Source organism: Oceaniradius stylonematis, from assembly GCF_003149475.2.
GTDB lineage: Bacteria > Pseudomonadota > Alphaproteobacteria > Rhizobiales > Rhizobiaceae > Roseitalea > Roseitalea stylonematis.
The window spans coordinates 341,801-397,531 of the sequence record NZ_QFWV02000008.1; the positions used below are offsets into that span (position 1 = coordinate 341,801).

Genomic DNA, 55,731 nt, shown 5'->3' on the forward strand with positions numbered 1-55,731 from the left:
GCGCCCCGATTTTCCCGGTACCGGCGGCGAACTGGCAGAGCATCTGATCGCGCACTACCGTCTCGACGGCGTCGGCGTCGAGCAGACCGCCAAGGGCGATCATTACGATCCCGCCGCGCGCGTGGTGCGCCTGTCGCCCGAAACCCATGGCACCCCGTCCCTGACGGCGGTCGCCATCGCCGCCCACGAGGTCGGCCATGCGCTGCAGCACCATCGCGGCGAGCGCGGCCTGAAGCTGCGTCAGACGCTGGTGCGCATCGCCGGCGTCACCGACTTGTTCGCCGGCCTGTTCTTCATCGCCGCTCCGGTGCTGGCCGTCATCGCCCGCACCCCCGGCGCGTTTCTGGCGCTGGCCGCCACCGGCATCGCCCTTCTGGCGATCCGCGTCCTGGTCCATCTGGTCACGCTGCCGGTCGAATATGACGCCAGCTTCGGCAAGGCGCTGCCGATCCTCAAGGAAGGCGGCTATCTGCAAGACGGCGATCTGGCCGGCGCCCGCTCGGTGCTCAAGGCCGCCGCCTTCACCTATGTCGCCGCCGCGCTGATGGGCCTTGTCGACCTTGCGCGGTGGGTGAGGATGTTGCGGTAGGTGGGCAGAGGCGTTTGACAATTTCGACGTGCAATGTCTGTCATGGACCAACAGCGAATGCCGTTCTCATCTGATCACTGTAAACTGGAAAATGTCGAACAACGGAACAGACTGGACCGACGATGAGGTGGAAGCTTGCGTGGCTGCATACTTCGAGCATCTTGCGTTGGACGTGAGCGGTGAGCGCTTCAACAAGGCGCATCTCTACAGGGAATTGACCAGTTTGATCCCGCGCACCGAAAAAGCCATCGAGTTCAAATTCCAGAATATCTCAGCCGTTCTCGATCAGATGGGTGTCGAGTGGATTCGCGGTTTGGCACCGCGCAATAACTTCCAACGTGCTTTGGCAGATGCCGTTGATAGAAGGCTGCCGCATTTTCTAGCGCTGGATTTGTCGCAGCCCGAAACCGGCATGAGCGACCCAGCCGGACTCTACATTGAGCCGGCGCCCGAACGAGCCACCAAACCTAACCCTCTCCCAACATACATAGAACGATTAATCCGAAAGTTCGATCCCATCGAGCGCGACCAGAAGAATCGAGCATTGGGAGAAGCCGGGGAAGAACTGATACTTCATTTCGAGCGGCATTCCCTTGAAGGGCACCAACGAGACGATCTTGCACGGAAAGTGCGCTGGGTTTCAAAGGAGGACGGTGACGGCGCCGGATATGACATCCTGAGCTTCGAACCCGACGGGCGGGAGAAGTTCGTGGAAGTGAAAACCACTGCTGGCAGCAGCCGAACACCGTTCTTCATCAGCCGCAACGAAACGGAGTTCTCTCGTGAAAGCGGCGATCGCTTTCGGCTCATGCGCCTGTACGATTTTCGGCGCGACCCAAGAGCGTTCGAAATGGCCGGCTCGATCGACAAACATGTTCGACTAACGGCCGAGCACTACCGGGCCGACTTTGAAGCGTAGGCCATATTTGCGGTGAAATGCTGCGCTTTCAGCGCGTCAGTTCACCGCGCCGGCGACATTGCCGGCGGCCTGCTGGGTGGCGTTGACGGCGTTGGCTGTGTCCTGGCCGACGCCGCGGATCGTGTTGGCGCAGCCGGCAAGGGCAACGAGGATTGCGGCAACCGTCACAAGTCTGATGGGGTTCATGGGTTGGCTCCTGCTGTTCGGGACACATGGTGATGCACAATGCCGCCGGGGTCCAGATATTCCGGCGGGCCGGCAGCCGCGGCGCACGGTGCCGTGACGCCCGCGATGACGCCGATCACGCATCCTGCCAGTTGATGCGCCGCCACCGCGCCTCGATCAGCGAATAGAGCGCAAAGGCAATCAGGCCCAGCCCCATCGCCGTCAGAAGAAGCGGCCCCGCCGGCAGCCCCGCGATGAAGGCCAGCGCATCGGACAGGCCGGGCGGGTCGTCCGCGCCGCCGCCGGCGGTCAGGAACCTGTAGAAGGTAAGCAGGGCTAGAATGACGAACACGCCGCCGCGCGCGCACAGCCCGGTGATGGAGATCGGATGGATCCACGCCATCGCCTCCTCGCTGGCCTGGAAGTGGTCGGCATATTTGCGTTTGATCGCCTTGACGAAATGGGCGATCGCCACCGCCAGGAAGACGAGACACAGGATCAGCGCGACCCAACGGTCCGCGACGAAGCTTTCCAGCCACCTCGCCGCACCGCCCCCGCTGCCGCCCGAACTGCCCGCATTGCCGAACACGCCGAGCAGGGAGAGCGTATACTGGCCGAGCGCGCCATAGGTGACGGCACTGGCGAGCAAACCGGCTCGAACGCCAAGGCCCTTGATGCTGGTGCCATGGTCGTCGGTGTCGAAGATCGCCTGGACAAGCCGCCATGCCACATAGCCTGCAAGACCGATCACCAGAAGCCACAGGATGAACGTGCCGAACGGCTGCTCGCGCAAGGTCCGCACCGCATCGCGCGTCGCCGATCCCCCTTCTCCGACGCCCGCGCCGATGACGATCAGAACACCGATGACAAGGTAAACGACGCCCCGCGCGCCATACCCGAACCGGGCCAGATATTCGATCCAATGTCCGTGTTGCCTGAGCGTCACCGGCCCGCCTCCTCTGGCTGAAGGGATATTGGTGCGGCCTCGCCGGGCCGGAGAAGATCGGCCATCAGCCAGCACAGCACGGCCCATGCGGCGCCCAGGCACCAGCCGGCCAGCACGTCGGACGGCCAGTGGACGCCGAGATAGACACGGCTGATGCCGACAATGAGCGACAAAGCGAGCCCGGTGGCGACGATATAGACCCGGAAGGCGGGACGTTCGACGGCGCGCAGAAGGGCCAGTGCCAGGGCCAGATAGGCAACCATGCTCACGGTCGCGTGGGCACTGGGAAAGGACGACGTCATCGTGCGGTCGAGATGGTCGACGAGATCGGGCCGGGCCCTGTCGAATGCGGCTTTTGCCAGTTGCGCGACGGCGGTGCCCGATGTCAGCGTCAGGGCGAAGAACAGCGCGGCCGCGCCCTGCCCCACGGCGGCGAGGCCGACGGCCAGCACCACGGCCAGCGTGACGAGGAATGTGTAGCCGCCCAGCACGGTGTAGTCGAACATGATGTCCTCGAACCATGGCGGGCCCCACGGGTCGGCCAGATCGGCGGGCGAGCGCAGCGCCCGGACGATGGCCTCGTCGAAAGCGGCGGTCCAACCCTGGCTCACCGCCACCGCGACCAGCACAAAGACGGTCATGCATCCGATGATGACGACAACGGCCCACCATCGCCCCCCGCGCGGACCGCTTGCCGCCCGTGCGGCGGGCGTGTTGGCAGGGCTGGATTGCAGCAGAAGGTCAGGCGAGGACATGGTCCGTCCGTGAATGGCGGTGGCAGCCGGGTCGCCGGCCTTCGCGCCGCCCGTCCTGCCGATGGTTGTCGACTGTGTTGGCGGTCAACGCCGACATGGCCGCGATGGTTCCCGCTGCGGCTGACGCGATTGGAGGGCGCCCTGGCTCATGACACCCTCCTGTCAGCAGCAGCGGATCAAAGGCGCGCGTCGGCCTTCCTTTTGCCCCGCCTTTTTCCCATATTGGGCGCATGGCCAGACAACAAAAGAAATCCGGCAAGCCCGCCGCCATGGAAGGGTTTGAAGAGGCGCCCCAGCGTGACCTGGAAGGTGCCCCCGTTTCCGGCGGCTCGATCGAGGATTGGGTGCGGCAGCTCGAGGACGACGCCGCGCGCGAACAGCGCGACGCCGAGATGCGCGATATCCGGTCGCGAGCCGGCAAGCATCGGAAGAAAGCCGAGAGATCGAGCGACGGCCCGAAGGACCGAAAGGGTGGCCGCACCAGCGACAGTCGCACGTTGACCCCCGGCGAAAGCGGGGGGAAGCGCAAGACCGGCGCCAGGGAAAAGACCGACCGAGTTTACGAGGTCGGCGACAAGCGCACCGGCGGTGGCGTCTCCATCGGCGGCACCAACGATCCCAAGGAACGCGCCGCGGCGGGCCTGAACCCGGTGGCGGGTCTCGATGTGGGGCTGGAAGAGGCCGAAGAACTTCTCGCGCGCGCGCGCGCCGCATCGCACGTGGCGCGCAGCGCCGCGCAAGAATCGGCGCCATCGGAAGGTGGTGTCACGGCGACGGTCGAGGCGCTCAAGAGCCTGATCGACAGCGGCAATCCGCTGTTCAAGGACGGCAAGATGTGGGTGCCGCACCGTCCCGAACGGCCGGAGAAATCCGAGGGCGGCATCCCGCTCAAGATGGTGACCGAGTACGAACCCGCCGGCGACCAGCCGACGGCGATCAGGGATCTGGTGGAGGGGTTGGGCGAGTTCGCTCCCCTCTCCCCCCTTGTGGGGGAGATGTTGGCGCAGCCGACCGAGGGGGGTATCGAGGGCGACCGCACGCAAGTGCTGCCATCCGAAACGCACGTTGACCGAGCGGCCAGCGAGGGAAGCGCAAGTTTCGGATCACTGGAGAATCAGCCCGAAAGGACGCAAGTCCTTTTGGGCGTCACCGGCTCGGGCAAGACCTTCACCATGGCCAAGGTGATCGAGGAAACCCAGCGCCCGGCGATCATCCTGGCGCCGAACAAGACGCTCGCCGCCCAGCTCTATGGCGAGATGAAATCGTTCTTTCCGGACAATGCGGTCGAGTATTTCGTCTCCTATTACGACTACTACCAGCCCGAGGCCTATGTGCCCCGCACGGACACCTACATCGAGAAGGAATCGACCATCAACGAGCAGATCGACCGGATGCGCCATTCGGCGACCCGCGCTCTGCTCGAGCGCGACGACGTGATCATCGTCGCCTCGGTCTCCTGCATCTACGGTATCGGCTCGGTCGAGACCTATACGGCGATGACCTTCGAGATGACGATCGGCGACCGGCTCGACCAGCGCCAGCTTCTCGCCGATCTGGTCGCCCAGCAATACAAGCGCCAGGACATCAACTTCGTGCGCGGCTCGTTCCGGGTGCGCGGCGACACGATCGAGATCTTTCCGGCCCACCTTGAGGACCGCGCCTGGCGCATCTCGCTGTTCGGCGACGAGATCGAGCAGATCACCGAGTTCGACCCGCTGACCGGCCACAAGACCGATGAGCTCAAGTCGGTGAAGATCTACGCCAACTCGCACTATGTGACGCCGCGCCCGACACTCAACCAGGCGCAAAAGGCGATCAAGGAAGAATTGAAGCACCGGCTTACCGAGCTTGAGAAAGCGGGCCGGCTGCTGGAGGCGCAGCGCCTCGAACAGCGCACGCGCTACGATCTGGAAATGCTTGAAGCCACCGGCTCCTGCCAGGGCATCGAGAACTATTCGCGCTATCTGACCGGCCGCAATCCGGGCGAGCCGCCGCCGACGCTGTTCGAATACATCCCCGACGACGCCATCGTCTTCATCGACGAGAGCCATGTGACCGTGCCGCAGATCGGCGCCATGTATCGCGGCGACTTCCGCCGCAAGGCGACGCTCGCCGAATATGGCTTCCGCCTGCCGTCCTGCATGGACAACCGGCCGCTCAGGTTCGAGGAATGGGACGCCATGCGCCCGCAGACCATCGCCGTGTCGGCAACGCCCGGCGGCTGGGAACTGGACCAGTCCGGCGGCGTCTTCGCCGAACAGGTGATCCGCCCCACCGGGCTGATCGATCCGCCCGTCGAGATCCGGCCCGCCACGAACCAGGTCGACGATGTGCTCGGCGAGATCCGCGCCACCGCGCAGGCCGGCTACCGGACGCTGTGCACGGTGCTGACCAAGCGCATGGCCGAGGATCTGACCGAATATCTGCACGAGCAGGGCGTCCGGGTAAGGTACATGCATTCGGACATCGACACGATCGAGCGCATCGAGATCATCCGCGATTTGCGGCTCGGCGCGTTCGACTGCCTGGTCGGCATCAACCTCTTGCGCGAGGGCCTGGACATTCCCGAATGCGGGTTCGTCGCCATCCTCGACGCGGACAAGGAGGGCTTCCTGCGCTCGGAAACCTCGCTGATCCAGACAATTGGCAGGGCAGCACGCAACGTCGACGGCAAGGTGATCCTCTATGCCGACCGGGAGACCGGCTCGATGCAGCGCGCGCTGGCCGAGACCGGCCGCCGCCGGCAAAAGCAGCTCGAATACAATGAAGAGCACGGCATCACGCCGCAATCGGTCAAGGCCAACATCGCCGACATTCTCGACTCGGTCTACGAGAAGGACCATGTGCGCGCCGACATCACCGGCAAGGGCGGCAAGGGGCTGGCGGCCGACGAGGGCGCGCTGGTCGGCAACAATCTGGCCGCCCATCTCGAGGCGCTCGAAAAGCAGATGCGCGACGCCGCCGCCGACCTCGATTTCGAGACCGCCGCGCGCCTGCGCGACGAGATCAAGCGCCTGCGCGAGCAGGAACTGGCCGTGTTGGACGACCCGCTGGCGCGCGACGCGGGGATCGAGAGTGAGAAGCGGTTTGCGAAGCAGAGAAGACGATCCGGCGAATCGTCTTCAGCGACGAACGCCCGGAGCCCTAGCGGAGGGCCGCGGAAGGAGGGCGTCAAGGAAGAAAACTCCTACTTCCGCAAGAACACGCTCGACGAGATGACCGTCGGCCGCACGGAGAAACCCAAACGGTGACGGCCCCCGCGCCCGTCCCCGCCCCTGCGCGCCGGGCTGCCCTCGCCCTGATCGCGCTCGCCCTGACGGCACTGCCCGCCCGCGCGCTAGACTGGACCGCCAGCGAGAGAACCGTCCACTACGCCATCGACGGGTCGACTGGCATGGCGCTCTACCGGTCGATCGGCGCCAACGGGCCGGTGGTCAGCCTCAGGCGCGCCATCGCGCTCACCGAATATGAGCTTTTGTGGGGCCGCGACTATGTGCCCGACGGCACCGCCTGCCGGCTCGCCGAAGTGCGCCCGTTCCTGACCATCACCTACCGCCTGCCCCGCCCGCGCGCCGCACTCGACGGCGGAACACAGGCCAAATGGTCCACCTTCATCGCCGGCATCACCGCCCATGAGCATGTGCATGGCGCGCTGATGCGCGGCATGGTCGACGACATTATCGGTGAGACGCTGGGGCTGGTGGTGACGGACGATCCGGGCTGCCAGAAAATCCGCGCCGAGGTGGAGCGGCGGGTCATCGCCGCCCATGCGCGCTACAAGGCCAAGAACCGCGCGTTCGAGCAAAGCGAAATGGCGCCGGGCGGCAATGTGCAGCGGCTGGTGCTGGGGTTGGTGAAGTAGGCGGCTGCGCCTCCCCTTCTCCCCGCCATCCAATCCTGCGTCATCCTCGGGCTTGACCCGAGGATCCATTCCGTGATGCCTAGGCATCCTCGATGCCGGAAACATGGCGCCGCACCCCCACCCTTCATCCCTCCCCACAAGGGGGAGGGACGACGTCCGCACACCACCCTTGTCGTCAACATTCGAGCCAGGCTTGGAATCCCATCCGGTGGGTGCGATGCCAAGGCCTTCCCTCCCCCTTGTGGGGAGGGATGAAGGGTGGGGGTTTCTGGGCCCGGAGCCGACCGTTGGATGCCCCTCACCCGACTGCGACCGGCGCTTGCACCGCTCGCGCGGTCTCGTATCCCTCTCCCCGCGCGCGGGGAGAAGGAAAGCCTACTCCTCCGGCTCCGCCGCGAACGTCAGCGGAAAGCCGGCGGCCTTGCCCGCATCGGTCGCGCGCCCGGCCTTGGTCTCGGCGACATCGCGGGTGAAGACGGCGACGACGCACGACCCCTGCCGGTGCGCGGTGATCATGATGCGGGTGGCCTGGTCGCCGGTCACCCGGGACTAGGCCTTAAGCACAGCTGCGACGAATAAGTATGCAAACGCTAGATCGAACGTTCGTCAGCGGATTTGACAGGCCTGTGTGATGCCACATCACGCACATATATTGGGATGTGAAAGAATTGACACTCGCGACCCAATATGAGCGGCTCAAACGCAAAAAGCCCGTAAAGCAAGGGAAACTGGATATGCAAATTGGCAGTAAGGATTGGTTTGAGTTCAGCACCGAGCTTAAGCGCCGCTACAAAAACGCGACGTGGATCCCACTCCGAGCGTGTTTGACCAATTCCAACGAAGTCAGGCTAAACCAAGTCGGCCTTATCGAGGATGGAATATACGTCGGCACGGCGGCCTTTCCTCCCGACAGAATGGCCGAAGCCGAGCATTGCGGATGGCACGAGATAGGCATTGGCACGACGCCAAGCCCTTTCGCCTATGAAGATGGGCAATACAAGCGGGCAGATGAGTTTCAGTACAACGAAAAACAAACAATCGGATCCAATCTTGTATTCGAACGCCGCATCAGTGCCATTGGAAAGAGAAATTGGATCATCGATCCGGATCTAACGCTCGCGCTCAAACTTTTTCCTGATGGAGACAATTGGATCGCGCCGGACGAGAATTTCACTATAGCCGTACGGACAAAACAAGATCATGACGGAAATTCAACTTTAGTCGAGATAAGGAAGGATTTTCTCCTCGATTACTTAGCAGCAAGAAATCTCAATCTTCGGATGTCAATCTATCGTCAGCGGGTTATGACCGTAAATGCACTAAGCGAAACGCCCTATGATTCTGTGGGTACCCTAGATGAACAACGAGACGGTGCTCGCTTTTCACTGCTTATTCGCACGCTCGACCAAATCTACGGCGGAGAGGCCGCTGTTTTTCACGTCTGGCACGAAGATTTTGATCATCGTCAAGACTCACCAAAACTAGATGCCAGTTCTGGGAAAAGAACAGGTGGAGCGAGCAAAACAGTAAAGGGGCGAGCGTACTCCGGGTTTCGCATTGAAGGAGAATTCTGGCGTGACGAGTGGATCGAACACAACGGATATAGTCCGCGGGTAAGGTTCGATGAACCAAACGTTTATCCTCAGTTCGTCGTTGAAAACGACGGCACAAAAATGGCTTCGAACAATCTAGCACACGAAGACATAGGGCGATGGCTTTGGTTTAGAACGCAGGTCATCCAGTCGCTCTTGTCCAACAAAGGATTCTTTTTGAAGTGGTATACAGATGACACTGCTGGCGTGTTCTCGCCGTCCGGCCAAAATGTTCATTTCGGATTGAATGAGCATAACCTAATCGTAGCTTACGCGTATGAAGTTGCGCGGCTACCCGTATGGCAACAGGAGATTTGGGCTGCCTACTCGGTAGAGCCGGAAGGTGGACTTGGCGACGAGCTCGCCGCTTCACATGTCAGGGCTGCTCCGGCCCACACTAAAGCCCCAGAGGAGAAACTACTGGGCTGTATAGAGTTGCTTAATGCGTCGTTTGCGAAAAAATTCGGATCAGAGCTGTATGCTCACACGGAAGAGGTGCAGAACAAAGCGCGCCCAATCTCACGTTATTCCGTTTTCAGCGACGCAGATCTTCTGAGATTGGCCAAAGAGCTTCACCGAACGGTGATCGAGCCGATTAGAATTGGCGTCCTGCGATCTGCTCTGAACCAACCGGATTCGAAGCTAGGCTCGCTGAAGTTGATAGAACAAATTCTGACCGACTTAGTTGGTCAAGATCCAGCGCACAATCTCATGGGTGTTTTGCACGGAGTGTATCAGCTGAGAATCGCAGATTCTCATTTGACTAGTGCGGCGATCGAACCAGCATTTCAGCTGGCTCAGATCGATCGCGGCGTTCATCATGTGCGGCAAGCAAAACAGCTGATTGACAACTTTGCCCGTTCTCTATGGGAAATCGCCGGATCAATTGATTCGAGGTAGCTCAGAGGAACGCCATCCCTGAAGGCAACCTGCAAAACTTATCCCCCTTCCCTCACCCTCCCCCATACTCCCCTCACCCCTTTCGCGAAGGCTCGGGTCTAGAACCGACCATCCGGGGAAAGGGGCGGCGGCGTGGTCGGCCGGGCAGAGGTGTCCGGCTGGAGGATGACTCCCCAGATCACGGCGGAATGAAGGTGGCTCCGGATCGCGGGCGTTCCCCGCAATTCACCGCCGCACCCTGTCGAGCGACAAGCGAGACAGAAAGGTCTGCGGCGGCNGATAGAGCCATGCCGATCACCGCAAGCCCGCCGAACGGGCGGTCGCAAGATCGCACATAACTCAAGAACGGCTCGCGCTCTTCCGACCGCCCGTTCCTTCGGTCTTTCAAGCTGGCGCAAGGACTTGCGCGGGCCAAGGCCCACGTGCGCCTTGCGCCGGGTTGCGGGGCACGCCCGCCCGACGCCGGAGGAAAGGCTCGGACGCGCTCGCCCAAAGCGCACGTTGACCCTCGGGCCAGGCCCGAGGGGAAGCGCAAGCTTTGGGCCGAAAAAGGAGCACCGAGGCGCCGGATCGCGGGCGTCCCCCGCAACCACCGCCGCACCCTGTCGAGCGACAAGCGAGACAGAAAGGTCTGCGGCGGCATCAAAGAAAGGAACCACCANTGACAGATCCCGAACCCGACCTTAATGCTCAACTCGACACCCTTCTCGGCCCCGATCCGGAGGCCGATGCCCGCGCCGAGGCCGACACAGTGGCGCTCGCCGCCCGCGCCGCGCAGTTCGTTGCCAACCGCGCGCGCCGCTGGAAAACCTGCCCGAAGCGCGCCTGCCGCCGCGCCCGGGCCTGCACCGGCGAGGGGCCGCCGGCGGCGCTGCCGCCCTGTGGCGCGGAAGGCGACTGGCGGGCGATCAACGGTCTCGCCCTGTTCGCCGTCCTCGAGCGTCTGCACGCGATCAGGCGGGATTTGAGGGCGCAAGCGATCGAGGGACCGGAATTGGCGGACCGGGAGTTTCATGACGAGATGGCCGGCGCGGCGCCGTTCAGCCAGCGTTCAGGTGCGCGGCGCTAGACCATGGCAAGGGCAACGATTGCCGAAGGAGACAGCCATGAAGGCCATCCGCACCGCGCTTGGCGCGCTCGCCGTCGCCGCGACCGCGCTGACCGGCCTGCCGGGCGCCACCGCGCCGGCCCATGCCGAGAGCGAGAACGTGACGATCTATCATTCCGACGGACGGGTCAGCCATTGCGGCCCGCTGGGCAACTGCAACCAGGTGCAGCGCGTGCGCCCGCGCCAGTGGCACGGCCAGCGCGGCTACCAGCACCGCCCGCGCCATCACTACCGCCATGGCGGCCGCGTCGATGACGGCACCGCGGCGGCGATCCTGGGCATCACGGGGCTTGCCATTGTCGGCGGCGCGCTGGCCCACCAGAACCGCACGCTGCCCAGCCATGCGGACCCCGCCTACCGGCACCGGTCGCCGCGCGGCGGCGGCGCCTACTATCCGCCGGCGCCCTCGGGCCCGAACGTGATCACCTATGAGAGCGGGCTCGAGCCCTGGTCGCCGGGCTGGTACCAATGGTGCGACCGGCGCTACCGCTCGTTCGATCCCCGGCGCGGCACCTTTCGCGGCTATGACGGCCGGGACCATTTCTGCGTGCCGCGCTGATCGCGCGGCCCGCCGGGGGCGTCATGCCGCCATGCCATTCCGCCATGCCATCGGCGCCGCCAGGGGCGACCGGCGCGGCATGGCGGACGGTCTGGACCCGAGGGGATCTAGACTTGGCCGGCGAGGAACGGATTGGTCCGCCGTTCCTCGCCGAGCCTGCCGCCAGGCCCGTGCCCGCAGATGAAGCCGAAATCGTCGCCCAGCGGCATCAGCTTGTCGCGGATCGAGGCCAAAAGCGTCTGATGGTCGCCGCCGGGCAGGTCCGTGCGGCCGATCGAGCCGGCAAACAGGACGTCGCCCACATGGGCGAACTGCGCCGCCCGGTTGACGAACACCACATGGCCCGGCGCATGGCCGGGGCAATGCAGCACCTCGAATGTGTGGCCACCCAGATCGAGCGTGTCGCCCTCGGCGAGCCAGCGGTCCGGCGTGACGTTGCGCACGGCCGTGTCCAGGCCGAACATCGCCGCCTGCTGTTCCAGCGCGCCCAGCAGCGGTTCGTCGTCGCGGTGCGGGCCGATGATCTCGATGCCGAGCCGGTCCTTCAGGTCCATCGCCCCGCCGGCATGGTCGATATGGCCGTGCGTCAGCCAGATCGCGCCGATCGTCAGCCCGTGCCCGTCGGCGGCCTCGATGATGCGGTCGATGTCACCGCCCGGATCGACGACGACGGCTGCCTTGCTGTCGCCGTCGAACAGGAGCGTGCAGTTCTGCTGAAATCCCGTTACCGGGACGATGATCGCCTGAAGCGCGCCGGACATGATGGTCAACCTCTGTGGGAACGGACCGCGCATCCATAGGCGCCGCGCCCGCCCCATGCAATCGCCGGACGTCCATTCGGCACGAGGGCGGTCGGCGCGCCTTACTCGGCGGCGACGGCCGTCGCCGGCATCACCTCGGCCTCGTAGTCCGCCATCAGCGTCCTGGCGATCTCGCCGACGGCGAAGCTGTAGGGGCCAATCTCGGAGACCGGCGTCACCTCGGCGGCGGTGCCGGTCAGGAAGCACTGCTCGAACCCGGCCATCTCCTCGGGCATGATCACCCGCTCGTTGACGATCAGTCCGCGCCGCTTGGCCAGATCGATCACCGTGCGCCGCGTGATGCCGTCAAGGAAGCAGTCGGGCACCGGCGTGTGCAGTTCGCCGTCCTTGACGAAGAACACGTTGGCGCCGGTGGCCTCGGCGACGCGCCCGCGCCAGTCCAGCATCAGCGCATCGGCATAACCCTTGGCCTCGGCGGCATGCTTGGAGATGGTGCAGATCATGTAAAGGCCGGCAGCCTTGGACTTGGACGGCGCGGTCGCCGGATCGGGCCGGCGGTACTCGGCCATGTCCAGGCGGATGCCCTTGAGCTTTTCGGCGGGGTCGAAATAGCTCGGCCATTCCCACACGGCGATCGCAAGATTGATCCGGTTCTTCTGCGCCGAAACGCCCATCATCTCCGAACCGCGCCAGGCGACGGGACGGACATAGGCATNAGCCCAGGATGCGCGCCGATTCCACCAGCCGCTCGGAATGTTCGGTCAGCTTGAAGATCCGGCCGCCATAGGCGCGCTCGCCCTCGAATACCGAGCTTGCATAGTGCAGGCCATGCGTCAGCACGTGAATCTTTGCATCCGCCCACGGCACGAACGCGCCGTTCATCCAGATGTCGCCGTCAAGCTGATCGAAGGGAACTGCTGCCATGGCCGGATCCTCGCCTTGCCGGTTCGCGGGTCGTCATCGGCGATGCGCCCGGACCGTTTATTGTGTGCGCTGCATCATCGCCCGGCGGCGGCGCAGCGNTGTCAGACCCCGGCGCCGACACAGACACGCTGATCGAACTGCTGTTTTTCGCCTATCGCGATTTCATCGCCGATCCCGACGCGATCCTCGCCGAACTCGATTTCGGCCGCGCGCACCATCGCGTGCTGCACTTCATCGACCGCAAACCGGGGCTGACGGTCGCCGAACTGCTCGATTTTCTCGGCATCACCAAACAGAGTCTGGCCCGCGTGCTCAAGCAGCTCGTCGATGGCGGCTTTGTGCGTCAGGATGCCGGCCATGGCGACCGGCGCCGGCGCGAACTGCATCTGACGCCGAAGGGCGCCGATCTGATCGCCCGGCTGCGCGAGCCACAGTCTCGCCGCATCCACGCGGCATTGACCGAGTCCGGCCAATCGCCGGACGAGATGGCCCGTTTCCTGCGCGCGATGACCGATGCGCAGGGACGTGCCCAGATCGAGGCGCTGACGTGACCACGGGACCGGCGGCGACGCAGCCAAGGGAGGCAGCCATGGCGCAACCGCAGCACACCGACCGACCGGTGCCCGAACCGCCGGACGATCAGGCGCCGCACATTCTCATCGTCGATGACGACACACGCATCCGCCAGCTCCTGACGCAATATCTGTCGCAGAACGGCTATCGCGTCACCGCCGCCGAGGACGCCGCCGATGCCCGCCGCAAGATGGAGGGGCTGGCCTTCGATCTGATGGTGCTCGACGTGATGATGCCCGGCGAGAACGGCGTGTCGCTGGCGCGCTCCCTGCGCGGTGCCGAAAGCGATGTGCCGATCCTGATGCTGACCGCGCGCAGCGAAACCGATCAGCGCATCGAGGGGCTGGACGCCGGCGCCGACGATTATCTGGGCAAGCCGTTCGATCCGCGCGAACTGCTGCTCCGCATCGGCAATATCGTGCGGCGCCGCATCCCCGAGGATATCGGCCTTGTCGAGCAGATCGTCTTCGGACCGTTCATCTTTCTGATCGGCAAGCGAGAGCTGAAGAAGAGCGGCGAGGTGGTCAAGCTGACCGACCGCGAGCGCGACATTCTGGTGCGCTTTGCCCGCAATCCCGGCGAAACCATCGCCCGCCACGCCCTGGTCGACGACGATGCCGAGATCGGCGAACGCACGATCGACGTGCAGATCAACCGCCTCCGCCGCAAGCTGGAAGCCGACCCCGCCAATCCGCGTTATCTTCAAACGGTGCGCGGAATGGGCTACCGTCTGTCGATCGAGTGACGGTGGCGCTGCCACCGCCAGGGCGGAGATGACGGGCGGCCGGGCGCAATGACACTGGCACACAATGACGGCGCCAGGGCCGGCGCCCCGCAGCGGCGCAGCCTGCGCCGGCGTCTGGCGCGCGCCAGCCGCTACACGGCGCTCAAATGGCGCCAGTGGATTTCGCGCGCCACGCTCACCCTGCCGCGCGGCCTTTATGCGCGTTCGCTGATCATCATCATCGCGCCGATGGTGCTGCTGCAATCGGTGATCGCCTTCGTCTTCATGGAGCGGCACTGGCAGACCGTCACCCAGCGCCTTTCGACCGCCGTCACGCGCGACATCGCCGCGATCATCGATGTGATCGAAACCTACCCGCAGGACCAGACCTACGCGGAAGTGACGCGCATCGCCCGCGAGCGGCTCGCGCTGAACGTCGCCATCCTGCCGCCCGATCCGCTGCCCGCGCCGGCGCCCAAACCGTTCTTCTCGATCCTCGACCAGATCCTGTCCGAAGAAATCACCCGGCAGATCGGCCGGCCCTTCTGGATCGACACGGTCGGCAATTCCAACCTGGTGGAAATCCGCATCCGGATGGAAGACAAGGTGCTGCGCGTCTTCGCCCGGCGCAGCCAGGCCTATGCCTCCAACACCCACATCTTCCTGTTGTGGATGGTCGGCACGTCGCTCGTCCTCTTGTTCATCGCCATCCTGTTCCTGCGCAACCAGATCAGGCCTATCCAGAAGCTCGCCGAGGCAGCCGAGGGCTTCGGCAAGGGCCATGCGCTTCCCGACAGTTTCCGGCCGCGCGGCGCCATCGAGGTGCGCCAGGCGAGCCTTGCCTTCATCCGGATGCGCGAACGCATCGAAAAGCAGATCGAGCAGCGCACCGAGATGCTGGCCGGCGTCAGCCACGACCTGCGCACCATCCTGACGCGCTTCAAGCTGCAACTGGCGATGAGCGAGCCGTCGGACGACATTGCCGCGATGGAAAAGGACATCGACGACATGCAGTCGATGCTGGAGGGCTATCTCGATTTCGCCAAGGGCGATGTCGAGGAGGAGACCGGCGAACTCGACCTGCGCGAGGCGCTTGACGAGATCGCCGCCCAGGGCCGGCTGCACGATCGCGAGGTCGTCGTCAGCGTCCTGGGACGGCGCGACATCGTTGTCCGGCCCGTCGCCTTCCGGCGGCTTCTGGCCAACATCGCCTCGAACGCCTTCCGCCATGCCGAGCGGCTCGAAGTGGTGGCTCAGGTTTCTCGCGGCCGGCTGACGCTGACGATGGACGATAACGGCCCGGGCATTCCCGAGGACGAGCGCGACGACGTGTTCCGGCCCTTCTACCGGATCGACGATGCGCGCAATCTGGACAAGAGCGGCACGGGCCTGGGCCTGTCGATCGCCCGGGACGTCGCCCGCAAGCATGGCGGCGACATCGTGCTCGACGATTCGCCGCTTGGCGGTTTGCGCGTGACCGTGCGCCTGCCGGTCTAAGGGATTGGCATCGTCCACCTCCCCTTGAGGGGAGGTCGGCGAATGGCGAGCAAAGCGAGGCAGAGCCGGGCGGGGGTAATCGCCAGCCCATACATCTGACTGTCACCCCCACCCGCTCGCCCGACGCAAAGCTTGGTCTCGCGTGCCTCGCCTCAAGGGGGAGGCTGGCAGGCGCCTACATCAGCCGCTGGCCGTTCTTGACGGGCTTGTCGATGGCGGCCAGCACGACCGCGCCGTCTTCGTCCTCAAACCCCAGGGTCAGCACCTCCGAGCGCATCGGCCCGATCTGGCGCGGCGGAAAGTTCACGACCGCCATCACCTGCCGGCCGACCAGTTCCTCGGGCGTGTAGTGCACGGTGATCTGCGCCGAGGATTTCTTGATGCCGATCTCCGGTCCGAAATCGATCTTCATCCTGATCGCCGGCTTGCGCGCCTCTGGGAAGGGCTCGGCCTCGACGATCGTGCCGGTGCGGATGTCGACCTTCAGAAAGTCGTCGAACGCGATAAAGTCGTCGCTCATCGGTCACGCCTCGCCGACGGTCTCGAACATCGCATGGTCGAGCGCGACGCGCGCATTGACGCCCGACCAGACGACCGACTGGAACGCCTGGAAGTAGCTCTCGCACGTCTCGATCGCGCTCGAGAGCATCACCTCCACCTGCGCTTCGGTGGGCTCGGCCCCGCCAGCCAGGATCAGCGAATGACGGAACATCACCGCCCCTTCCTGCTCCCAGAAGTCGAAATGGCCGATCAGCAATTGCTCGTTGATCAGCGACAGGAGCCGGGTGAGTTCCACCATCCGGTTCTTCTGCACCGTCACGTCGAACGCGCAGGCAAAATGCAGCGATTCAAAATCCGGCATCCAGGCATAGGAGATGTGGTAATTGGTCCAGTTGCCGGCCACCGCGACCGCGATCTCGTCATCGCCGGTGCGCTCGAAATTCCAGTCGCGCGCATAGGCGACATGCTCGATCACATCGACCGGGTGGGCGATCCTGTCATCGTCCAGTTCAAGAAGGCTCATCAACGCATCCAAGGCTAGGCCGGAACGGTCCGGCGTGCAGGGTGCTTGGGCACCGCTGCGAATCACTCAATAATTTCAGTGTATTGATGAGAGGGCGCGGGGAAAGCCCCGGCGGGGCGTCATCGATCAAACAGATGTGGACGGCCGGTTTTGCCCACAGATTCGACCGTAGCGTAAGCGACTCTCGCCAAAGGGCTTTTTGAAGGCGCGGACTCGGTTCGTTCCTGTGGAAAAAAACCGTTGTACAACGGTCATCAAAGCCGCGCAGGCGGCCCGATTACGTGTCTTCGAGCTTGGCGACCCGCGCTTCCAGCGCATCGACGCGCTCTGCGAGCGCTTCGGCCCGGGCGCTGGCGGAAAGCGCGGCTTCCTTCATCGCCTCGAACTCCTCGCGCTGGACAAGATCCATCGAGGCAAGAAACTTTTCCGCCTGCGCCTGGAACATCGTCTCGGCCTCGCGCCGCATGCCCTGCGCCGCGCCGGCGGCATCGGTCATCAGCTTGGCGAAATCGTCAAATATCCGGTTGGGGCCTGTTGTCATGTCGCTATCTCCACTATGGCACCTTACCTATGAGACCGCGCCGTCACAGACAAGGCGCCAACCGAATCAGGACCTGCGAAAGCCGCGCGCATGGACGTTTTCACCCCCGCCCTTCTCACACAGACCGCTCTCGCCTTTCCCGACATCGACCCGGTGCTGATCCAGATCGGCCCGGTGGCGATCCGATGGTATTCGCTGGGGTACATTGTCGGCATCGTCATCGGCTGGGTGCTGGCCCGCCGCATGGTGCACAACGAGCGCCTCTGGGGCGGCCCTGCGCCGATCCAGCCGGTCGACATCGATGATTTCCTCCTCTGGGCGACGATCGGCATCATCGCCGGCGGACGGATCGGCTATGTGCTGTTTTACGATCTGGGCACCTTCCTCGCCGAACCGCTGCGCATCTTCACGGTGTGGCAGGGCGGCATGTCCTTCCACGGCGGGCTGATCGGCACGACGCTGGCCATGCTCTTTTTCGCCCGCTCGCGCGGCATCGATCCCTGGCGCCTGTTCGATGTCATCGCCGCCGTCGCTCCCATCGGCATCGGTCTCGTGCGCATCGCCAATTTCATCAACGCCGAACTCTATGGCCGCCCGTCGGACGTCGGCTGGGCGATGGTCTTCCCGACCGATCCCGAGCGCCTGCCGCGCCATCCCAGCCAGCTCTACGAGGCGTTTCTGGAAGGGCTGGTCCTGTTCATCCTGCTTTGGGTCGCCGTCCACATCTGGCTCAAGCTGAGAAACCCGCGCTTCGTCACCGGCCTGTTCGTCGGCGGCTATGGGGCGGCGCGCACCTTCGTCGAGTTCTTCCGCGAGCCGGACCCGCAACTGGGCTTCCTGCTCGGCACCGAATGGCTGACCATGGGCATGGTGCTGTCGATCCCCATGGCGCTTTTGGGTCTGGCGCTTGTGCTGTCGGCCCGGCCGGCCAAACCGGTCCCCGCCGCCACCGACGAAACAAAATGACCACGCCGCTCGCCGCGATCCTTGCCGCGCGCATCGCCGCGGCGGGGCCGATGACCGTCGCCGCCTATATGGCCGAATGCCTGCTGCACCCCGAGCACGGCTATTACGCCTCGCGGGAACCGTTCGGCGCGAAGGGTGATTTCGTCACCGCGCCGGAGATCAGCCAGCTCTTCGGCGAGATCGTCGGCGCGGTCCTCGTCAATGCGTGGCGACAGGCCGGGCGTCCCGCGCCCTTCCTTCTCGCCGAAGCCGGCCCCGGACGCGGCACGCTGATGGCCGACATTGTCCGAACCGGGCGGATCGATCCCGCCTTTTCGGCCGCCGCGCGCATCGTTCTGGTGGAAGCGAGCGCCCGCCTGCGCGACGTGCAGCGCAAAACGCTCGGTACCGATGCGCGCCGCGCCACGTGGGTGGACCGGTTGGACGATCTGCCGGACCTTCCGCTCTTTCTGGCCGCCAACGAATTTTTCGACGCGCTGCCGTTCCGGCAATTCGTCAAGACGACCAATGGCTGGCGCGAACGCATGGTCGGGCTCTGCAACGACAGCGCCCTCACCTTCACCGCCGGCGCCTCCGTGCTTCCGGACGGCGAACGCCCGCCCGGTCATGCCGATGCGCCGGACGGGTCCGTCTTCGAGATCGCGCCGGCGCGCGAGGCCGCCGCAGCCACGGTCGGCGCACATCTCGCCGCGCATGGCGGGCTGGCCGTGCTGATCGACTACGGCCATCTTCAGACCGGCATTGGCGACACGTTCCAGGCGATGCGCGGCCATGACTTTGCCGACCCGCTCGCCGAACCGGGCCTTGCCGACCTGACCAGCCATGTCGACTTCGAGTCGCTCGCTCGTGCCGCCGCTTCCGAAGGCGCGCGTGCCCTGCCGGCGATGACGCAAGGCGCGTTCCTGCTCGGCGGCGGCATCGTCGAACGGGCCGGCGCGCTGGGTGCCGGAAAGGATGCGTCCGCACAGGATGCGATCCGCGCCGACGTTACCCGCCTGTGCGGTGATGGCGACGGCCAGATGGGGGCCCTCTTCAAGGTTTTGGGCCTGACCGGACCCGGCCTTGAAGGTCCCGTCCCGCCCTTTCAAGCCGGTTGACAGCGCGGTGCCCATCCCACACCGTCGCCCCGCGATGAACAGGTCATGCACGCATGAATGAGCACGGACCGCCGCCGCTTCAACCGGTGATTTCGAACGCGTTCGGCGCTGGCCGCGCCATCCGGCACGGCTTCTTCACGCGGGCGGGCGGGGTTTCCGAAGGTCTTTATGCCGGTCTCAACGCGGGGCTGGGCTCGGCGGACGATCAGGACCATGTGCGCGAAAACCGCCGCCGCATCGCCGGCTGGTTCGGCGTCGGAGAAATCGCCCTCAGCGGCTGCCATCAGATCCATTCCGCCGATGTCGTCACCATCGACGCGCCGATCCCGCTGGACGGCCGCCCCAAGGCCGATGCGCTGGTCACCGCAACGCCCGGCATTCCGATCGGCGTTTTGACCGCCGATTGCGCGCCGGTCCTGTTCGCCGACTCGGACGCGCCGGTCGTCGGCGCCGCCCATGCCGGCTGGAAGGGCGCGCTGACCGGCGTTCTTGAAAATACCGTCGATGCGATGGTCGCCCTGGGCGCCGAAAGGGCGCGCATCGCCGCCATCGTCGGCCCGTCGATCAGCCAGCCCAACTATGAGGTCGGCCCGGAATTCGCCGAGCGCTTCATGACCGCCCATCCGGACAATGCCGGCTGGTTCCGGCCAAGCGGCCGACCGGGCCATCATCTGTTCGACCTTGCCGGCTATTGCGTTGCCCGGCTTCAGGGGGCCGGCGTCACCGCCTCGGCCACCGGCGAATGCACCTATGCCGACGAGGCACGCTTTTTCTCCTACCGCCGCACCACCCATCGCGGCGAATCCGATTATGGCCGGCAGATGTCGGCCATCATGATCGTCTGACGCCCACCACCGAGGAGAGTGCCGATGGCCCTGCATTTCGACGATGACGAGTTCGCCGCGCGAAAAGGGCGTCTTCTGGCTGCCATGGCCGAGGACAAGCTCGACGCGATGCTGCTCTTCGCCCAGGAGAGCATGTACTGGCTGACCGGCTACGACACGTTCGGTTTTTGCTTCTTCCAGTGCATGATCGTCGAAAAGAACGGCGATGTGGCGCTTCTGACCCGCTCGGCCGACCTGCGGCAGGCGCGCCACACCTCCAATGTGGAGACGATCGTCGTCTGGGAGGATCGCAGCCATGCCAACCCGGCCAAGGATCTCAAGGAGCTTCTCGCCGACCGCGATCTGGTCGGCGCCCGTATCGGCGTCGAATATGACAGCGCCGGGCTGAACGCCCATTACGGCCGGCTGCTGGACGACCAGTTGGCAAGCTTTGCCGACATGCGCGACGCCTCGCGCCTGGTGTCCCGTCTTCGCGCGGTCAAGAGCGCCGCCGAGATCGCCTGCGTGCGCAAGGCCGCCGAACTGGCCGACGACGCTTTCGACGCGGCGATGAAGAAGGTGCGCGCGGGCGCCGACGAGGCGGCGATCCTGGCCGCGTTGCAGGGGCATATCCTTGCCAAGGGCGGCGACTATCCGGGCAACGAGTTCATCATCGGCTCCGGCCGCGACGCGCTGTTGTGCCGCTACAAGTCCGGCCGGCGCACGCTCGACGAAAACGACCAGCTGACCCTGGAGTGGGCCGGCGCCTGGCGCCGCTACCATGCCGCGCTGATGCGCACGGTGATCATCGGCAAGCCCACCGACCGCCATGTGGAGATGCACGCCGCCGCGTCCGCTGCGCTCGAGGCCGTCGAGGGCGCGATGCGCCCAGGCAGCACGTTCGGCGACGTGTTCGACGCCCATGCCCATGCGCTCGAGGATGCCGGCATGACCCGCCACCGGCTGAACGCCTGCGGCTATTCGCTGGGCGCCCACTTCACGCCGTGCTGGATGGACCGGCCGATGTTCTATGCGGGAAATCCCGAAACCGTGGCCGAAAACATGACGCTCTTCGCCCATATGATCGTCATGGATTCCGACAGCGGCACCGCCATGACGCTGGGCCGCACCTATCTGACCACCGAAGGGGCGCCCGAGCCGCTGTCGCGGCTGGGCCTTGATTTGACCGTCGCATGAGGTAAAGGCTCTGTAACAAAGGGTGAAAGGTCCATGCAGACACAGCGCACCGTTGCGACCGGTCGAAATGCGCCAGCCCGCCTGGCCGCTTTGGCGACCCTTCTTGTACTGACACTTGCCGCAGCCGCCTGCACGACGCCCGACGATGGCTCCAACACCGTCGAAAACGCGCTCAGTGTCGAGAGCACGCCCGGCGCCGCGGTCGCCGTCGATCCGAACGCGGCCACGACCACCGGTGAAGCGCTGATCTCCGGCTCCGAGACTGCCGCCGCGCCGCAGGCCTTTGCGGCCAACGCCGCGCGCGTGCACTTTGCGCCGATCGTCGGCGCGCCGGTGGACCGCGTCGCCGCCCTGTCGCGCCGCCTGTCGGCATCGGGCGCCCGGAACAACATCAGCATCCTGCCGTCGGCGTCCTCGGGCGTCGATCACGAAATTCGCGGCTACTTCTCCGCCCTGTCCGAAAACGGGCAGACGACGGTGATCCATGTCTGGGACGTGTTCACCCCGTCGGGCCAGCGCGTCCACCGCATCCAGGGCCAGGAACGGGTGCCAGGCACCAATGCCGATCCGTGGCAGGCCGTGCCCGCATCGGCGATGGAGCGCATCGCCGACACGATGCTGTCGGACTACAATGCCTGGCGCGGACGGGCCGCCTGAACGGCGTTTGCGTTGCCGGTTTCGGCGCCTGCGGCAATTGCGCCGTGTGAAACATTGATGACAGCTTGCAATAGCCCCCGTGACCGCTAAAAGGCGGGCCAACCGATACGGCGAACGCGGGGCGGCCCATGAAACTCTTTGCTGGCAATTCCAACCGGCAATTGGCCGATTCGGTCGCCAAATATCTCGGCATGAGCGTCGGGCGCGCCAATGTGCGCCGTTTCGCCGATGACGAGATCTTCGTCGAGCTGCAGGAGAATGTGCGCGGCGAGGATGTCTTCATCCTGCAGTCGACCTCGCGGCCGGCCAACGATCATCTGATGGAAATGCTGATCATGATCGACGCGTTCCGGCGATCGTCGGCGCGGCGGGTCACGGCGGTGCTGCCCTATTTCGGCTATGCGCGGCAGGACCGGCGGGCACAGGGACGCACCCCTATCTCGGCCAAGCTGGTTGCCAACCTGATCACCGAGGCCGGCGCCAACCGCGTTCTGACGCTCGACCTGCACGCCGGCCAGATCCAGGGCTTCTTCGATATTCCGACCGACAATCTCTACGCCGTGCCGGTGATGGCGCGCGACATTCGCATGCACCACAAGGACATGTCGTCGGTCATGGTGGTCTCGCCTGATGTCGGCGGCGTGGTACGGGCGCGCGCGCTCGCCAAGCGGCTCGACGATTCGCTTCTCGCCATCGTCGACAAGCGGCGCGAGCGGCCCGGCGAATCCGAGGTGATGAACGTGATCGGCGACGTGACCGGCAAGGACTGTTTCCTGATCGACGACATCGTCGATTCCGGCGGCACGCTGTGCAACGCCGCCGACGCCATTCTTTCCAAGGGCGCCAAGAGCGTGACCGCCTATATCACCCATGGCGTCCTGTCGGGCGGAGCCGTCGCGCGGATCGAGGCGTCGGCGCTGACCGAACTGGTCACCACCGATTCCATCCAGCCGACCCCCGAGGTCAACGCGGCCAAGAAGATCCGTGTCATGTCGATCACCGACCTTATCGGCGAAGCCATCGCCCGCACCGCGCACGAGCAATCGGTGTCCAGCCTGTTCGACTGATCAGACCATCATCGTCGCCAAGACGCCGGCCACCGCCGCCGCGCCGAGGACGGCAAACAGGCCAAGCTTGAAGCGGATCAGCGCGACCGCCGCCGCGATCCCGATCGCCGCGGCCACCCGGTCGAAGCCGGCCCAGTCGATGTCCGGCACGAAGAACGGTCCCGTGCGGACATTTTCGAACGCGCCGAACAGCACATTGAGGCCGAACCAGACCGCCAGATTGGCGATGACGCCGACGACGGCCGCCGTGATCGCCGCGAGCGACGCGGCCAGCCAGCGCACATTGCGCAGCGCCTCGACATAGGGCGCGCCGGCGAAGATCCACAAGAAGCAGGGCACGAAGGTGAAGAAGGCGGCGACCAGCCCGCCCAGCAATCCGCCGACAAGCGGCTCCATGCCTCCGAGCGACGCGCCGCCGACAAAGCCGACAAAGACCAGCACCAGAACCAGCGGTCCGAGCGTGGTTTCGGCAAGGCCCAGTCCCGCCAGCATCTCGCCGGGCGTCAGCCAGCCATGGAGGTCGACCGCCTGCTGGCCGACATAGGCGAGCACCGCATAAGCCCCGCCAAAGGTGACGATGGCGGTCTGCGAGAAGAACAGCGCCGCATCGGCAAACACGTCGCCCCGCCCGAGAAGCACCAGCAGCGCGGCGAGCGGCACCAGCCATATCGCCAGCCACAGCACGGTGGTGCGGGCCACTGCGCCATGGTCCTGTCCGCGCACGGTGATGCTTGATGCGTGCGCTTCATCGCTGCCCTTTGCGGCGGGCAGAAGATGCGGCGCGGCCATGTGCAGCACAGCGCCGGTCAGCGCGGCCAGCGCGATGATCAGCGGGAACGGCAGCCGCAGCAGCGCGATGCCGACGAACGCCGCAATCGCGATGACGATCATCGCCGCCGAGCCGAGCGCCCGCCCCGACACCTTGATCAGTGCCTGGACGACGACGGCGAGAACCGCTGCCTTCAGCCCGTACAAAAGCCCGGCCACCACCGGGACGTCGCCGGCGACGACGAACACTGCAGACAGGGCGAGCATCATCACAAGTCCCGGCGCGATGAACAACAGACCCGCGATCAGACCGCCGCGAACGCCATGCATCAGCCAGCCCGCATAGGTGGCAAGCTGCATCGCCTCGGGCCCGGGCAGCAGCATGCAGAAATTGAGCGCGTGCAGGAACTGTTTTTCGGTCAGCCAGCCCTTTTCCTCGACAAGGATGCGATGCATTACCGCGATCTGCGCCGCCGGCCCGCCGAACGACAACAGTCCGATCCGGGCAAAGGCGCGGGTCGCCTCGGCCGGCGGCACGTCGAGCGGGGCATGGGGGTTGGAGATGTCTGTCATTGCGGGTCCGGCGCGCGTGCTGTGCCCGGCTCATGTGACAAACAGATGTCGGCCGTCAATCACCAGTCGATCGGCTTGCCGTCGCGGAAAAAGCCCCCCGTCGGCCCGTCATCGGGCAGCGTCGCCGCCCAGACGATGCCGCGCGCGCCCTCGGGCACCGGGCGCCCGCCGCCGCCCATGTCGGTCGCCGTCCACCCCGGACAGACCGCGTTGACCAGGATGCCGTCGCGCCGGAACTCGCTGGCCATCATGCGCGTCAGGCCGTTCAGGCCCAGCTTCGACAGCGAATAGGCCGGCGTCGTCCCGGTCATCGACGACCAGGCGCCCGATTCCGAGGACACGTTGACGATGCGCGGCGCCTCCGAGCGCCTGAGCAGCGGCAGCGCCGCCACCGCCATCCGCCAGGCGCCGACCGTGTTGACCGCCAGCGCCTCCTCGACGATGGCGAAGTCCGGCGCCCCGACGCGCTGGTGCGTGTCGTAATGGACCGCCGCATTGTTGATCAGGACATCGAGTTGGCCGGCCGAATGCCAGATGGTATCGGCGGCCGCCTCGATCGTTTCGGGCGCGCGCATGTCCAGTTCGACGAAATCGGCGGCGATGCCGGCACCGCGCAACAAAGCCTCGGCGCGCCGGCCCGCTTCCGGATTGCGAACGCCGGCGAACACGTGAAAACCCTTCTCGCCAAGCTGGTGCGCCGCCTCCAGCCCCAGCCCGCGGTTGGCTCCCGTGATCAGCACAGTCTTCATCGCCGCCTCCTGCAACAGATCCGACATGACCGAAGCTTAACTTGCACCTCGGCGCCACTGCCGCCATGCTTTTCTTGGGATGATGCCTTTCGCAAAAGGATTTCGCCATGAAGAAATTTTGCATCACCACAATGGCCGTCATCGCTGCATCGGCAACCGCTGCAACGGCGCTTGCCCATGACAATCATGTCTCCATCGAACAGACCGGCGACCAGATCTGCATCACCTCGAACGGACTGCCGAACCATGCGACCGGCACATTCCCCAATCGCGGCAACCCGCATTCCATCTCCGAACAGCGGCTGCGCCATTGCGTCAGCGCCAATCCGGTCAAGGGCAGCCGCAAGACCGACATTACCCGCGGGCCGGTCGGCATCGGGCTCAACGGCATCCTGTTCCGGCCCGAAACGGCGGACTATTACGATCCGTCCTCGCCGCGCGGCTTCTCGCGCGACCGGTCTTCGGGCTGGAACCTCGAGGGCATGGGCGCCGCGGAGTTGCTCGGCATGGACCAGCACAACGCCCATGTCGACAATCGCGGCATCTACCACTATCACGGCAAGCCCGAAGGCTTGGTCGCCTCGGTCTCCAGCACCCATATCGGCTATGCCGCCGACGGCCACGAGATCCACTATGTCGGCTCCGCCGCGCAATCCGGCTGGACGCTGAAGTCGGGCACCCGGCAGGGCGGCCCGGGCGGGCGCCACGACGGCACCTATGTGGAAGACTGGGAATATGCCGGCGCCGGCAATCTCGATGAGTGCAATGGCGGCACGCTGGATGGCCGGTATGTCTATTTCGCCACCGACACCTTCCCGTTCTACCCGCGCTGCTTCTGGGGCGATGTGAGCAGCGACTTCCGGTAGCGATGACGCCGACCGGTAACGGCGAACCTGACCCGCTAGAGCCGGCCCGCCAAACGACGCATCAGGTCCATCCGCTCGTGAAACAGTGCGATGATGATGGCCTCATCATCGCCTCTCAAGAAGAAGATGACATGGTGCTGGCATCGATGGGAATGAACCCCCTCAGCGCCAGGCACAACCCGGCCCGGCGCAGTACCGGCAGAAATCCTGGCACTGCAATCAAACAATGCCTCGACATACCGGTCGGCTTGGTCTTCGCCCCAGGTTTCTTCCGTGTACAACCAGATGTCCGCCAAATCTTCACGTGCGCCGGGCGTGAAGAGATAGCCTGCCATGTCAGGCTCTACGGCGCGCCTTTGCCCGGCTTTTGACATCGGAAAGCGTCACGCCGACGGCCTCTCCGGCATCCGCTTCCGCGATTCGGGGCGCAAGAAGCTGCTTGAGCGCGCCGAGTGCCTCCTCGTCCGTCATTGTCTCGGCATCCGGCATATCCACAAGCGCGCGCGAAAGGACATAGTCCTTGATTGACTGCCCCTTCAGGGCTGCCATGGCCTTCAGTTGCTGATGCTGGCGTTGATCGAGTTCGATCGACAATCGCGGCATTATGCTCTCCAACGTTGGCGGCACACTAGCTGCAAACACCAACGGCGACAACAATTGTTGTCAATGGGGTGGGCCAACCACTGCTCATTGCACCGGAAGCGGCCGATACAAGTCGCTCGTCACGCCGAAATAGGAATCCCAGGCGAACCAGTAGGCCATGTGCCCGGCCACACGGTCGAGCCGGGTACCGTCGGGGCCGACAAGCGCGGTCTCGGTGATCCGCCAGGGTTCGCCGTCGCGCGTCAGCGTATCGGTCGACGCGCCCTGTTCAAATTCCCGGTCGCCGCGCTCATAGGCCCGCACGGTGCCGACATCGGCATCGCCGACCAGTACCAGCGCCCGGTCGCCGATCGCGTCGTTGATCACCGGCTCGGCGGCGAAGGCGGCGATCGGCCAGGCCTTCTGGATGCCGACATCGCGCACGCCGAACACCCGGTCCTTGCGCGCAACCACGCTCTCGTCGCGCACATTGACGGGAAACATGAGGTCGGGGCTGGCGAAATAGTCCGCATAGGCCGCGCCCTCGCCATAGTCGCGCAGATGGCCCGTGTTCGGCGACAGGACCGTCGTGTCCGGATGTCTGGCGAGCCATTCGCCCCATGTGGTCAGCACGATCGGCCGCACCTTCAGCCGGAGCCCCGAGAAGGCCAGCGGCCCGGTGACCGGCTCGCCGGAAAACTGGTTCCACAAACTATCGGTCTGCCGGTCGTACATCAGCTTGTTGGACCGGTAGAGAAGGCCCGACGTGCCGAAGGTGAAGGGCTCGTCGAACCCGTCGACATCGGTCTCGTACAATATGCCCGCGCCGCACAGCGTGCAGAAGGCCAGCGAGACCGGCACATCGCCGATGATCGCATTTGCCATTTCGTGCCAGGCGAGGATGCGCAGAGGATACGCCCGCGTGTCGCCATTGATCGACACGCCGAAAACCAGATTGCCGTCGGCCATGAAGGTGGCGTTCTCCGGCAGCCACATGATCGGATCGTCCAGCGTAGGAATGTCGCCGATCATCACGCCGCCCCAGACGATCTCGTCGAGCCGGATGCGCATCTTGTCCGGCATCGACCGCTCACCGCCGAGAAAGCGCATGAAACGGGCGTCGCGGCGCATGAAGACGCGCAGCCGGATCTCGCGCGCCGCCGGATGGGCCCTGACCTGCGGATTGCGCTCCTGCCAGAGCATCGCATCGTGCCAATTGTTGATCGGCTCGCCGGCCAGCTGCGTGAGCGCGATCCGCACCTCGTCGTCGATCACCACATGGCGCATGCCGACGATCAGCGCCGCGATTGCGTCCTTTGCGTCGCGTTCGACCAGAGCTTCGAGCGCGGCGTGCCGTTCCGCCTTCCAGCCGAAGACTGCCGTGCGGATCAGTTCGGCATGGGCGGCATCGTCCTCCGACACGGGTTCATGGAAGACAGGCGCATCCATCGGGTCGTCCGCATAGGCGGGCAGCAGCGTCAGGCCAAGAACGACAATCAGCGAAACGGAAACGAGGGTGATGAAACGCGGCATGGTCGGCTCCGGAACGGAACGCCAGACTAGCCGCGCCCCGGCGGTCCCGGTAGCGCCGGTCACCGGCTTGTGTTCAGACGTGAAGGGCACCGGCCACCGGCGCTTGCGCGCGCGGGCCTTTTCCGTTATGGCACCGCCACCCGCGCGGACACCCTTGGAGGCAGCGCGGCGGGCCGCGCAGCGGCCGGAGCGATGCTCCACCTCTCCTATGCCCTCGAAAGGACAATGCCATGAGCGACAGCTACGTGCTCACGGCCGAGGCGCGCGACCGGGTCGGTAAGGGGTCCGCCCGGGCCATTCGGCGCCAAGGCAAAATTCCAGCCGTGATCTACGGCGACAGCAAGCCCCCCATGACGGTAACCCTGCCGCGCAAGGACGTCTTCATGCATATGCAGGCCGGCGGTTTCATGACCACGGTCGGCGAAATCGATGTCGACGGCACCAGGCACAAGGTGCTCGCCAAGGACTACCAGCTCGATCCGGTCAAGGATGTCGTGCTGCATGTCGACTTCCTGCGCATCTCGGCCAAGACGACCGTGACGGTCAACATTCCGGTGCACTTCGAGAACGAGGACATCTGCCCGGGCATCAAGCAGGGCGGCGTCTTGAACATCGTGCGCCACGATGTCGAAGTGAACTGCCCGGCCGACTCCATCCCCGAGGCGTTCACGCTGGATCTGGCCACCGCCGAGGTGGGCGACGCGCTGAAGATTTCGTCGATCACGCTGCCCAAGGGCGTCGAGCCGACCATCACCGACCGTGACTTCACGATCGCGACGATCGCGGCCCCCGGCGGCGGCGTTCAGGATGATGATGAGGCCGAGGCCGAAGTGGCGCCCGACGAGGTGGAAGCCACCGAGCAGAAGGCCGAAGGCGAAGAGGACAAGGGCGAGGAGTAAGCCCTGGTCCGGACAGGCGGAGCGGCCGGCATGCAGATCATCGCAGGTCTTGGCAATCCCGGCCCCCGCTACGCCGAAAACCGGCACAATATCGGCTTCATGGCGGCGGACGCGATCGTTCGCCGCCATTCTTCGTTCGGCCCCTGGCAGAAGAAGTGGAACGCCGAGATCGCCGAGGGCCGGATCGGCAGCGAAAAGGTCCTCGTCATCAAGCCGCAGACCTTCATGAACCTTTCCGGTCAGGCGGTCGGCGAGGCGATGCGCTTCTACAAGCTCGGCCCGGAGGACCTCACCGTCCTTTACGATGAACTCGACCTGGCGCCAGGCAAGGTGCGCATCAAGCGCGGCGGCGGCTCGGGCGGCCACAATGGCATCAAGTCGCTCGACGCCCATTGCGGCAAGGATTATCGCCGCGTGCGCCTGGGCATCGGCCATCCGGGCGACAAGGCCCGGGTGCAGGCCCATGTATTGGGCGATTTCGCCAAGGCCGACCAGCAATGGCTGGAGCCGCTGCTCGACGCGCTGGCCGACAATGTCGACCTGCTCGTCGCCGGCGACGAATCGGGCTTCATGAACAGGCTGGCGCTGGCCGTCGGCGACAAGGCGAAAGGCGCCATCGGCGCCCCCGCCGGCAAGGAACCGGCCGCGAAATCATCATCCAAGCCCGCCTCCAAACCCCAAAGCCACATCCGTCAGGCGCGGCAATCAACGCAGGACGCCAAGCCGACCGGGCCGATGGCGGAGATGTTGAAGCGGTTGTTGGGGAAGTAGGGGGCGCGCGTCGGCCTTCACGTGCGGTTGGACTCCCATCGCTATCCTATGCGGTCCCACGATTGGGCTTGCCGCCGTCAGTTACGACCGGCGGGCGCTGCAGCAGGTCCTCGATGAAGAGCGAGACGAACTGCCCGCGATTGGAGACCCGCGCCTTGCCGTAGACGCTGGCAAGCTGCGCCCGCACGGTTCCCTCTGCCGCACCGCGCACCGCCGCGATCTCCGAGATGTCGAGGCCCTTGAGCGTCAACAGCGCCACGTCGGTCTCCGCCGGCGTCAGACGCCAGTCGCGAAACTGTGCCTCGATGAATTCGAAGAATGCGCCGGACGCGGCCAGGATCCCGGTTTCGGCATAGCGCAGCTGCTGCAGCATGCGGCGCATCTGCACGGCGCCGAACATCGTGCCAACCACCAATGCCACGGCCACGAGCGCCTCGAGCCCCGAATGCGCGGTCAGACCGCCCCATTGCAGGTCGCGCGAGACGTCGGCCATGAAGAAGACGGCCGCCAACGCCTGTGTCGCGAGGACTGCCGCGAGTATCCTGACCTGCCAGCGCTTCGCTCCGACCCGTTCAAAGGTCACGTTGCGGTCCTTCGCGTTAAGACCTGCGGCCCGTGATCATCGCCGCAATCAGGTTCTGACCCGAAAGGCGCGACTCGGCGAACGCACCGATCACATGCAGGGCCGCCAGCAACAATAGCAGATTTGCCGCCGCCTCGTGCACCTCTTCGATCGCCTCACCGGCCTCGCTCTCGCCTCCCCACTCCTGTTCGACATGTTCGTAGCGCTCCTGATGCGTTTCCTGCGGAAACGGATCGCTTTGCATGAGGACGCCCGTCGCCGCCACGATCAGGAGCGTGGCCCACAGGGCATACACCATGAGCGCCCCGAGAGGATTGTGAGACCGGTGGCGGATGTGCCTGCCGGCGATCAGAGAGCGCACATGCGCGAGTGCACCACCGAGGCTCGGCGGAAACGCGCTGAAGCGCGCACTCTCTGTGCCGATGAGACCCCAGAACAGCCGCAGCAGGAGAAGTGCGAGCGCGCCATAGCCGATCCAGATGTGCGCAATGTCGCCGTCGCGGAGAAGGACGCCATTGATCAGCACGGCCAGTGCGATACCCCAGTGGGTCAGCCGGACGAGCGGGTCCCAGACCCGCACGCCGACCGATCGGCTTGCCAGGTCGCTCATCATCCCTCGGCCTCCACGCTGAGGACCTCGCCGGTTCCGGGGTGAACCTCGATCTCCCAAAGGCGGCCATCCTTCTTGGCGTAGACCTCGATTTTCCGCCTTTCGCGCTCGAAGGTCACGATCTCGTAGCCCTGGCCGGCCAGCATCGTGCGGACCTGTTCCTCGCTTACGCCGGGCAGCGGCGACGGCCCGCGGCGCGTCGTGCTTTCCACGCGGGTGATTTTGCCAGTCACCACATCGATGTAGACCTCGTGACGGACATCGCCCTTGACCGCGTAGACTTCAATCGTGTCGGCGCTCTTGTCGTAGCGGATGATCTCGAATCCGTTTTCGGACAGTTCGCCCGAAATGGCAGCGATGCCCGTTCCCAACCGGGTGCCGGGAACCAGATCGAGGGCATAGGCCGCCCCGGACACAAGGGCGGCGGCAAGGGCCAGAAAAAGAGCTTGGTTCTTCATGACAGTCTCCTCGATTGACGAGCAGGCGCCTTCAGCGACGCTGCTGGACTAAAGATGCGACCGTTGATCCCACGACTGCCATAGGTGATGGGCTTATGCGGCGTAATTAAGCGCCTGCTTATGAGCCATGATCCGCTTTGGTTCGCGGCCATCGCGTCGCGACCACTCACAGCCGATCAGGAGAAGGGCGCGTCCCGCTTCACCGCCTTGAGCACATCGGGCACGGTCCAACTGACCAGATCGTCCAGCCGGCGTCCGACCGCCTGCTTCCAGCCCGGCTTGGCCGCGATATCGGCTTGCACCGGCGTCTCGCCATAGCCTTTCGGGATCTGCAGATTGCCGCCTGACAGAAGCTTGGGTGTGTCGGCCAGGAGGCGAATGTAGCATGTGGGGCGGTGTCGATCATCAGCGCCGTCATCCGGCACGGCACGCCTCCCCCTTGAGGGGAGGCACGAGAAGCAACCTTCGGGCTTGACCCGAAGGGCAGCTGATCGGGTGGGGGTGTCGATTGGAAACGACCAGCGGTTCTTACCCCCACCCGGCTCTGCCTCTCTGTGTTCGGCAATCGCCGACCTCCCCTCAAGGGGGAGGTTGGGCGGCCGTCCTTGAAAAACTTATCCAACCGTTTTCCGCCTCGCCTACAATCCCTGCCACCGCGCCCATCGGAACGTCGGATGGCCACCACCTTCGGCGGGCGCGGCGGTGGCCTGCCGGGTGATGCGAGAGGTCGCATGGCTGGATGCTGAATCCCCACGGCAGGGCGGAACGAAGGTGTGCGGCGTCCATCCGCGCCTGACCCCGGCCAGACCCGGCCGGCGGCCAGGATCGGACGGGGCCGGAGGATGGTCTCATCGCGTCGCGGGTCTGCGGCGGATGGAACCCATCCAAAGGCCACGGCAGGGCGCGAGCCTCGCGCCGGCGCCGCACATGACGATCACCGCAAGCCCGCCGGACGGGCGGTTTGGCGATCGCAACATACAAACTACGGATCGCGGCTCTCCAAACCGCCCGTTGTTCTGTTTCGGCAGCAAGCTCTCGACTTCGAAAGGAAGTGCGGCGTCGATCATGCACGCCCGCCTCCCCCTTGAGGGGGTGAGCCTGCGAACGGCGATTGGTCCAGCGAAGCCGGGCCAGAGCGGGTGGGGGTGGCAAATAAGCGCGAGGTGAGCCACGACCCCCACCCGGCTCTGTCTCGTTTACACTCGCCACTCGCCGACCTCCCCTCAAGGGGGAAGTGGGTCGGCTTGTACATCGCACGTCCCGAACCCCTTGACCCCTCACCCCGCTTGCCCGAAAAGCCGGGCGACAGATGCGAAGGACCAATCCCCATGGGTTTCAAATGCGGCATTGTCGGCCTGCCCAATGTCGGCAAGTCGACCCTCTTCAATGCGCTGACCAAGACCGCCGCCGCCCAGGCGGCCAACTATCCGTTCTGCACGATCGAGCCCAACACCGGCGAGGTGGCCGTGCCCGACCCGCGCCTGGCGCAGATCGCGCAGATCGCCCGGTCGAAGGAAATCGTGCCGACGCGCATCTCCTTTGTCGACATTGCCGGCCTGGTGCGCGGTGCGTCCAAGGGCGAGGGGCTCGGCAACCAGTTCCTCGCCAACATTCGCGAGGTGGACGCGATCGTCCATGTGCTGCGCTGCTTCGAGGACGACGACGTCACCCATGTCGAGGGCCGCATCGATCCGGTCGCCGACGCCGAGACGGTCGAGACCGAACTGATGCTGTCGGACCTTGAGAGCCTGGAGCGCCGCATCGCGGGGGTACGCAAGAAGGCAACCGGCAAGGACAAGGAAGCGCTCACCGTGCTGCCGATGATGGAACAGGCGCTGGCGCTGCTGCAGGATTCAAAGCCCGTGCGGCTTTTGCTGGACGGTATCGCCGCCGAAGACCTCGCCATCCTCAAGGGGCTGAACCTTCTGACCTCCAAACCCGTCCTTTACGTCTGCAACGTCGCCGAGGACGAGGCCGCGACCGGCAACGCGCATGCCGAGGCCGTCGCCGCCATGGCCGCCGAACAGGGTGCGTCCACCGTCACCATCTCCGCGGCGATCGAGGCGGAAATCGCGCAGCTGGATGCGGACGAGGCGCGCGAGTTTCTCGACACGCTCGGCCTTGAGGAAGCCGGTCTCGACCGGCTGATCCGCGAGGGCTACGACCTGCTCGACCTGATCACCTTCTTCACCGCCGGCCCGAAGGAATCGCGCGCCTGGACGGTCAGGAAGGGGTCGCGCGCGCCGCAGGCCGCCGGCGAGATCCACACCGATTTCGAAAAGGGCTTCATCCGCGCCCAAACCATCGCCTTCGACGACTATGTCGGCCTTGGCGGGGAAAACGCGGCCAAGGAAGCCGGCAAGGCGCGCGACGAGGGCAAGGACTATGTGGTGCAGGATGGCGACGTGATGCTGTTCAAGTTCAACGTCTGAGCTGCGCTCAAGGCGCCGCCGCCGGGCCCTGCAATCGTCCACAACCGCGTCACGCCGCCTTGTCGCCGCGCGTGTTGATGCCGAGCAGTGAATAGAGCGCGCACCGCGACATGATGCCCGTCGCCAGCATCACGACGCCGACCAGCGCGACAATCCAGCCCCATGCACCCAGTTCGACGAAGAAGAACAGGGCCAAAAGAACGGCACCCGCCACAATGCGGATCATGCGGTCGGTGCTGCCAACATTTACGTCAAACATCTTTGCCTCCAATGTCATTGACCGGATCATTCCGGTCCTGAAGATCGAGGATACACGGAAACGCCGACGAATGTCTGTGACCATGTCACCAAGAAGCGATGCGGCCGGTCATGTACCCGCGATCGCCGCCAGCCGTGCGCGGTCGCGGATCAGGATCTCCTTGCGCCCGCCTTCCACGATGCCCTCGTCGGACAGCTTCTCGACATGGCGGGACACGACCTCGCGGGCGCTCCCGATCGCCGTCGCGATCTCCGCGTGGGATGCCGCGGCCCTGCCGCCATCATCGGCATTGTCGAGCAGCCAGCGTGCCAGCCGGATTTCGATCTTCTGGAAGGCCACCATCTCCAACAGCGCCGTCATCTCGCCGATCCGCTCGGCAAAAGCGCGAAAGACGAACTGCCGGAACCGGTCGGACCCGTCCATCAGCTCGCGAAAGGCCTTGAACGGCACAATCGCGGCGACGACATCGGTGTCGGCAATCGCCTCGCCCGAATAGGGCTGGGCGCCAAGCAGCGCCAGTGTCGTCATCAGGCAGGTCTCTCCCGGCTCGATGGAATAAAGGCGCAGCTCGCGGCCTGTCCGGCTGTTGAGATAGACGTTGATCCGGCCGGACAGGACCAGGGCAAAGCCGCCGGGCGCTTCGCCGGGCCGGAACAAGATCGTGCCCTTGGGCACCAACCCGGGCGTCAGCCGGCCCAAGGCCTCCATGGTCGGCGCATCGAAGGCGGTTTCGAGTACGGTTCCCTTGAGCCAGTCAACGGCCATCGGAGGTTGCTCCTTCGCCTGTCATGCGGACCACACCCGACGACAGGGCGAGGCCCGACAAAATCAGCGCTCCGCCGGCAAAGACGGCGAAACCGGGCCGTTCGCCCAGGAACACGATACTCGCCACCACCGAAACCGCCGGCATCAGCATGACGAAGGGTGTCACCTGCGACACCGGATTGCGGCGCATCAGGTCGAACCAGATCACATAGGCCAGAGCAAAGGCAACCAGCGCGATGAATGCCAGGCCGGCCCAGGCGGCGGGCGAGCCCGTGGTCAGCGCGGTCCACTGGCCGTCCTCGAAAAGAAGGGTGAACAGGATGAGCTGTGCCGCGCCGTGCAGGGCCACACGCTTGAGCAGGACCGCGCCATCGTCGCGGCCGAGCTTGGCGATCAGGGCCTGGCCCAACCCCCAGACCGCCCCGCCGGCGATCATCAGCGCAACGAAGCCTGGCGCCGGACGGTCCGCGGGAAGGCCGGCAATGATCATCACGCCGCAAAGGGCGATCACGAACGCGACAAGCTTGGAGGGCTGGAACGGCTCGGTGCGCAGCAGCCATGCCCACAGCACCGCCAGCGGCACCTGGAACTGGGCTATGATCACGCCCGTGGAGGCTTCGAGGCCGGACAGTGCCGTGAAGATCAGCGCGGCCTGTCCCGAAACCGCGAAAAGCGCGATGCAGGCCGCCGCCAGATGCCCGGTGGCCGGCCTTCGCCGCTCAAAGGCCATCAACAGCAGCGCGGTGGCCGTGAAGCTGACCGCCATGATCAGGATCGGCGGGAACTGCGCCATCGTGGGCTTGAGGACGGTGAACCCCAGCCCCCACATGGAGACGACGAAAACGGCCAGCGCGATGTCGCGTGGCGACACGGGTTCAGTCGCCCTCGAATTCGATCAGCGTGCGCACCGGAACGCCCAGCGCCTCGATCTTGGCGCGGCCGCCCAGATCGGGCAGATCGATCACGAAACAGGCCGCAACGACGTCCGCGCCCATCTGCTGGAGAAGCTTGACGGCGCCCTCTGCGGTGCCGCCGGTGGCGATCAGATCGTCGACCAGGATCACCTTGTCGCCGGGCTTGACGGCGTCCCTGTGCATCTCCATCTCGTCGACGCCATATTCGAGACTGTAGGCAATGCGGACCGTGTCGTGCGGCAGCTTGCCTTTCTTGCGGATCGGCACGAAGCCGGCGGAAAGCTGGTGCGACATGGCCCCGCCGAGGATGAAGCCGCGCGCTTCGACGCCGGCGATCTTTTCGATCTTGGTGCCGGCATAGGGATGGACGAGTTCGTCCACCGACCGGCGGAACGCCGATGCGTCGCCCAGAAGCGTCGTGATGTCCCGGAACATGATGCCCGGCTTGGGATAGTCGGGAATCGTGCGAATGGCGGTCTCAAGCGTTTCATGCAGCGTCATCGTCGGGTCCCGGCACAGAGCAAACGCGCCTTTGATAGCCAGCCACCAGCCAAACGGCAAAGGAAAAGGGCGCCCGGAGGCGCCCTTTCAAATGTCACACCCTGTGCCGACGCGTCTCAGTGCTCGACGCGCGCCCAGACCTGCTTCTTGGACAGGTACAGGAGCGCCGCGAAGATCAGCAGGAACACCATCACGCGGAAGCCGAGCTGCTTGCGCTCGTCCATGTGCGGTTCGGCTGTCCACATCAGGAATGCGGCAACGTCCTTGGCCATGTTCGAGACGGTGGCCTCGGTGCCGTCGTCGAACTCATGCATGCCTTCGAACAGCGGCGGCGCCATCGCAAGCGCCGTACCGCTCGCGAAATAGGGGTTGTACCACAGGCCCTCGGGCACCGAGACGTCCTCGGGCACCTCATCCTTGTAGCCGGTCAGAAGCGAATAGATGTAGTCGGGCCCGTTTTCCGCATAGTTGCGGAACGGGTCGATCACGAAGGCGGGAAAGCCGCGGATCGGCGCCCGCGCCTTGGCGATCAGCGACAGGTCCGGCGGATAGGCGCCGCCATTGGCCGCGCGTGCCGCTTCCTTGTTGGGGAACGGCGAGGGAAACGCGTCCGCCGCCGTGGCCGGGCGGAAGAACATGTCTCCGAAATCGTCGGGACCGTCCTCGACCTCGTAATTGGCCGCGAACGCCTTGATCTGTTCGTCCGAGTAGCCAAGGTCGGCCAGATTGCGGAAGTTGACACGGCTGAGCGCGTGGCAGGCCGAGCAGTTCTCCGCGTAGATCTTCAGGCCGCGCTGCAGCTGCGCCTGATCGTACATGCCGAACGGTCCGGCGAACGACCAGTCCTGCTCGCGCGGCTTGTTCTTGGGATAGGCGCTGGCAGCCCACGCCCCGGTCGCCATCACCGTTGCGGCGATGGCGGCGGCTCCGAGTTTAACAACAAGGTTTTTCATCATCGATTCCATCGTCTGTTCGAGGCCGGGCCGTCAGGACTTGTCGGCGGACGCTGTCGCATCGCCCAGTTGCGGTGATCCGCCGCCGGTCTTGGCCGATCGTTCGAGCACCGCCTCGGTGATCGAATTGGGCAGCCGCCGTGGTTTTTCGACCAGCCCCAGAACCGGCATGACGATCAGGAAGAAGCCGAAATAGATCGCCGTCGAGAGCTGGGCGAGCGCCACATAGACGCCTTCCGCAGGCTGCGAGCCGAGCCAGCCCAGGAACACCGAGTTGATCACGAACAGCCAGAAGGCCAGCTTGTACCAGGGACGGTAGACCGCCGAGCGCACCTTGGACGTATCGAGCCAAGGCACGACGAACAGCACCAGAACCGCGCTGAACATGGCGATGACGCCGCCCAGCTTGGCCGTGATCGGGCCGATGTCGAACGTGATGGCGCGCAGGATCGCGTAAAACGGCAGGAAGTACCATTCGGGCACGATGTGCGCCGGCGTCACCATGGGATCGGCCGGGATGTAGTTGTCGGCGTGGCCCAGGAAGTTCGGCATGTAGAAGACGAAATAGGCATAGAGCGCCAGAAACAAGATCAGCGCGAACGCGTCCTTGATAGTCGCGTACGGCGTGAACGGCACCGTGTCTGTCTTCGACTTCACCTCGATGCCGGTCGGGTTCGTCTGCCCCGTCACATGCAGAGCCCAGACGTGCAGGATGACGACGCCGGCGATCATGAACGGCAGCAGATAGTGCAGCGAGAAGAAGCGGTTCAGCGTCGGATCGCCGACCGCGAACCCGCCGAGCAGCAGCTCCTGGATCGGAACGCCGATGACCGGGAAGGCGGTGAAGAAGCCGGTGATCACCGTGGCGCCCCAGAAGGACATCTGGCCCCAGGGCAGGACGTAACCCATGAAGGCGGTGGCCATCATCAACAGGTAGATGATGCAGCCCAGGATCCACAGAAGCTCGCGCGGCGCCTTGTAGGAGCCGTAATAGAGCCCGCGGAATATGTGCAGATAGACCGCCAGGAAGAAGAAGTGGGCGCCATTCTGGTGCATGTAGCGCATCAGCCAGCCCGAGTTCACGTCGCGCATGATGTGCTCGACGCTGTCGAACGCCTTGGTCGCGTCCGGCACGTAATGCATTGCAAGAACGATGCCGGTCACGATCTGGATGACAAGGAAGATCGAGAGGATGCCGCCGAACGTGTAGGCATAATTAAGGTTGCGCGGCACCGGATAGGCCACGAAGCTGTCATACATCAGCCGCGGTAGCGGCATGCGCGCATCGATCCATTTGCCGACGCCGCTGGTCGGCGTGTAGGTGCCGTGATGCTCGAGTTTGCTCATCGGGCGGCCTCCTAGACCTGGTCGGAGCCGACGATCAGGGTCGACTCATCGGCAAAAACATAGGGCGGAAGCGGCAGGTTGGTCGCCGCCGGGCCGCGCAAGATGCGGCCGACCATGTCGAACACCGAGCCGTGGCACGGGCAGAACCAGCCCTCCGGCGCGTTGTCGACGATGTTGGGCACGCAGCCCAGATGGGTACAGGTGGCCGATACGATCACCCAGTTGCGGGTTTCGGCGCCGTCAGGACCGGCGATGCGTTCGGCGGCCGGCTGGTATTCCTTCATGTCGCCCTCGCCCAGCGTGTCGGCGGCGGCGATCTCGTCGTCCAGCAGCTGCCGGATGAAATAGGGCTTGGAGCGCCAGGTGACGACAATGGTGCCGCCCGGCTCGATGGCGCTCAGATCGACCTCGATCGGCAGGCCGGCGGCGCGAACCGCCGCATCGGGGCGCATCTGGTCGATGAACGGCCAGGCAGCCGCAGCGGCGCCGACAACGCCCATCATCCCGGTGGCCACATAGATGAAATCCCGGCGGGTGGGCAGTTCGCCTTCCGGCTCCTGGGTCGCGTCTGTCACGGCGACGTCCTTTCCTTGCCAAAAATATTCGTCAAAAACTCAGGAATAATGCACGTCCCCGAGCGCAATCCGGCGCGTTAATAATGCCGGCTCACCGCCATTGTCTACCCCAGACCAAGGCATGATGACACTGTGTCGCGCACTATTCGGCAGCCTCGGCGAAGCTGAGGAAGCCGCCCGACTGGCGCGTCCACATCCGGGCGTAGAGACCGCCCTTGTCGCGCAGCAATTCGTCGTGCCGCCCGGTCTGGACGATACGGCCATTGTCGACGACGACCAGCCGGTCCATCGCGGCGATCGTCGACAGGCGGTGGGCTATGGCGATTACCGTCTTGCCGTCCATCAGCGTCGCCAGATTGTCCTGGATCGCCGCCTCGATCTCCGAATCGAGCGCCGACGTCGCCTCGTCGAGGATCAGGATCGGCGCATCCTTGAGCATGACCCGCGCAATCGCCACCCGTTGCCGCTGGCCGCCCGACAGCTTGATGCCGCGCTCGCCGACATGGGCGTCATAGCCCGACCGCCCCTTGGGATCGCGCGCGTCGAGGATGAAATCATGGGCCTTGGCCTTCTTGGCCGCCGCCTCGATCATCGCCCGCGTCGGATCGGCGGCGCCATAGGCGATGTTGTCCCTGAGCGACCTGTGCAGCAGCGACGGTTCCTGACTGACGACGCCGAACTGCCGCCGGAGCGAGGTCTGCGTGACCGACGCGATGTCGGTGCCGTCGATCGCGATCCGGCCGGTTTCCGGTTCGAACAGGCGCAGCATCAGCGACACGATGGTGGACTTGCCGGCACCCGACGGGCCGACAAGGCCGACCTTCTCGCCCGGCTTGATGTCGAGATCGAGCCCGTCGAACAGGCCGATATCGCCCTTGCCGTAATTGAAGCGGACATCCTCGAACCGGATATGGCCCGATACGGGCGCCATGTCCGGCGCATCGGGCCGGTCACGGATCACCGGCTCGACGGAAATCGTCTCGATGGCGTCCTGAACGGTCGAAAAGGCGCGGATCAGCCCGTTGATGTTGAACATCATCCAGCCCGACATCTGGTTGAGCCGGAAAACGAGACCCATCGTTGCCGCGATCGCGCCGGTCGAGATCGTGCCGGCCATCCAGCCCGAAACGGCGAGCACCGCGACCGCGCTCATCATCAGCCCGTTCAGCACCGCGACCGAGGTGCGCACCAGGGTGATCATCCGCGTCAGATGCGTGACCGCGCCCAGATAGTTGCCCATCGCCTGCTTGACGTCGCCGTGCTCCCGGCGCCCGGTGTCGAACAGCTTGACCGTCAATATGTTGGTGAAGATGTCGACCAGCCGGCCATTGAGGACCGAGCGCTCATTGGCGTTGTTCTTACCCGCCGCCCGCAGCTGCGGCAGCAGGTAATGCACCACCGCGCCATAGCCGAGCCCCCAGACGGCGACGACCACGCCCATGCGCCAGTCGAGCGTTGAAAGGACGATGAACGTCAGCGCGATGAAGGTCAGGAACGACCAGAGCGACTGCAGCGAGGTGATGATGAAGTCGCCGACCGATTCGCCCGCCTGCGCGATCTTGGTGGCGATGCGGCCGGCGAAATCGTCCTGGAAGAAGGCATAGGGCTGCTCGATCACCCGGCGGAACGACTGCCAGCGCACCATGGTGTAAAAGCGCGGCACGATCACCTGCTGCTCGATCAGCGCGGCGCCGACCATCACCAAGGCCCGCACGATCAGCAGCAGCGACAGAAGGCCGGCCAGCTCCCAGCCATGATCGGCCAGAAGCGTCGCCGGGGTCGAGCTGTCCAGAATGTCGATCAGCCAGCCGACGCCCCAGTAAAGCGCCGCATCGACCGCCCCGACCAGACCGCCGACGAGGAGCAACACGATGAACGGCCCGCGTGCCTGCCGCGCGAAATAGGCGATGAACTGTCAGGCGTTCTGCGGCAGCACCTCGCGGTCGGTGTCCCCGAACGGTTCGATGAACCGCTCCACCCGGTTCCACACCGGGTGTTCGGTCCGCCGGTAGGCCGGATCGGGGTCCTGGCCGGTGCTGCCGTAACGCGCCATCTACTCCGCCGCCTCCGCCTTGGCGTCGACGCCGATGAACCCGCCGGACTGGCGCGACCAGAGCTGGGCATAAAGCCCGCCTGCCGCGGCCAATTCGTCATGGCTGCCCTCCTCGATGATCGCGCCCTTGTCGAGCACGACGAGCCGGTCGAGATTGGCGATCGTCGACAGGCGGTGGGCGATGGCGATCACGGTCTTGCCTTCCATCAGCGCGTTCAGATTGTCCTGGATCGCAGCTTCCACTTCCGAATCGAGCGCCGACGTCGCTTCGTCCAGCACCAGGATCGGCGCGTTTTTGAGGAACACGCGGGCGATGGCGATGCGCTGGCGCTGGCCGCCGGACAGTTTCACGCCACGTTCGCCGACATGGGCGTCATAGCCGGTGCGGCCCTCAAGATCGACCAGATCCATGATGTAATCGTGGGCATTGGCGCGCTTGGCCGCCTCGATCACCTGCGCGTCGGTGGCCTCGGGGTTGCCATAGGCGATGTTGTCGCGCACCGAACGATGCAGCAGCGAAGTGTCCTGCGTGACGACACCGATCCGGCTGCGCAGGCTGTCCTGCGTCACTTGGGCGATGTCCTGCCCATCGACACGGATCACCCCGCCTTCCAGGTCGTAGAGCCGCAACAGCACATTCATCAGCGTCGACTTGCCGGCGCCGGACCGGCCGACCAAACCGACCTTTTCGCCCGGACGGACCGTCAGCGACAGATCGTCGATCACACCGCCTTCCTTGCCGTAATGGAAGCGGATGCGGTCGAACTCGATTTCGCCGCGTTCGACAACCAACGTCTTGGTACTGTCCGTGTCGGTCACCACCTGCGGCCGGGCGATCGTGTGCATGCCGTCCTCGGCCATGCCGATGTTCTCGAACAGGCCGGCCAGTTCCCACATCACCCAGTAGGACATGCCTTCAAGGCGCAGCACCAGGCCGACGGCCACCGCCAGCGCACCGACGGTGGCGTTGCCCGCCGTCCAGCCCCAGATGCCGATCGCCGCCACCGAGAACAGCAGCAGCGCATTGGCAATGTCGAGGCTGACATTGAGCGTCGTGACAAGCCGCATCTGCGGATGAACGGTCTTGAGGAAGTCGTCCATCGCCTCGCGCGCATAGCCTTCCTCGCGGCCCGCATGGGCGAACAGCTTGACCGTCATGATGTTGGTGTAGCTGTCGACGACGCGGCCGGTCATCGTCGAGCGCGCATCGGACTGCCGTTCCGAGATGACCCGCATCTTCGGCAGATAATGCCACATCAGGAGAATGTAGGTGCCCAGCCAGACCAGGAACGGCACCATCAGCCACGCCTGAAGTGTCGCCACCAGAATGACGGCACCGCCGAAATAGACGCCCACATAGATGAAGATATCGACGATCTTGGTGACCGATTCGCGCACGCCGAGCGCCGCCTGCATCACCTTGGTGGCGACGCGGCCGGCGAACTCGTCCTGATAGAAGCCGAAGGACTGGCCCAGCATGTAGCGGTGCGCCTTCCAGCGGATCACCATCGGGAAGTTGCCGAAGATGGTCTGGTGCATGATCAGCGAGTGGAACAGGCCGGTCAGCGGCAGGCCGACCACGATGATCGCGGCCATCCAGAACAGCGACCAGCCTTCATCGGCCAGGAAGGTTTCCGGATTGGCGCCGGTCAGCCAGTCGACGATGTTGCCAAGAAAGCTGAAGATCAGAACCTGCAGGATGCTGATCAGCGCCGTCAGGACGGACGTGACCGCAAGCCACGGCCAGATATCCCTGGTGTAATGCCAGCAAAAGGCGAACAGCGTTGCCGGCGGTTGGACGGGCCGCTCGGGCGGAAACGGATTGATGCGATTTTCAAACCAGGCAAACATTTTTGGCCTCGAAGCGTAAGGATGTAGAGCCGCAAAACGCGAGCGCCAGCACCGGCACCGTGACCGGCGCGGTTTCATCAGGGGCGCGCGACGCGCGAAGGGCTGCAGACAGAATCATGGTCGTGAACCGTTTGGCGGAACCAAACCGGCGGTCACGACGCGATGTCTTGAATGGAAGGTGTCGGAACCGCTGGTGCTAGAAGTCGGACGGGGCCGTGCAGAAACGCGGCAGGCCGATCCGGGGCGCGAACAGGATGTTCGAGCTGACAAACATCATAATTTTCATGCCTGCCTCCTGTTCGGTGAGCACCAACGCGTCTGGCCATAGCGCAACGGGGCGCCTAAAGCAACGCACACTCGACCAAACCGGCACCCATACCGACATGACGCTGTCATCATCACCGCGCCCCGAACGCCTCTCCATCGCCCTCTACCAGCCGGACATTGCCGGCAATGCCGGCACGATTCTGCGCACCGCGGCGTGCCTCGACTTTGCCGTCCACATCATCGAACCGGCCGGGTTCGATCTGTCCGACCGTGCATTGAAACGCGCCGGCATGGACTATCTGGAGATGGCGGCGCTGATCCGGCACGTGACGTGGGATGCCTTCGAACAGTGGCGACGGCGTCAAGGATTGCGGCTGGTGCTGCTGACGACCAAGGCCGACACGCCCTACACCGCCCACCGGTTCACATCCGATGACATCCTGCTGTTCGGGTCGGAATCGGCGGGCGTGCCGGAGACCGTACACAGTGTGGCGGACGAACGCCTGGCCATCACGATGGCCGAAGGCGCCCGCTCGCTCAATCTGGCCGTCTCCGTCGGCATCGCCGCCGCCGAGGCGATCCGGCAGATCAGCGTCCATAGCTGACCACTTCGAACTCGATGCCGTTCTCGTCCTTGAAATAAAAGCGCCGCCCGGGCTCGTAATCGTCATGGCTGTAAGGCTCGTGGCCCTCGGCCTTCACTCTCGCCTCCGTTGCGTCGAGATCGTCCACCACGACGCCGACATGGTTCAGATGCCCGGTGCGCATCTTGTCGAACGAAGCGGCATTCGGCTCCGCCGGCGGCGTGAAGACGGCCAGATAGCTCACCTGGTTGCCGACATGGACAGTGTGGCCATTGCCAAGCGCCGGACCCTCCCATCGCACATGCCAGCCAAACAGGCGGCAGAGCATGGCGGCCGTGGCCTTGGCATCGGGAACCGTCAGGTTGACGTGCTCGAGGCGGGCGACATTGGCGTCGGACATGGTGGTCTCCTTCTTGATGATTGGCTCGCCGGGAGTCATACTTTCTCAAGTCAACTTGAGATCAAGGAGAAAATCGTTTGCCGCGCAAGAGCCCTTTCCTGACCATCGGCGAGGTGGCCGCACGCACCGGTCTCGCGGTCTCCGCGATCCGCTACTATGCCGACGAGGGCCTGATCACGGCGCTGCGCAGCGAAGGCGGCAACCGCCGCTTCACGCGCTCCGAAATCCGCAAAGTGTCGTTCATCGCGATATCGCAGCGCCTGGGCTTCTCGCTGGCCGAGATCAGGGGCCAACTGGACCGGCTTCCCGGCGACCGCCCGCCCACCAAGGCCGACTGGGCGCGGATCAGCACCGGCTTCCGGGACGCGATCGATGAACGGATGGCGCAGCTCGAACGCCTGCGCGACCGGCTCGACGGATGCATCGGCTGCGGCTGCCTCTCGCTCGACACCTGCGCGATCTACAATGGCGACGACAAGGCCGCCGCGCTCGGTCCCGGCGCCAACTGGGTGGAAAAGCGTGAATCGGACCTGGGCCGGCCGGTCAGGCCCCAGCCGGCGGGATGACCGGCGCCTGCATGTCCCGGTGCGGGATGCCCGCATCCATATAGACGCCGGAGCAGACCGAAAAGCCGAGCTTTTCGTAGAACGGCAGGGCATGCACCTGGCTCGACAGAAAGAAAGTGCGACCGGCCGCCTCGGCCTCGTTGGCCAGATCGGCCATCATGAAGCGCATCAGCGCCGCGCCAAGGCCGGTGCCCCGCGCCCGGGGCAGCACCGCGACGCGCTGGATTTTGTAGCGGTCTTCGAGCGGCATAACGCGGCCGGTGCCGACCGGCCCGTCGGCGCCCAAGGCCAGATAATGGATGCAGTCGCCGTCGCGGCCGTCGCGCTCCAGCGCTTCATCCACGCATTGCTCGCGCACGAACACCTGATGGCGGATCGCCACGCAGGCCGTCATGTCGTCTTCTCCCTGCGCCCGGCGCAGCGTCCAGTCATTGTCGAGTGTCATGGGTCAGTCCGCGGTCGGCAGGCGGCGCATGGTGAATTCGATGACATCGCCGTCGAGCACGCGCCAGCTCTCGACCTGCGTCCAATAGGCGGCCTTGGGGTATTGATCGAACCATTCGCGCGCCTTGCGCCGCGCTTCGGGCCGGCTCAGCCGGTAGGTCTCCCGCACAAAGCCCGACGGGCCGCTCGAGCGGCTGGCTTCCAAATGGCGATTGACGAGCGCGCGCGGCGGCCTGGGCGGAGCCATCTGATACCTCCGCGTCAGACGATACCATATCGTTCCCGCGCGCCAAGTCCCCATCTGAAAGGTCACTGCTTGGCAAGGCCGGCGATGCGCGATAGGCACGACCCGATCGGGCACAAAGGGCAACGGGTTTGAAACATGGTTGAGCGGCCACAGCTGCCGGCGGGACTGCCGGCGGACATCGAGCACAAGAAGCGGCAGGCCAGCGCCTGGTTCGAGGAACTTCGCGACCGCATCTGCGCCGCTTTCGAGAAGATCGAGGACGATGTCACCGGCCCGTTCGCCGAATATGTGCCCGGCCGGTTCACCAGATCGCCCTGGGAACGCGACGACGGCAAGGGTGGAGGCGGCGTCATGTCGATGATGCATGGCCGCGTTTTCGAAAAGGTCGGCGTGCACACATCGACCGTGCATGGGGAGTTTTCCGAGGAGTTCCGCAAGCAGATCCCCGGCGCCGACGCCGACCCGCGTTTCTGGGCGTCCGGCATCTCGCTGATCGCCCATCCGCAAAACCCCAACGTGCCGGCCGTGCACATGAACACGCGCTTCGTCGTCACCACCTCCTGGTGGTTCGGCGGCGGCGCCGACCTGACGCCGGTGCTCGATGCGCGCCGCACCCAGGACGATCCCGACAGCGTCGCCTTCCACAAATCGTTCGAACTGGCCTGCTCCAAACACGCCGTCGCCGAATACCCCAAATTCAAGGACTGGTGCGACGAATACTTCCACCTTGCCCATCGCAACGAGCCGCGCGGCATTGGCGGCATCTTCTACGACTGGCAGCATTCGGACGATGCCGCCGGCGGCTGGGAGGCGGACTTCGCCCTGACCCAGGATGTCGGGCGCACTTTTCTGGTGGTCTATCCGCATCTCGTCCGGCGCAATTTCAACGACAACTGGACCGACGCCCAGCGTGAGGAGCAGCTGGTCCGCCGCGGCCGTTATGTCGAGTTCAACCTGCTCTACGATCGCGGCACCATTTTCGGCCTGAAGACCGGCGGCAATGTGGATTCGATCCTCTCATCCATGCCTCCGGCGGTGAAATGGCCATGACGCCCTGTCCGTTCGCCACTTAACCTCAGGCAAGGCGCACCGGCACAAAATCGTCAAAACTGCCCGTCATGATGACTTGGCGTCACCAGAGGAGGTGGATGATGAAGGAATTCAAGTGCGGCCAGCTTGTGCCGGGATGCCACTGGCACACCCATGATGACGACGAGGCCGAAATCGTCCGGCGCGCCGCCGAGCATCTGCGCTCGGCCCATGGCGAGGCGCGTCTGCGCGAGACCATGGTCGAAGAGATCAAAAAGCGCGTGCACGAGGTGCCCGCCTGACAAGAGCGGCCCCAAGGGTTACTCCGGCGCGGGCACGTCGGCCAAAAGCCTATCGCGGTCGAGCGAAAACCCGCTGTCGATCCAGCGCTTCTCGAGGGTCCGCAGGGCGTCGCCAAGCGCCGGCCCGCTGTCAAATCCCAGCGCCATCAGGTCGCGGCCGCTCAATGGAAAGGACGGTCGCGTCCATGAACCGGCATGATCGAGAAGGCGCACAAGGGATTGCGCGCCAACGTCGTCAGTGCCCAAAGCGGCGATGTCGAGCCGCATCCGGTCGGTGATCGCCTGCGGGTTACCCTGATACAACAGCCGTTCGAAATCGCCGGTCGCCATGTCCGGCGCAACGCCATGCGCCTGGCTGACGGCGACCAACCGGTCGCGCACGCGGCTCCCCAGCTTCCAGCGCTCCGCAAGTCCCTGCACGACCTCCTTGCGCAGCGGGATCAGCACCATCAGCCGCAGCACCGCGTCCGCTGGCCAGCCAAGGGCCTGTTCCGCCGCCATCAGCCCGTGAATGCCGTCAATGCCCCACTTCTCGCTCTCCGGCAGCACCAGCGACAGGACACCCGCCTGCCGCATCCACAACAGCGCACGCGACGGGTCGGGCGCCGCAAGAAGCTTGCGCATTTCCGTCCATATCCGCTCGGCGGAAAGCCCGGCCAGGCCCTCTTTGAGCCGCGCGCACGCCTTCAGCCCGTCCGCGTCGGGCCGGCCATGGCCATACCAGGCAAAGAAGCGGAAAAACCGCAGGATGCGCAGATAATCCTCGCGGATGCGCTGCTCGGGATCGCCGATGAACCGCACCAGCCGCCCCTCGATGTCAGCACGTCCGCCGACGGGGTCACGAAGCGTGCCATCGGCATCGGCATAAAGCGCGTTGATCGTGAAGTCGCGCCGCTCGGCATCGTGCTGCCAGCTGCGCCCGAACCGAACCACCGCCCGCCGGCCGTCGGTCTCGGTATCCTCGCGCAGCGTCGTGATCTCATAGCCGTGCCCGTCGATGACCGCCGTCACCGTGCCGTGCTCCATGCCCGTGTCGACCGCCTTGACGCCGGCCGCCTGAAGCCGCCGCATCGTCTCGCCCGGCTCGCTTGTGGTGGCGATGTCGATGTCCGTCACCGGCTGTCCCAGAAGCGTGTTGCGGATTGCGCCGCCGACGATGCGCGCCTCCTCGCCATCGGCGCCAAGCAGCGCCAGAAGCCGCTGCAGGCCGGCATCGTTCAGCCAGGAGGCCTCCAGTCGTCCCGCGCTCAAGCGTAGAGCCCTTCATAAACCGTGCGGATGATGCCCGCCGTCACGCCCCAGATGCGATGTTCGCCATAGGGCATTTCGAGGAAATAGCGGCGCTTGCCGTTCCAGACGACGCTGCCTTTTCGGTGATTGTCGCGGTTCATCAGAAACGCCATCGGCACCTCGAAAACGCTTTCAACCTCGTCCGGGTTCGGCCGCACCGGCGGGTCGCCCTCGATCACCGCCAGCACCGGGTGGATGCGAAAGCCCGATCCGCTCAGATAGACCGGCAGCCGTCCAACCGTCCGCACCGCGTCCCGCGGAATGCCGGTCTCTTCTTCGCATTCGCGCAGCGCCGCCGCCTCCGGCGTCAAGTCGTCAGGATCGATCCGTCCGCCGGGCAGCGCGATCTGCCCCGAATGGGTGCGCAGCGCCTCGGTGCGCTTGGTCAGCACCATGTGGGCGCCGTCGCCGCGCTCGATCACGCTGACCAGAACGGCGGCATCCTTGCGCGCCATCGCGCGGATGGCATCGGTCGCATCGGGATTGTAGCGGAAATCGCCGGCTTCGGGACCGGACCCGTCGCCGCGGCGGACGGCCCGGTCGGAAAAGTCGGCGACGCCGAACGGTGCGGAACGCATGTCCACCGTCACGATGCCGCCTCGGCCAGCGCCGCCTCGAGATCGGCGCTCTTCATGACCGGGAACGCCTGCCCGCCCGAATGGACGACGAACATCGGCGTGCCGTCGATCTCCTCGTGTGAGCCGAGCGCGATCAGATCGTACATCACCGCGCGTGTCACCAGCGCCTCAAGCCGGCCGCGCACATGCACATAGGGTTTGACGCCCATCGTCTCCGGCTCGATCTCAAAGCGAAGCGGATGGTCTTCACCCGCCTCGACGACATCGCCCACATGGGTGCGGAACGTTAGCACCTGCGCGCCGTCGCGCGCGCCCACATGCATCTCGACGGCCAGAAACGGCGCATCGGCAACGCGGATGCCGACCTTTTCGACCGGCGTGACCAGGTATGTCTTGCCGTCCTCGTCCTTGCGCAACACGCTCGAAAACAGCTTGACCAGCGCCGGGCGGCCGATCGGCGTGCCCATATAGAACCAGGTGCCGTCGGCGGCGATCTCCATATCCAGATTGCCGCAAAAGGGCGGGTTCCACTGCTCGACCGGCGGCGTGCCGCGCCCCTCGCCGGCACGCGCGACCAGCGCTTCGAGCCCTTTGAGGTCCGCCGGTGCCGCCGCCTTTGATTCGCCGTTTTCCGCCATTCACCTTCCCGGAGCCTGTTCGCGGCCAAATGCTGTGAAGTCACGAAATAGTCACCCCCGGCGCACTTGTCAGCACCCGGCCTTGATTTACCTTCGGTCGGGCAACCCTGTGCGAAGCGCGTGCCACGGGTCGATGGGAGATTGAGATGAGCGTTCATGCCACCACCGAGACCGTCGATGAGGCCGCTATCGTCGCCCAGGCGGAAACCGCGCTCGGCGATATCGCCAACATCAAAAGCGAGATCGGCAACGTCATCTTCGGTCAGGAAGACGTCATCCAGAACGCGATCGTTGCCATCCTGTCGGGCGGCCACGCGCTGCTGGTCGGCGTGCCCGGTCTTGCCAAGACCAAGCTGGTCGACACGCTTGGCACGGTTCTGGGGCTCGACAGCGGCCGCATCCAGTTCACGCCCGACCTGATGCCTGCCGACATCCTTGGATCGGAAGTGCTCGAGGAAGCCGACGACGGCAAGCGCCATTTCCGCTTCGTCAAGGGGCCGATCTTCACCCAGCTCCTGATGGCCGACGAGATCAACCGCGCCAGCCCGCGCACCCAGTCGGCCCTCTTGCAGGCCATGCAGGAATACCACGTGACCGTCGCCGGCCAGCATTACGATCTGCCCGCCCCGTTCCACGTTCTGGCGACGCAGAACCCGCTCGAGCAGGAGGGCACCTATCCCCTGCCCGAGGCACAGCTCGACCGGTTCCTGATGCAGATCGACATCACCTATCCCGAAGTGGAGGCCGAGCGCCGCATCCTGATCGACACGACCGGCATCGACGCGGCGGTGGCAAATCCGGTGGTCACCGCGCAACGCCTGCAGGAGTTGCAGACGCTGGTGCGCCGCATGCCGGTGCCCGAAAGCGTGGTCGAAGCGATCCTCAGGCTGGTCCGCTCGGCGCGTCCGGGCACCGGAACCGACGCCACCGACCGCCACGTGGCATGGGGCCCCGGACCGCGCGCCAGCCAGTCGCTGATGCTGTGTGCCCGCGCCCGCGCGCTTTACGAAGGCCGGTTTGCGCCGTCCGTCGACGATGTGCGCGCCCTTGCCGAGCCGATCCTCCAGCACCGCATGGCGCTGACCTTTGCCGCCCGCGCCGAGGGCATGAGCGTCGGCACGGTGATCGCCGGTCTCGTGGACGCACTGGAGTAGCCGGCCCCGCATGGCGACCATCGGACAAAGAAGCGAACGGGCCAGCCAGGCGCACACCCTGCAAAGGGCCCGCCACCGCGCCTCGCTGGTGCCCGATCTTCTGGTCGATGCCCGCCGCATCGCCAACACGGTGATGGCCGGCTGGCACGGACGCCGCCGGCGCGGCATCGGTGAGACCTTCTGGCAGTACCGGCCCTATCAGGCAGGCGAGACGCTGGCCCGCATCGACTGGCGCCGTTCGGCCCGCGACGACCAAACCTATGTCCGCGATCTGGAATGGGAAGCGGCGCACACGGTCTGGATCTGGGTCGACCTGTCACCCTCCATGCTGTTCCAGTCGCGCGGTGCGCGCACATCGAAAGAAGAACGCGCGCTGATCGTCGCCATCGCCATGGCGGACCTCCTATCCCATGCCGGCGAACGCGTCGGCTATCCGGGACTGTTGCGGCCGCGGGCCTCGCGCAACGGCGCCGAGCGGCTCGCCACCGCGCTGATGGGCGATCTTGGCCATCCCAACGATGACTGGCCGCCGCTGACCATGGTGCGCCGCTTTTCCGAGATGCTCATCGTCAGCGACTTCCTGCGCCCGGTCGAAGAGTGCGAAGCCTTTCTCAACGACGTGGCCCAGCACGGACCGCGCCCGCATCTGGTCGAGGTGGCCGACCCGGCCGAAGAGGATTTTCCCTACAAGGGCCGCACCGAGTTCCTCGATCCGGAGACCGGCGAACGTATCACCTCCGGCCGCGCCCAGGACTGGCAGTCCGACTATACCGAATTGCGCGCCGCGCGCCGCGATGCGCTGCGCCAGCGCGCCCATGCGCTCGGCGGCAGTTTCACCGTCAGCCGCACCGACCGGCTGGCCTCGGAGACGCTGGTGCGCCTGCACGGCCTGATGACCGGCAATCCCGAAGAAGTCGCCGCGACCGACGCACCAGGTGATTCGCCATGATCGGTGCGATCGGCTTCACCTTTCCCGCTGTGCTCGCCGCATTGGCGCTGCTGCCGCTGATCTGGTGGCTGCTGCGGCTGATCCCGCCGCGCCCGCAGACCGAACTGTTCCCGCCTCTCAGGATCCTTGCGCGCCTCGTCAAGAAAGAGGAGACGCCGGCCAAGAGCCCCTGGTGGCTGACGGCGCTGCGCCTTGGTTTGACCGCGCTCGTCATCCTCGCGCTCGCCCGACCGATCCTGAACCCGCAGAGCGAACTGGCTTCGGGCGACGGCCCGTTGCTGATCCTCATCGACAATGACTGGTCCGCGGCCCCCGACTGGGACGATCGGGTCCGGACGGCGCAGGCGCTCATCGCCCAGGCCGGCGATCAGGGCCGCCCGGTGGCCTTGGCCCCGACGGTGGCCGGACCGGCAGCGACCGTTCAGCTCACCGACGCGGGCGCCGCCGCCGACATGCTGGGCGCGATCGAGCCGATTGCCGGACGCGCCGACCGCGACGCGACATTGGCGCGGCTGCTGGCCGCCACAGAGACCGCCGACGCGCCGCCGGTCCTCGCCATGATCGACACCGGGCTCGCCGAACCGGACGGCGAAGCGCTGAACGACCGGCTCGCCGGTGCCGGCCTGGATGGCCTGTTGCGCTTTTCAGCCACCGACCGGGACCTCGTTGCGATCACCGCCGCCGACAACCGCACCGACGGTTTCGCCTTGAGCCTTGCGCGCACGCCGGCAGCCGCCGAAACCGCGAGCGTTGCACTCTACGACAGCCGCGAGCGGCTTCTGGGCCGGGGCGAAACCACGTTCGAAGCCGGTGCCGCCGAAACCATTATCACCTTCGACATCCCGTTCGAGCTGCGCAACGACATCGCCACGGCGCGGATCGACGGCGCGCCCCATGCCGGCGCGGCGTTCCTTCTGGACGAGAACAATCGCCGCCGCCGCGTCGCGCTTCTGACCGGTCTTGCCGGCGACGAGGCGCAGCCGCTGCTGTCGCCGCTTTTCTACATTTCGCGGGCACTCGCCCCGTTTGCCGACCTGATCGAGCCGCGCACCGGCGATCTGAGCGTCGACGTTCCCGAGATGATCGACCAGGGCCCGGCGATGATCGTCATGGCCGATATCGGCGTTCTGCCTGCGGCGGCCGCCGACCGGATCGATGAATGGCTGGCCGCCGGCGGAACGCTTGTCCGCTTCGCGGGTCCGCGCCTTGCCGCCTCGGCCCAAGACGATCCCTACCTGCCCGTGACGCTCCGAGCCGGCGAGCGCGCCCTTGGCGGAGCCCTCTCGTGGAGCGAGCCGCAGGCGGTCGCCGCCTTTGCCGCCGAAAGCCCGTTCGCCGGGCTCGAAGCGCCGCGCGATGTGACCGTGACACGCCAGATCCTTGCCCAGCCCGATGCCGACCTCGCCGACCGCACATGGGCGAGCCTCGCCGACGGCACGCCGCTTGTCACCGGCGTCCGGCGCGGCGAGGGTGCGATCGTCCTGTTCCATGTCACCGCCGAGGCGACCTGGTCGAACCTGCCGATCAGCGGCACCTTCGTCGACATGCTCCGGCGGATCACCGATTTCGCGCGCAACACTGAACCGGGTCAGGCGCCGGTGACCGCTGCGGCCGAGAGCACGGCCGCCCTGCCCCCGCTGCGCATCCTGCGCGCCGACGGCACGCTCGCCATTCCGCCCGCCCATGTCCGCCCGCTCGACGCCGAAGCCGACGCCCGGCCCGGTTTCGAGAACCCCGCGGGCCTTTACGGCACGCCTGAGGGTTTCGTTGCACGCAACGTGCTTGCCCGCGACGAGACGCTGACGGCGTTTGCACCCGCGCCACCCGGCCTGGACGTGGCCGAGCAATCGCTGGTCGCCGAGGACGAGGCCGATTTGAGCGGCTGGCTGTTCCTCGCCGCCTTCGTCCTGCTGATCGCCGACACGCTCGCGGTCCTGTGGATCAATGGCCGCCTGTCGTTCGGCACCGCGCCGCGCCGGCGCGCGCCGGCAAGCGCCGCCATCGCGCTTGCCGCCGGCCTCGTCGTCATATTCGGCGCCGGCACGTCGCGGGCCGACGACACGCGGCCCGGCGACGATCTGATTCTCGATGCGCTGGAGACGACCCGCATCGCCTATGTGCTGACAGGCGACCGGACCGTCGACGAGACGACCCGCGCCGGCATTGACGGGCTGACCCGCTTTCTGGCCTCGCGCACGGCATTCGAGCCCGGCGCGCCGGTCGGCCTCGATATCGAGGCGGACGAACTGGCCTTCTATCCGCTGATCTATTTTCCGATGAGCGCGCAAGGCGACATGCCGTCCGAAACCGCCGTGGCGCGGCTCGACGCCTACATGCAGAACGGCGGCACCATCCTGTTCGACACGCGCGACCAGCTCACCGGATCGTTCACCGACGGCGCGACACCCGAAACAGAACGGCTGCGCGACATTCTCGGCGGCCTCAACGTGCCGCCGCTCGAGCCCGTCCCGCCCGACCATGTGCTGACCAAGGCGTTCTACATCCTCGACAATTTCCCCGGCCGCTATGCCGGCTCGCCGCTCTGGGTCGAGGCGTCGGCGCTCGATGACGGACGCGCAGACCGCCCCGTGCGCACCGGCGACGGCGTCACGCCGATCATGATCACCGGCAACGATCTGGCCGCCGCATGGGCACTCGACGATGCCGGCCGGCCGCTGCACGCCATCGCCACGGGCGATCCGCTGCAGCGCATCTATGCGTTCCGGTCGGGGGTCAACATCATGATGTACATGCTGACCGGCAATTACAAAGCCGATCAGGTGCACATTCCCGCCCTTCTCGAAAGGCTGGGGCAGTAGATGGAAACCAACACGCTTTCGCTGACCTTCGAGCCGTTCCTCGCCTGGCCGCTGATCGCCGTGGCGGCGCTGCTGGCGGCGGCGCTTTGCGCGACGATCATCGTCATGGGCCTGCGCGGCGCGTGGCTGCGGACGCTCGCCGCCGCCTGCCTTGTCCTCGCGCTCGCCAATCCCGTGATCCTCAACGAGGAGCGCGCCGCGCTGCCGACGACGGTCGCCATGGTGCTCGACACCTCGCAAAGCCAGCGGCTCGGCGAGCGGCTCGACCAGACAGATGCGGCAGCAAGCGAGCTCGAACGGGCATTCGAACGGTTCGGCCAATTCGATCTGCGCATCGTCGAGACCGGCGCGGCGGCGACGGGAACGGCCACCGAAACCCGCCTGTTCGACGCGCTGCGTTCGGCCCTGCGCGACGTGCCGCCCGCGCAGGTCGGCGGTGCCGTGATGATCACGGACGGCCAGATCCACGATCTTCCCGAGACGCTCGCCGAACTGGGGTTCGATGCGCCGGTTCACGGGCTGATCACCGGGCGCGACGATGAGTTCGACCGCAAGATCGAACTGGTCGAAGCGCCGCGCTTTGCCATCGTCGGCACGCCGGTCGAGATGAGCTACCGCGTCACCGATCAGGGCGCGATGCCCGCCGCCGGCCAGGTGGTCAATGTCGAACTTTTCCTCAACGGCGAACTGCATGCGACGGCGCAGGCGGTGCCCGGACAGGTCTATCCGATCGACATCGAGCTGGACCGGGGCGGCGCCAACATCGTCGAATTGCGCGTCGCCGAACTGGACGGCGAACTGACCGGTAACAACAACCGCGCCATCATGCGCATGGAGGGCATTCGCGAGAACCTGCGCGTGCTTCTGGTTTCGGGCGAACCCCATTCGGGCGAACGCACCTGGCGCAATCTCTTGAAGTCCGACGCCTCGGTCGATCTGGTCCACTTCACCATTCTGCGCCCGCCCGAAAAGCAGGACGGCACGCCGATCAACGAACTGTCGCTGATCGCCTTTCCGACGCGCGAACTGTTCGTCGAAAGGATCGACGATTTCGACCTGATCATCTTCGACCGCTACCAGAACCGCAACGTGCTGCCGACGCTCTACTACGATTTCATCGCCCAATATGTGCGTGGCGGCGGCGCGCTGCTCGTTGCCTCGGGCCCCGAATATGC

60 protein-coding genes and 2 pseudogenes (2 of these 62 only partly in view) are annotated in these 55,731 nt (G+C 65.4%); 28 read left to right on the forward strand and 34 right to left on the reverse strand.

What is annotated here, in order from left to right:
- On the forward strand, positions 1-589 hold the 3' portion of the coding sequence (locus DEM25_RS14820) for a zinc metallopeptidase (RefSeq protein WP_109768213.1). The gene continues 98 nt to the left of window position 1, outside the view; 589 of the gene's 687 nt are visible here — the last part of the coding sequence; its start codon lies beyond the left edge, outside the window; the stop codon is at positions 587-589.
- A gap of 139 nt (positions 590-728) precedes the next feature.
- Entirely contained in the window at positions 729-1,508 is a 780-nt protein-coding gene (locus DEM25_RS14825) for a protein NO VEIN domain-containing protein (RefSeq protein WP_245412929.1), read from the forward strand.
- Positions 1,509-1,544: 36 nt separating this feature from the next.
- On the opposite strand, the gene DEM25_RS14830 is transcribed toward DEM25_RS14825, so the two are convergent.
- From DEM25_RS14830 to DEM25_RS14840, 3 genes are all read right to left on the reverse strand, one after another.
- Positions 1,545-1,694 (reverse strand): entericidin domain-containing protein, encoded by a 150-nt coding sequence (locus DEM25_RS14830; RefSeq protein ID WP_109768215.1) that lies wholly within the window; start codon positions 1,692-1,694, stop codon positions 1,545-1,547.
- Between the two features lie 115 nt (positions 1,695-1,809).
- Entirely contained in the window at positions 1,810-2,619 is an 810-nt protein-coding gene (locus DEM25_RS14835) for a DUF1206 domain-containing protein (protein ID WP_196780396.1), read from the reverse strand.
- Positions 2,616-3,374, reverse strand: a complete 759-nt coding sequence (locus tag DEM25_RS14840) for a phosphatase PAP2 family protein (protein WP_109768217.1) — start codon at positions 3,372-3,374, stop codon at positions 2,616-2,618. The genes DEM25_RS14835 and DEM25_RS14840 overlap by 4 nt, the downstream gene beginning before the upstream one ends.
- A gap of 230 nt (positions 3,375-3,604) precedes the next feature.
- Here DEM25_RS14840 and uvrB point away from each other — a divergent pair, with 230 nt between their 5' ends.
- Positions 3,605-6,625: an excinuclease ABC subunit UvrB gene (gene uvrB / locus DEM25_RS14850; RefSeq protein ID WP_245412930.1), complete on the forward strand. Its 3,021-nt coding sequence runs from the start codon at positions 3,605-3,607 to the stop codon at positions 6,623-6,625.
- The gene (locus DEM25_RS14855; RefSeq protein ID WP_109768219.1) at positions 6,622-7,236 is read left to right on the forward strand and encodes a DUF922 domain-containing protein; all 615 of its coding nucleotides are present in this window, start codon (positions 6,622-6,624) and stop codon (positions 7,234-7,236) included. The genes uvrB and DEM25_RS14855 overlap by 4 nt, the downstream gene beginning before the upstream one ends.
- Before the next feature lie 375 nt (positions 7,237-7,611).
- Here DEM25_RS14855 and DEM25_RS14860 read toward each other — a convergent pair.
- Positions 7,612-7,782 (reverse strand): annotated as a pseudogene (locus DEM25_RS14860) (ATP-dependent Clp protease adaptor ClpS); the annotation flags it as partial.
- Between the two features lie 122 nt (positions 7,783-7,904).
- On the opposite strand from DEM25_RS14860, the gene DEM25_RS17645 reads away from it, so the two are divergent.
- From DEM25_RS17645 to DEM25_RS14870, 3 genes are all read left to right on the forward strand, one after another.
- Complete coding sequence (locus DEM25_RS17645; protein ID WP_158585285.1) at positions 7,905-9,728, forward strand: hypothetical protein; 1,824 nt, start codon at positions 7,905-7,907, stop codon at positions 9,726-9,728.
- 751 nt (positions 9,729-10,479) lie between these two features.
- Positions 10,480-10,797 (forward strand): hypothetical protein, encoded by a 318-nt coding sequence (locus DEM25_RS14865; RefSeq protein WP_120222780.1) that lies wholly within the window; start codon positions 10,480-10,482, stop codon positions 10,795-10,797.
- 37 nt (positions 10,798-10,834) lie between these two features.
- The gene (locus DEM25_RS14870; RefSeq protein ID WP_158585286.1) at positions 10,835-11,395 is read left to right on the forward strand and encodes a BA14K family protein; all 561 of its coding nucleotides are present in this window, start codon (positions 10,835-10,837) and stop codon (positions 11,393-11,395) included.
- Positions 11,396-11,502: 107 nt separating this feature from the next.
- Here the strand turns inward: DEM25_RS14870 and DEM25_RS14875 are convergent, their stop codons facing one another.
- Complete coding sequence (locus DEM25_RS14875; protein ID WP_109768291.1) at positions 11,503-12,156, reverse strand: MBL fold metallo-hydrolase; 654 nt, start codon at positions 12,154-12,156, stop codon at positions 11,503-11,505.
- 101 nt (positions 12,157-12,257) lie between these two features.
- A pseudogene (locus tag DEM25_RS14880) lies at positions 12,258-13,080 on the reverse strand (branched-chain amino acid aminotransferase).
- A gap of 98 nt (positions 13,081-13,178) precedes the next feature.
- On the opposite strand from DEM25_RS14880, the gene DEM25_RS14885 reads away from it, so the two are divergent.
- The 3 genes from DEM25_RS14885 to DEM25_RS14895 are packed head-to-tail and all read left to right on the forward strand — an operon-like array spanning position 13,179 to position 15,874.
- A complete protein-coding gene (locus DEM25_RS14885; RefSeq protein WP_245412949.1) occupies positions 13,179-13,631 on the forward strand; it encodes a MarR family winged helix-turn-helix transcriptional regulator in 453 nt (150 codons plus the stop codon).
- 38 nt (positions 13,632-13,669) lie between these two features.
- A complete protein-coding gene (locus tag DEM25_RS14890) occupies positions 13,670-14,398 on the forward strand; it encodes a response regulator (protein ID WP_109768292.1) in 729 nt (242 codons plus the stop codon).
- Between the two features lie 48 nt (positions 14,399-14,446).
- Positions 14,447-15,874: an ATP-binding protein gene (locus DEM25_RS14895; protein ID WP_109768226.1), complete on the forward strand. Its 1,428-nt coding sequence runs from the start codon at positions 14,447-14,449 to the stop codon at positions 15,872-15,874.
- Between the two features lie 175 nt (positions 15,875-16,049).
- Here DEM25_RS14895 and DEM25_RS14900 read toward each other — a convergent pair whose 3' ends face one another.
- The 3 genes from DEM25_RS14900 to DEM25_RS14910 all read right to left on the reverse strand — a co-directional run bounded on the left by DEM25_RS14900 (position 16,050) and on the right by DEM25_RS14910 (position 17,439).
- Entirely contained in the window at positions 16,050-16,394 is a 345-nt protein-coding gene (locus DEM25_RS14900) for a tRNA-binding protein (RefSeq protein WP_109768227.1), read from the reverse strand.
- 3 nt (positions 16,395-16,397) lie between these two features.
- Positions 16,398-16,898, reverse strand: coding sequence for a type III secretion system chaperone family protein (locus tag DEM25_RS14905; protein ID WP_109768228.1), 501 nt, complete (start codon positions 16,896-16,898; stop codon positions 16,398-16,400).
- Positions 16,899-17,175: 277 nt separating this feature from the next.
- Positions 17,176-17,439 carry an accessory factor UbiK family protein gene (locus DEM25_RS14910; RefSeq protein ID WP_109768229.1) on the reverse strand — a complete coding sequence of 88 codons (264 nt, stop codon included), beginning with the start codon at positions 17,437-17,439 and terminating at the stop codon, positions 17,176-17,178.
- Positions 17,440-17,529: 90 nt separating this feature from the next.
- On the opposite strand from DEM25_RS14910, the gene lgt reads away from it, so the two are divergent.
- The 6 genes from lgt to DEM25_RS14940 all read left to right on the forward strand — a co-directional run bounded on the left by lgt (position 17,530) and on the right by DEM25_RS14940 (position 23,247).
- Positions 17,530-18,405 (forward strand): prolipoprotein diacylglyceryl transferase, encoded by an 876-nt coding sequence (lgt, locus tag DEM25_RS14915; protein WP_109768230.1) that lies wholly within the window; start codon positions 17,530-17,532, stop codon positions 18,403-18,405.
- Complete coding sequence (locus DEM25_RS14920) at positions 18,402-19,502, forward strand: class I SAM-dependent methyltransferase (RefSeq protein WP_109768231.1); 1,101 nt, start codon at positions 18,402-18,404, stop codon at positions 19,500-19,502. Before lgt ends, DEM25_RS14920 begins: the two co-directional genes overlap by 4 nt.
- Before the next feature lie 53 nt (positions 19,503-19,555).
- Complete coding sequence (gene pgeF, locus DEM25_RS14925; protein ID WP_109768232.1) at positions 19,556-20,347, forward strand: peptidoglycan editing factor PgeF; 792 nt, start codon at positions 19,556-19,558, stop codon at positions 20,345-20,347.
- A 24-nt stretch (positions 20,348-20,371) separates the two neighbouring features.
- Positions 20,372-21,523 (forward strand): M24 family metallopeptidase, encoded by a 1,152-nt coding sequence (locus DEM25_RS14930; RefSeq protein WP_109768233.1) that lies wholly within the window; start codon positions 20,372-20,374, stop codon positions 21,521-21,523.
- 33 nt (positions 21,524-21,556) lie between these two features.
- Complete coding sequence (locus DEM25_RS14935) at positions 21,557-22,180, forward strand: hypothetical protein (RefSeq protein WP_109768234.1); 624 nt, start codon at positions 21,557-21,559, stop codon at positions 22,178-22,180.
- Positions 22,181-22,308: 128 nt separating this feature from the next.
- A complete protein-coding gene (locus tag DEM25_RS14940) occupies positions 22,309-23,247 on the forward strand; it encodes a ribose-phosphate pyrophosphokinase (protein ID WP_109768235.1) in 939 nt (312 codons plus the stop codon).
- Here the strand turns inward: DEM25_RS14940 and chrA are convergent, their stop codons facing one another.
- Together chrA and DEM25_RS14950 are read right to left on the reverse strand one after the other, a co-directional pair.
- The gene (chrA, locus tag DEM25_RS14945; protein ID WP_109768236.1) at positions 23,248-24,588 is read right to left on the reverse strand and encodes a chromate efflux transporter; all 1,341 of its coding nucleotides are present in this window, start codon (positions 24,586-24,588) and stop codon (positions 23,248-23,250) included.
- 59 nt (positions 24,589-24,647) lie between these two features.
- The gene (locus DEM25_RS14950) at positions 24,648-25,337 is read right to left on the reverse strand and encodes an SDR family NAD(P)-dependent oxidoreductase (protein ID WP_196780397.1); all 690 of its coding nucleotides are present in this window, start codon (positions 25,335-25,337) and stop codon (positions 24,648-24,650) included.
- 107 nt (positions 25,338-25,444) lie between these two features.
- Here DEM25_RS14950 and DEM25_RS14955 point away from each other — a divergent pair, with 107 nt between their 5' ends.
- Positions 25,445-26,203: a YHYH protein gene (locus DEM25_RS14955; RefSeq protein WP_109768238.1), complete on the forward strand. Its 759-nt coding sequence runs from the start codon at positions 25,445-25,447 to the stop codon at positions 26,201-26,203.
- Between the two features lie 35 nt (positions 26,204-26,238).
- Here the strand turns inward: DEM25_RS14955 and DEM25_RS14960 are convergent, their stop codons facing one another.
- The 3 genes from DEM25_RS14960 to DEM25_RS14970 form a co-directional block, all read right to left on the reverse strand.
- The gene (locus DEM25_RS14960; protein WP_109768239.1) at positions 26,239-26,538 is read right to left on the reverse strand and encodes a type II toxin-antitoxin system RelE/ParE family toxin; all 300 of its coding nucleotides are present in this window, start codon (positions 26,536-26,538) and stop codon (positions 26,239-26,241) included.
- A 1-nt stretch (position 26,539) separates the two neighbouring features.
- The gene (locus DEM25_RS14965) at positions 26,540-26,797 is read right to left on the reverse strand and encodes a type II TA system antitoxin, ParD family (protein ID WP_196780398.1); all 258 of its coding nucleotides are present in this window, start codon (positions 26,795-26,797) and stop codon (positions 26,540-26,542) included.
- 93 nt (positions 26,798-26,890) lie between these two features.
- Entirely contained in the window at positions 26,891-28,318 is a 1,428-nt protein-coding gene (locus DEM25_RS14970; protein ID WP_120222784.1) for a DUF3179 domain-containing protein, read from the reverse strand.
- A gap of 230 nt (positions 28,319-28,548) precedes the next feature.
- On the opposite strand from DEM25_RS14970, the gene DEM25_RS14975 reads away from it, so the two are divergent.
- Positions 28,549-29,217 carry a 50S ribosomal protein L25/general stress protein Ctc gene (locus DEM25_RS14975; protein ID WP_109768242.1) on the forward strand — a complete coding sequence of 223 codons (669 nt, stop codon included), beginning with the start codon at positions 28,549-28,551 and terminating at the stop codon, positions 29,215-29,217.
- 30 nt (positions 29,218-29,247) lie between these two features.
- A complete protein-coding gene (gene pth, locus DEM25_RS14980) occupies positions 29,248-29,988 on the forward strand; it encodes an aminoacyl-tRNA hydrolase (RefSeq protein ID WP_109768243.1) in 741 nt (246 codons plus the stop codon).
- Positions 29,989-30,034: 46 nt separating this feature from the next.
- On the opposite strand, the gene DEM25_RS14985 is transcribed toward pth, so the two are convergent.
- The 4 genes from DEM25_RS14985 to DEM25_RS15000 all read right to left on the reverse strand — a co-directional run bounded on the left by DEM25_RS14985 (position 30,035) and on the right by DEM25_RS15000 (position 32,064).
- Complete coding sequence (locus tag DEM25_RS14985; protein WP_196780399.1) at positions 30,035-30,571, reverse strand: helix-turn-helix transcriptional regulator; 537 nt, start codon at positions 30,569-30,571, stop codon at positions 30,035-30,037.
- Between the two features lie 16 nt (positions 30,572-30,587).
- Entirely contained in the window at positions 30,588-31,181 is a 594-nt protein-coding gene (locus tag DEM25_RS14990) for a cytochrome b/b6 domain-containing protein (protein WP_196780400.1), read from the reverse strand.
- Positions 31,181-31,639, reverse strand: coding sequence for a PepSY domain-containing protein (locus tag DEM25_RS14995; protein WP_109768245.1), 459 nt, complete (start codon positions 31,637-31,639; stop codon positions 31,181-31,183). Before DEM25_RS14995 ends, DEM25_RS14990 begins: the two co-directional genes overlap by 1 nt.
- Positions 31,640-31,815: 176 nt before the next feature.
- A complete protein-coding gene (locus DEM25_RS15000; protein WP_439650705.1) occupies positions 31,816-32,064 on the reverse strand; it encodes a hypothetical protein in 249 nt (82 codons plus the stop codon).
- Between the two features lie 903 nt (positions 32,065-32,967).
- Here DEM25_RS15000 and ychF point away from each other — a divergent pair.
- A complete protein-coding gene (gene ychF / locus DEM25_RS15005) occupies positions 32,968-34,071 on the forward strand; it encodes a redox-regulated ATPase YchF (protein WP_109768247.1) in 1,104 nt (367 codons plus the stop codon).
- 49 nt (positions 34,072-34,120) lie between these two features.
- Here ychF and DEM25_RS15010 read toward each other — a convergent pair whose 3' ends face one another.
- The 10 genes from DEM25_RS15010 to DEM25_RS15050 form a co-directional block, all read right to left on the reverse strand.
- Complete coding sequence (locus tag DEM25_RS15010) at positions 34,121-34,330, reverse strand: YgaP family membrane protein (protein ID WP_109768248.1); 210 nt, start codon at positions 34,328-34,330, stop codon at positions 34,121-34,123.
- Positions 34,331-34,438: 108 nt separating this feature from the next.
- On the reverse strand, positions 34,439-35,095 hold the full coding sequence (locus DEM25_RS15015) for a Crp/Fnr family transcriptional regulator (RefSeq protein ID WP_109768249.1): 657 nt from the start codon (positions 35,093-35,095) through the stop codon (positions 34,439-34,441).
- The gene (locus DEM25_RS15020) at positions 35,085-35,966 is read right to left on the reverse strand and encodes a DMT family transporter (protein ID WP_109768250.1); all 882 of its coding nucleotides are present in this window, start codon (positions 35,964-35,966) and stop codon (positions 35,085-35,087) included. The genes DEM25_RS15015 and DEM25_RS15020 overlap by 11 nt, the downstream gene beginning before the upstream one ends.
- 4 nt (positions 35,967-35,970) lie before the next feature.
- Positions 35,971-36,510 carry an adenine phosphoribosyltransferase gene (locus tag DEM25_RS15025; protein ID WP_109768294.1) on the reverse strand — a complete coding sequence of 180 codons (540 nt, stop codon included), beginning with the start codon at positions 36,508-36,510 and terminating at the stop codon, positions 35,971-35,973.
- Positions 36,511-36,626: 116 nt separating this feature from the next.
- Positions 36,627-37,463: a cytochrome c1 gene (locus DEM25_RS15030; protein WP_109768295.1), complete on the reverse strand. Its 837-nt coding sequence runs from the start codon at positions 37,461-37,463 to the stop codon at positions 36,627-36,629.
- A gap of 33 nt (positions 37,464-37,496) precedes the next feature.
- Positions 37,497-38,810: a cytochrome b gene (locus DEM25_RS15035; RefSeq protein ID WP_109768251.1), complete on the reverse strand. Its 1,314-nt coding sequence runs from the start codon at positions 38,808-38,810 to the stop codon at positions 37,497-37,499.
- 11 nt (positions 38,811-38,821) lie between these two features.
- Entirely contained in the window at positions 38,822-39,385 is a 564-nt protein-coding gene (gene petA, locus DEM25_RS15040) for a ubiquinol-cytochrome c reductase iron-sulfur subunit (RefSeq protein ID WP_109768252.1), read from the reverse strand.
- A gap of 142 nt (positions 39,386-39,527) precedes the next feature.
- Positions 39,528-41,255 carry an ABC transporter ATP-binding protein gene (locus DEM25_RS15045; protein ID WP_342633485.1) on the reverse strand — a complete coding sequence of 576 codons (1,728 nt, stop codon included), beginning with the start codon at positions 41,253-41,255 and terminating at the stop codon, positions 39,528-39,530.
- A 45-nt stretch (positions 41,256-41,300) separates the two neighbouring features.
- Positions 41,301-41,438 carry a hypothetical protein gene (locus DEM25_RS18395; RefSeq protein WP_342633486.1) on the reverse strand — a complete coding sequence of 46 codons (138 nt, stop codon included), beginning with the start codon at positions 41,436-41,438 and terminating at the stop codon, positions 41,301-41,303.
- The gene (locus DEM25_RS15050) at positions 41,439-43,289 is read right to left on the reverse strand and encodes an ABC transporter ATP-binding protein (protein WP_109768253.1); all 1,851 of its coding nucleotides are present in this window, start codon (positions 43,287-43,289) and stop codon (positions 41,439-41,441) included. It lies immediately after the preceding gene.
- A 383-nt stretch (positions 43,290-43,672) separates the two neighbouring features.
- On the opposite strand from DEM25_RS15050, the gene DEM25_RS15055 reads away from it, so the two are divergent.
- On the forward strand, positions 43,673-44,161 hold the full coding sequence (locus DEM25_RS15055; RefSeq protein ID WP_109768254.1) for a tRNA (cytidine(34)-2'-O)-methyltransferase: 489 nt from the start codon (positions 43,673-43,675) through the stop codon (positions 44,159-44,161).
- Here DEM25_RS15055 and DEM25_RS15060 read toward each other — a convergent pair.
- Positions 44,145-44,540: a VOC family protein gene (locus DEM25_RS15060; protein ID WP_109768296.1), complete on the reverse strand. Its 396-nt coding sequence runs from the start codon at positions 44,538-44,540 to the stop codon at positions 44,145-44,147. The genes DEM25_RS15055 and DEM25_RS15060 overlap by 17 nt on opposite strands.
- Positions 44,541-44,617: 77 nt before the next feature.
- On the opposite strand from DEM25_RS15060, the gene soxR reads away from it, so the two are divergent.
- Positions 44,618-45,106: a redox-sensitive transcriptional activator SoxR gene (gene soxR, locus DEM25_RS15065; protein ID WP_109768255.1), complete on the forward strand. Its 489-nt coding sequence runs from the start codon at positions 44,618-44,620 to the stop codon at positions 45,104-45,106.
- Here soxR and DEM25_RS15070 read toward each other — a convergent pair.
- Positions 45,084-45,551 carry a GNAT family N-acetyltransferase gene (locus tag DEM25_RS15070; RefSeq protein ID WP_109768256.1) on the reverse strand — a complete coding sequence of 156 codons (468 nt, stop codon included), beginning with the start codon at positions 45,549-45,551 and terminating at the stop codon, positions 45,084-45,086. The genes soxR and DEM25_RS15070 overlap by 23 nt on opposite strands.
- 3 nt (positions 45,552-45,554) lie before the next feature.
- Positions 45,555-45,797 (reverse strand): hypothetical protein, encoded by a 243-nt coding sequence (locus tag DEM25_RS15075; protein ID WP_245412953.1) that lies wholly within the window; start codon positions 45,795-45,797, stop codon positions 45,555-45,557.
- A gap of 135 nt (positions 45,798-45,932) precedes the next feature.
- On the opposite strand from DEM25_RS15075, the gene hemF reads away from it, so the two are divergent.
- Together hemF and DEM25_RS15085 are read left to right on the forward strand one after the other, a co-directional pair.
- Positions 45,933-46,847 (forward strand): oxygen-dependent coproporphyrinogen oxidase, encoded by a 915-nt coding sequence (gene hemF, locus DEM25_RS15080; RefSeq protein WP_109768257.1) that lies wholly within the window; start codon positions 45,933-45,935, stop codon positions 46,845-46,847.
- Between the two features lie 101 nt (positions 46,848-46,948).
- Positions 46,949-47,128, forward strand: coding sequence for a DUF1059 domain-containing protein (locus DEM25_RS15085; protein WP_109768258.1), 180 nt, complete (start codon positions 46,949-46,951; stop codon positions 47,126-47,128).
- An 18-nt stretch (positions 47,129-47,146) separates the two neighbouring features.
- On the opposite strand, the gene DEM25_RS15090 is transcribed toward DEM25_RS15085, so the two are convergent.
- The 3 genes from DEM25_RS15090 to DEM25_RS15100 are packed head-to-tail and all read right to left on the reverse strand — an operon-like array spanning position 47,147 to position 49,634.
- Positions 47,147-48,379, reverse strand: a complete 1,233-nt coding sequence (locus tag DEM25_RS15090; protein ID WP_109768259.1) for a CCA tRNA nucleotidyltransferase — start codon at positions 48,377-48,379, stop codon at positions 47,147-47,149.
- Positions 48,376-48,996, reverse strand: coding sequence for a CoA pyrophosphatase (locus DEM25_RS15095; RefSeq protein WP_109768298.1), 621 nt, complete (start codon positions 48,994-48,996; stop codon positions 48,376-48,378). Before DEM25_RS15095 ends, DEM25_RS15090 begins: the two co-directional genes overlap by 4 nt.
- A gap of 8 nt (positions 48,997-49,004) precedes the next feature.
- Positions 49,005-49,634 carry a DUF1285 domain-containing protein gene (locus DEM25_RS15100; protein ID WP_109768260.1) on the reverse strand — a complete coding sequence of 210 codons (630 nt, stop codon included), beginning with the start codon at positions 49,632-49,634 and terminating at the stop codon, positions 49,005-49,007.
- Positions 49,635-49,780: 146 nt separating this feature from the next.
- Between DEM25_RS15100 and DEM25_RS15105 the strand changes: the two genes are divergently transcribed.
- The 4 genes in view from DEM25_RS15105 to DEM25_RS15120 are tightly spaced (at most 10 nt apart) and all read left to right on the forward strand, a layout consistent with a single transcriptional unit that may run on beyond the window.
- Positions 49,781-50,788 carry an AAA family ATPase gene (locus tag DEM25_RS15105; protein WP_109768261.1) on the forward strand — a complete coding sequence of 336 codons (1,008 nt, stop codon included), beginning with the start codon at positions 49,781-49,783 and terminating at the stop codon, positions 50,786-50,788.
- A 10-nt stretch (positions 50,789-50,798) separates the two neighbouring features.
- A complete protein-coding gene (locus DEM25_RS15110) occupies positions 50,799-51,737 on the forward strand; it encodes a DUF58 domain-containing protein (RefSeq protein WP_109768262.1) in 939 nt (312 codons plus the stop codon).
- Entirely contained in the window at positions 51,734-54,556 is a 2,823-nt protein-coding gene (locus DEM25_RS15115) for a DUF4159 domain-containing protein (RefSeq protein WP_109768263.1), read from the forward strand. Before DEM25_RS15110 ends, DEM25_RS15115 begins: the two co-directional genes overlap by 4 nt.
- A protein-coding gene (locus DEM25_RS15120; RefSeq protein ID WP_109768264.1) for a hypothetical protein crosses the window boundary here: on the forward strand, positions 54,557-55,731 show its 5' portion. The gene runs 907 nt beyond the window's last position; only the first 1,175 of its 2,082 coding nucleotides appear in the window; its start codon is at positions 54,557-54,559; its stop codon lies beyond the right edge, outside the window.

Coding starts and splice junctions, on each gene's coding strand:
- DEM25_RS14990 (WP_196780400.1), bottom strand. CDS start 31,181: ATGAGCGACCTGGCAAGCCGATCGGTCGGCGTGCGGGTCTGGGACCCG.
- pgeF (WP_109768232.1), top strand. CDS start 19,556: ATGAATGAGCACGGACCGCCGCCGCTTCAACCGGTGATTTCGAACGCG.
- lgt (WP_109768230.1), top strand. CDS start 17,530: ATGGACGTTTTCACCCCCGCCCTTCTCACACAGACCGCTCTCGCCTTT.
- DEM25_RS15085 (WP_109768258.1), top strand. CDS start 46,949: ATGAAGGAATTCAAGTGCGGCCAGCTTGTGCCGGGATGCCACTGGCAC.
- DEM25_RS15025 (WP_109768294.1), bottom strand. CDS start 36,510: ATGACGCTGCATGAAACGCTTGAGACCGCCATTCGCACGATTCCCGAC.
- pth (WP_109768243.1), top strand. CDS start 29,248: ATGCAGATCATCGCAGGTCTTGGCAATCCCGGCCCCCGCTACGCCGAA.
- DEM25_RS15075 (WP_245412953.1), bottom strand. CDS start 45,797: ATGGCTCCGCCCAGGCCGCCGCGCGCGCTCGTCAATCGCCATTTGGAA.
- DEM25_RS15015 (WP_109768249.1), bottom strand. CDS start 35,095: ATGGCCGTTGACTGGCTCAAGGGAACCGTACTCGAAACCGCCTTCGAT.
- DEM25_RS14955 (WP_109768238.1), top strand. CDS start 25,445: ATGAAGAAATTTTGCATCACCACAATGGCCGTCATCGCTGCATCGGCA.
- DEM25_RS15030 (WP_109768295.1), bottom strand. CDS start 37,463: ATGAAAAACCTTGTTGTTAAACTCGGAGCCGCCGCCATCGCCGCAACG.
- DEM25_RS14935 (WP_109768234.1), top strand. CDS start 21,557: ATGCAGACACAGCGCACCGTTGCGACCGGTCGAAATGCGCCAGCCCGC.
- DEM25_RS14875 (WP_109768291.1), bottom strand. CDS start 12,156: ATGTCCGGCGCGCTTCAGGCGATCATCGTCCCGGTAACGGGATTTCAG.
- DEM25_RS14910 (WP_109768229.1), bottom strand. CDS start 17,439: ATGACAACAGGCCCCAACCGGATATTTGACGATTTCGCCAAGCTGATG.
- DEM25_RS15110 (WP_109768262.1), top strand. CDS start 50,799: ATGGCGACCATCGGACAAAGAAGCGAACGGGCCAGCCAGGCGCACACC.
- DEM25_RS14870 (WP_158585286.1), top strand. CDS start 10,835: ATGAAGGCCATCCGCACCGCGCTTGGCGCGCTCGCCGTCGCCGCGACC.
- DEM25_RS15035 (WP_109768251.1), bottom strand. CDS start 38,810: ATGAGCAAACTCGAGCATCACGGCACCTACACGCCGACCAGCGGCGTC.
- DEM25_RS15010 (WP_109768248.1), bottom strand. CDS start 34,330: ATGTTTGACGTAAATGTTGGCAGCACCGACCGCATGATCCGCATTGTG.
- DEM25_RS14830 (WP_109768215.1), bottom strand. CDS start 1,694: ATGAACCCCATCAGACTTGTGACGGTTGCCGCAATCCTCGTTGCCCTT.
- chrA (WP_109768236.1), bottom strand. CDS start 24,588: ATGACAGACATCTCCAACCCCCATGCCCCGCTCGACGTGCCGCCGGCC.
- DEM25_RS14930 (WP_109768233.1), top strand. CDS start 20,372: ATGGCCCTGCATTTCGACGATGACGAGTTCGCCGCGCGAAAAGGGCGT.
- DEM25_RS14905 (WP_109768228.1), bottom strand. CDS start 16,898: ATGAGCCTTCTTGAACTGGACGATGACAGGATCGCCCACCCGGTCGAT.
- DEM25_RS15050 (WP_109768253.1), bottom strand. CDS start 43,289: ATGTTTGCCTGGTTTGAAAATCGCATCAATCCGTTTCCGCCCGAGCGG.
- DEM25_RS14920 (WP_109768231.1), top strand. CDS start 18,402: ATGACCACGCCGCTCGCCGCGATCCTTGCCGCGCGCATCGCCGCGGCG.
- DEM25_RS15105 (WP_109768261.1), top strand. CDS start 49,781: ATGAGCGTTCATGCCACCACCGAGACCGTCGATGAGGCCGCTATCGTC.
- DEM25_RS14895 (WP_109768226.1), top strand. CDS start 14,447: ATGACACTGGCACACAATGACGGCGCCAGGGCCGGCGCCCCGCAGCGG.
- DEM25_RS14975 (WP_109768242.1), top strand. CDS start 28,549: ATGAGCGACAGCTACGTGCTCACGGCCGAGGCGCGCGACCGGGTCGGT.
- hemF (WP_109768257.1), top strand. CDS start 45,933: ATGGTTGAGCGGCCACAGCTGCCGGCGGGACTGCCGGCGGACATCGAG.
- DEM25_RS14890 (WP_109768292.1), top strand. CDS start 13,670: ATGGCGCAACCGCAGCACACCGACCGACCGGTGCCCGAACCGCCGGAC.
- DEM25_RS14950 (WP_196780397.1), bottom strand. CDS start 25,337: ATGAAGACTGTGCTGATCACGGGAGCCAACCGCGGGCTGGGGCTGGAG.
- DEM25_RS14995 (WP_109768245.1), bottom strand. CDS start 31,639: ATGAAGAACCAAGCTCTTTTTCTGGCCCTTGCCGCCGCCCTTGTGTCC.
- DEM25_RS15115 (WP_109768263.1), top strand. CDS start 51,734: ATGATCGGTGCGATCGGCTTCACCTTTCCCGCTGTGCTCGCCGCATTG.
- uvrB (WP_245412930.1), top strand. CDS start 3,605: ATGGCCAGACAACAAAAGAAATCCGGCAAGCCCGCCGCCATGGAAGGG.
- DEM25_RS15100 (WP_109768260.1), bottom strand. CDS start 49,634: ATGGCGGAAAACGGCGAATCAAAGGCGGCGGCACCGGCGGACCTCAAA.
- DEM25_RS14840 (WP_109768217.1), bottom strand. CDS start 3,374: ATGTCCTCGCCTGACCTTCTGCTGCAATCCAGCCCTGCCAACACGCCC.
- DEM25_RS14940 (WP_109768235.1), top strand. CDS start 22,309: ATGAAACTCTTTGCTGGCAATTCCAACCGGCAATTGGCCGATTCGGTC.
- DEM25_RS14960 (WP_109768239.1), bottom strand. CDS start 26,538: ATGGCAGGCTATCTCTTCACGCCCGGCGCACGTGAAGATTTGGCGGAC.
- DEM25_RS15060 (WP_109768296.1), bottom strand. CDS start 44,540: ATGTCCGACGCCAATGTCGCCCGCCTCGAGCACGTCAACCTGACGGTT.
- DEM25_RS14970 (WP_120222784.1), bottom strand. CDS start 28,318: ATGCCGCGTTTCATCACCCTCGTTTCCGTTTCGCTGATTGTCGTTCTT.
- DEM25_RS15095 (WP_109768298.1), bottom strand. CDS start 48,996: ATGCGTTCCGCACCGTTCGGCGTCGCCGACTTTTCCGACCGGGCCGTC.
- DEM25_RS18395 (WP_342633486.1), bottom strand. CDS start 41,438: ATGGCGCGTTACGGCAGCACCGGCCAGGACCCCGATCCGGCCTACCGG.
- ychF (WP_109768247.1), top strand. CDS start 32,968: ATGGGTTTCAAATGCGGCATTGTCGGCCTGCCCAATGTCGGCAAGTCG.
- DEM25_RS15070 (WP_109768256.1), bottom strand. CDS start 45,551: ATGACACTCGACAATGACTGGACGCTGCGCCGGGCGCAGGGAGAAGAC.
- DEM25_RS14900 (WP_109768227.1), bottom strand. CDS start 16,394: ATGAGCGACGACTTTATCGCGTTCGACGACTTTCTGAAGGTCGACATC.
- DEM25_RS15055 (WP_109768254.1), top strand. CDS start 43,673: ATGACGCTGTCATCATCACCGCGCCCCGAACGCCTCTCCATCGCCCTC.